Here is a 57,671-nt window from a genome sequence, read left to right on the forward strand (position 1 = left end):
ACCCGACGGAAACAGGGGTTGCGCTCAGCACCGAAAACCGCATATGCGGGTACCGGTCAAGAAAGTGACCCGGCGTGAATCACGCAGTGACAGCGAAGGGCCGCGATCCCATGAAACCGGGATCGCGGCCCTCCGCGTGTTGTCAGATCACCGTCACGGCACCATCGTGATCCGGTTCATGGGTCCGGGGCCTTGCGGGCCGGCGGCGAGGTACGAGGCCAACGAGTCGACGTCGAAGCCCGGCGCCGTCGTGCGACCGGTGGCGACGGTGAGTTTGGTGAACCCGTCGCCCCCGTTCGCGAGGAAGTCGTTGGTGCTCACGCGATACGTCCCGGCAGAGTCGATCGGCGTGCCGTTGAGCCGGATGTCGCTGACGCGACTGCCCAGCGGCCCGGACGCAGAGTACGTGTAGGTGAACCCGGCGGACACCTGCAGGATCTTCGTCGTCGGCTGGCCGGCATAGCCTGCCCACTGCTGCTCGAGCACCTCCTTCAGCTGAGCTCCGGTGAGCGACACCGTGACGACCAGATTGTTGAACGGCTGAACCGCGAAGACCTCGCCATACGTCACGGCTCCGGCGGGCTCGCCGCCCGGGGAGTTCGCGAAGACTAGGTTGGCTCGGATGCCGCCCGGATTCATCAGCGCGAGATCGGAGCCGGGCGTGTAGGCGACCATGCCGTCCGCGATGACATCGCCCAGCGCGCTCTCGCCCGCCGTGTTGTTGTCGCGGGTGATGTCGGCGGAGATCGAGCCGACCACGCGGTTGGCCAGCGGGGCGACCGCGCTGCGGTACTTGTCGGCGATGACCTTGGCATCGGCGTCGATCGTGGCGGGGTTGCGGACGTACACGCCCGGCGAGGTCGTCGCCCAGGTGCCGTCGGGGTTCTTGACCCCGTTCTCGACGATGATGTTCTTCGCTTCAGCCGCGACGATCTTCTTGCTCTGCTTGTCGATCGTGATGCCGATGTCCGTCAGGATCGTCCCGTTGGTTCCCGCGCTCGTCACGACGGTGTTGCCGCCCGACGAGTTCGGCAGCGCGCAGGCGTAGGGCCGGTGGGTGTGGCCACTGACAACGACGCCGTACGCCGGGTCCAGCTGCGACACGATTCCGGTCACGGCGCCCGAGAAGCCGGTGCAACCGCTCAGATCGGTCTGGTTGGCCTGCTGGCCGCCCTCGTGCAGCAGGAGGACGATCGACCGCACGCCGTGGCTCTTGCGCAGCTCTGTGGCGTATCGGTTGGCCGTCTCGGCCTCGTCGAGGAACGTGACATTCGTGATCCCGGCCGGGTTCACGATGCCCGGCGTGCCCTCGAGCGTCATCCCCACGAAGGCGATCTTCACGCCGCCGATCTTCTCGATCGTGTACGGCGCGAGGATCGGAAGATCGGTGTCGTTGTCGACGACGTTCGCGGCGAGGATCGGGAAGTCGGCGCCTTCGAACCCGTCGCCGTCCAGACAGCCGTCGACCGGGTGGCAGCCGCCATCCTGCAGGCGGAGCAGCTCGTCCACGCCTTCGTCGAACTCGTGGTTGCCCACGCTCGTGACGTCGAGGCCGAGGGAGTTCATCTCCTCCACCGTCGGCTCGTCGTGGAAAGCGGCGCTCACCAGGGGGCTCGCGCCCACGAGATCGCCCGCGGCCACCGTGAAGCTGTGGGGCGACTCCAACTCCTGCTGTGCCCGCAGCGCCTTGACGGCGGTCGCGAGGTACTCGACGCCGCCGGCCGGGGTGCCGTTGACGAGACCTCCGCTGCCGGTCGGCGGATCGATCGCACCGTGGAAGTCGTTGAAAGCGATCAGGTTGACGGTCACGATCTGCGACTTCGGCGGCGGCCCCTTGGCCTCTGCTGCAGCGGCACCGGTGAGCACCAGTGCCAAGGCTGCGACGGCGGCGGCGACGCTATGACGCGTGCGAACGATTGACATGGAGGCTCTCCTCTGTCGGGTCTGAGTACCAGCAACATTGCCCACATCCGACCGTTTTGGGAAGAGTCACTTTCGCGGCTCTCGAAGTCGCGACCCTGGCGACGCGAACGGGACATGCCGCTAGCATTGCGGTAATCCAACGGCCTCACCTCGCCGCCGCAGCGACCGGACAACCCGACCAGTCCGCCTACTCGCACAGGGTCGCTCAGAGGCACGATGCACCGCTGTGCTGAACGAGAGCGCTCCGCCCGAAGGAGTGCTCGGAAGGACCTGCTCCACATGTCGCGCACCCGACGACCGATCCACCGCCGGTTCCGCCGCGCGGTGGCAGCCGCCACCGCAATGCTTCTCATCGGTTCCGGCGCAGCCGCGCTCGACACGTCGCTCGCGGCGCCGGCCCACGCCGCCTACCCCGACTCGTTCAACCCGTTCGCGATGAACGGCGGCTTCACCGTCTACGCGCGCGAGAACGCCCTCCTGCAGAACCAAGAGGTCGAGGGCAGTGTCGCCGTCGGCGACACGGCGACGGTGCAGGGCTCGAGCGGCACCTATTCGATCATCCACGTGGCGGCCGGCACCGGCGACTACACGCTCCCGACGGTCGACGGCGACCCCACGCGCTTCCTCGTCGGCAGCTACAGCCCGTCGAGCACCGGCATCCTCGCCATCACGAGTGCGGGCACGAACGAGCCCACGCTCTGGGGCGATCTGAAGATGGTCGAGCGCGACGGACCGTGGCAGTCCTTCGCCCGCGCTGACTGGATCCGACTCAACACGAACCCGGCGAACGTCGACCAGACCCCTCTCATCGACGCGACCCACCAGCGGTACCCCGCCGACTCCACCCCGCCGACCGGGCCGGCGGGCGGCAACAGCATCTACACCGCAGACACCTCGACCACGGCCGTCGCCGACTACGTCGAAGCCAATGCCGAAGCGTCGTACGAAGCGGCGGCGGACTGCCTCGACGGCATCGCCGCCGGGGTCGGGTACCCCGTCGGGGTGGCGGAGGATGCCGGTGCACGCGTCGTGCTCGAGCCGCTCAGCCCCGACCGGCCGAACGTCGTCGACTACACCGACATCGCCGGGACCGCCCTCATCCAGTTCTCTCCCGGTCCGACTCCCGGCGTGGCCAACCCGCTCATCATCCGTGTGCCCGCAGGCACGACCGAGGTGATCGGAGCTCGCGTCGACCCGCAGGGCACGTACTCGCCCTACACCTTCTGGGATCTCTCCGAACTCACCGGCCCCGTCTCGGTAACCGCCGCAGAAGGCGGTCGGATCGACGGCTCGATCTACGCGCCGACCGCCGACGTCACGGTCACTGCGGCGCCCCTCGACGGCCAGGTGCTGGGCCAGAACGTGACGATCAGGGGCGGCGAGGTGCACACCTTCCTCTTCGCCGGCCAGCTGACGTGCGACGCCGACAGCGGCACATTCGCCGTCAGCAAGAGCCTGGAGGGGATCGACCCCGCTGACCTCCCCCCGGGGACGACCTTCACGGTCAACTACACCGCGACCGACCCCGAGGGCGTGGTGGCGACGGGCACCCTCGAGGTTGCCGCAGACGGAACCCCCGCGCCCGCGGGCGAGGAATTCCCCATCGGCACCGTGATCGAGTTCGAAGAGGTCGAGCCTGCGAGCGTGCCCGGCTATGCGTGGGGCACGCCGACGATCACACCGAACCCCCTGACGGTCGGCGCGGGGACGGCGGAGATCGTCGTGGCGAACACGGCGACCACGCAGGTCGGGTCCTTCAGCATCTCCAAGACGATCGAAGACCTCTCGAGTGGCGACGGCGGCGCACCGTCGCAGGCCACCGTGCCTGTCGACTGGGTGGCGCTGTACGCGGGCGAGGAGATCGGGTCCGGCCGGCTGGACGTGCCCTTCGACGGCACTCCGCTGGATGTCGGTGAGGACTTCCCCTTGGGGACGCGCATCGTCCTCACCGAGGACCTCTCGGGGATCGACCCTCCGCCCGGATACGAATGGTCCGGCGTCGCGTGGAATCCCGGGAGGACGTTCGTGATCGGCGAAGACGGCGCCGTCGTGGCCGTGACCCTCACGAACGCGATCGTCCCCACAGACCTCGACCGCACCGTGACGATCGTCAAGTCGGCCGACGGCGAAGCCGCTGATTCCGCCTACGCGTACGCCGTCAGCTACAACACCGACCCGTCCCCCGAACGAACCACCCGCCCGCTGCCGCTCGGGGATCCCGAACTTCTCGACGACCTCGAGACGGATGCCGACACGCTGGAGCTCGCCGAGCTCGTGCCCACGCTCAACGGCGTGCCCGTCGACCCTGCGGGGTGGGCGCTCCCCGTCATCACGGTGACCGTCGATGGTGAGACCGAGACCTTCACCCCGGAGAACTTCGAGGGCGCGGGTCCGCTCGAGACCGCCATCGTGGAGATCCCCCTGCCCGAGTCCGGCGACATCGAGATCGAGGTCGCCAACGCCGTGCTCGAGGGCACGTTCGAGCTGTCGAAGCGGTTCGAGGGAATCTCCCTCGACGATGTTCCCGAGGCGACCGAGTTCACGGTCGTCTGGACCGCGACGACGCCGTCGGGTGATGCGCAGCGCGGGGTGCTCCGCGTTCCCGCCGACGGTACACCGAAGAGCCCTCTCGATGCCGACGGAGCCCCCCGCACGTTCCCATACGGCACCGTGATCACCTTCGAAGAGCTCCAGCCGCCGCGTCTGCGCCAGGTCGACTGGACCACCACGACCTTCGACCCCGATGAGCTCGTGATCGGGGCCGCGGGCGCGTCGGTGGTCTCCGGGTCGATGGTCAACAGCGCCGTCCTCCTCACCGGCACCTTCGAGGTGGCCAAGGCCCTCGAGGGCATCGATGCCGACCAGCTGCTCATCGACTCGCTCACGATCGACTACGTCGGATGGGAGCCGGGCGGGGTCGAGACCTCCGGCACTTTCGAGATCCCCACCGACGGCACGCCCGCCGGTCCGGTCGACGAGGCCGGCCAACCGCTGCAGTTCCCGATCGGCACGATCCTGCGACTCACGGAGGATGAAGCTAACCTGGCGGCCCTCCCTCCCGGCTACGAGTGGGCCGAGACGACATGGGATCCCGGGAACACGGTAATCGTGCGCCGGGGCGAGCCGACGCTGCTGACCGTCACGAACACGGTCGAGCAGTTCACGCGCTTCGCCGTGACGAAGACCGTCGAGGGCGACGGCGCCTCGGCCGTCCCGGCCGGCACCACGTTCCCAGCCGATTGGTGGTGGGACTACGAGCCCCAGACGCCGGTCGTCCTCGAGCCCGAGGTCGAACTGCTCTCGCCATGGTTCCCCGTCGGCTCGATCATCGAAGCCCGCGAGAGCGCGCTGCCCGACATCCCCGGTGTGGACTGGGGCACGCCGGTGTGGGTCGTCGACGGCCAGGCGCTCACGCCTGATCAGGACGGCAAGGTCGTGCTCCCCATGACCTCGACCCGCGATGACGGCGTCGTCGAGCTGACACTCGCCAACACCGCCGAGACGCGTGATCTGCCGGCCACCGGCGGCACCGGCACGTCACCGGTGGTCCCAGGCGCGGCTCTCGCGATGATCGTCGCCGGCCTCGCACTGCTGGTCGCCCGACGCCGCTCGCGAACCGCGACCGGCAGCTGACGCCGAGCACGGCATGAGCGCCGGGGGTCTGGGGTGGCACCCAGACTCCCCGGCGGCCGTCAGTTTCGGGCTGGACGGCGTGAATGAACCGTCGTCTGGGGATTCGACGGTCCCTCCCCCGTGGAAGAGATGCCGCGCACCCCGATTCATTACGCGAGTGTGCTCAGGCGATGCGCGTTCCCGGTGGCATGCGTCGCGCGGGAGTCCGCGTGCGCAGCCATGCCCACCACATCAGCACCGCCGCGAGCAGCACCTGCAGCGCGAGCCCGATGAACCAGCTCGCGGCGCTCGCCGCGACGATCTCCTCGGGCGTCGGCGGAAAGTCCTCGGGCGGCGGAGTGCAGTCGTCCCACGTGTGCTCGAGAACAGGCGGCTGCTGAGCTCCGCGCACGCCGACCTTGATGTTGCCGAACAGGTCGACCGGGTAGCCGTTCGCGTCGAACTGCGCCGGCGTCGCGTCGGCGAGGATCACGAACGGGTTGGCCGCGAGGATCCACCACACCCGGTCGAAGCGCGGCACCTCATACGTGTCGGTCTGCCACTCGCCGCATTCGATCGGGATGTCGGGGTCGCAGGGATAGTCGTCGCTCGACACCTCTCCCGGCATGCAGGGGAAGGAATCACCCTCGTACGCGTAGTCGTACGACCGGTAGGTGCTGGTGGCTTCCGAGCGGAACGAGTACCCCAGCAGCGCGAAGGCGATGAGCGTGCCGATCACGAGCGCGGCGACGACGAGATAGGTCGCGGCGACCGAGAAGAGCGGACGGGCCAGGATGCCGCTGAGGGCCACTCCGATCGCGGCGATCACCCCGACCTCGACGATCAGCACCGCCAGCGACACGAAGATCGTCGCGGCGTCGGTGCCGCCGGCGAGCGTCGCGATGATGAGGAACGGCACCGACACTGCGACGAAGGCGAGCCCTGTCACCCATGCCGCGAGGAACTTGCCGAACAGGATCTCGCCGGTCGTCGCGAGCGTCACCTGCACGGGCGCGAGGGTCGCGGCATCCCGATCGCCGTTGATCGCGTTGCCGCTGAGCGTGGGCGAGACGAGCACTACGAGCAGCAACGTGATGTAGACGATCGTGGAGTAGATGCCCGAGCCCGATTCGGCCATCGAGCCCCATGCCATGAACGAGAACATCGTCACGAGCACGAGGATCGCGGCGAACACGCCGAGCAGCACGTACCACGCGACCGTGCGGGTGCGCTGGGTCAGTTCGAGTCGCACGATGGTGCCGAGGCGCTGGGCGTTCACGACGTCGCCTCCTGTCCATCGGGTCGAGGTTCGGGATCGGGATCGGGTTCGGGGTTGGGGTCGGATGCCGCACCTGAGGCGCCGAGATCGAGGAAGGTCCGCTCGAGACTCCCCTGCGCGGCGGCGAACTCGGCGACCGGGAGCTCTGCCGCAACGAGCGCGCGGAGCGCTCCGGCGGCTGCCTCGTCGGAGTCGAAGGCGACGATCGCGTCGCGCCGATCGGTGCCGACGCCGGCGGGGTCGACCCCGAGGGCGGCCGCGATGCGCACTGCCGCATCCGTCGCCTCGAGACCCGCGAGCCGCACCCGCCACGGCCGCGCGCGCAGCGCCGCAGCGGCGATCCGATCGCTGTCGACGGTCTCGCCGGCGACCAGGAACACCGCATCGTCGACGACCTCTTCGAGTTCCGACAGGATGTGGCTCGACACGAGCACCGTGCGGCCTTCCGCGGCAAGGCGGCGCAGCAGCCCGCGCAGATCGATCCGCGCCTGCGGGTCGAGGCCAGACGCCGGCTCGTCCAGCAGCAGCACCTGCGGCTCGTGGACGAGCGCGCGGGCGAGCCCCAGCCGCTGCTTCTGACCGCGCGAGAGCACACGCGCCGGCGAACCGGCGAGATCCCACAGCCCCACGTCGGCCAGCAGCACGTCGGCCCGCGCGAGGGCCTCGGGCTTGCTCATGCCGTAGAGCCGCCCGGTCACGACCAGGGTCTCGCGCGAGGTGAGCGCGCCCCACGCGCCGAGGGCATCCGGCATCCAACCGAGCATCCGCCGCACTCCCTGCGGGTCGACGAGCGGGTCGATGCCGTTGATGCGGATCTCGCCCGCGTCGGGGGCGAGCAGCGACGACAGCATGAGCAGCAGCGTCGTCTTCCCCGAGCCGTTCGGGCCGACAAGGCCGGTCACACGGCCGGGATGGGCTTCGAGAGTCACATTGCGCACTGCGTGCACGTCGCCGAAGGAGCGGCGCACACCGAAGGCGACGATGCCGGGGGAGGTCATCTTCCACACCCTAGAGGTCGAGCTTCGAGCAGCGGATGCCGCCACGCCACGTCGCGCACGTTCGCGCCGCCCTCAGCGGCGGAAGAACGCGACCCCGAGATCGGCATGGTCGACGAAGACGCCGTCGATGCCGGCATCGCGCAGCACGGCCCACTCCGACTCGTAGTCGCCGAACGATCCCGGACTGCCCGCGCCGCGGAACTCCCGCACGAGGAACGCGTTCTCGGGTCGCGCGGTCCAGGTGAAGACGCGGAGGCCGCGCTCGTGAGCGTCGGCGACGAGCCGTGTCGGCCCCGTCGCACGGCCGAGCTTGTCGGGGGCGAGGATCATGCGCTTGTCGACGCTGATCCCGTCGACCTGCCCGACGAGCGCGTCCAGGCCCGCGGGCGCGGCGGTCTGACGGTAGGTCGGGGCGGCCTTGCCACGAGCGGCGACGAGATCGAACGGACGCCCGGCCGCCTCGAGCAGGTAGATGTAGGACGCCGGGATGCCACGGTCCTGCAGCGCGTACAGCACGGTCGATTCGAACGACTCGATCGTCAGCGGCAGCCGGCCCTCCGCCCACCCGGCTTCGCGCAGTTCGGCGGCGACCAGGCCTGCCACATCCCACCCGAGCGCTGAGAAATAGGTCGCGTGCTTGATCTCGAGCACGACCCCGATCTCGCGCCCCTGCGCGAGCGACCCCTCGCGCACGAGGTCGAGCACGTCGCGCAGGCGCAGCACCGGCTGCTCGTCGTCGAAGCTCGCACTCGTGGTCCGCAGCTTCGGCAGCCGCTCGCGGCACCGCAGCGTCGACAGTTCGTCCCACGTGAAGTCCTCGGTGAACCAGCCGGTGAGCTCCGCACCGTCGATCGTCTTCGTCGTGCGGCGCTCGTGGAACTCGGCGCGGTCTGCGACGTCGGTCGTCCCCGAGATCTCGTTCTCGTGGCGAACCACCAGCACACCATCACGGGTGACGACGACATCGGGCTCGACGGCGTCCACCCCCATCTCGAGGGCGAGGTCGTACGACGAGCGGGAGTGCTCCGGACGATAGCCGGGCGCACCGCGGTGACCGATCACGAGCGGGCTGCGGCGAGGCATCGTCTCAGGGTACCCGCGGCCGGCTGCGGCGGTGTGGCGCGGCATCCGCTCAAAGAGGTCTCCCAGCCCCGGAATGCCGCGGTATGCGGCGTGTCGGTTACTGTTGACCCCACAGCACAGTGCTGTGACAACCACGACCTTGGAGTGTGAGAGCAGTGGCCCTCAACAACCCCGCGTTCAACAACCCGGCGTTCCAGGACCCGCGCGCCGTTCAGACCTATCCCGGCGGCTCGCAGGCCGCAGGAATCGGCGGGCAGACGCAGTTCGCGACCACGCAGAGCGCGGCGACGGATGCAGCCGCCCAGGCCCAGCTCGAGGGCATGTACGCCGCCCCCGCAGCCGGCGCCATCGAGACCGACCGGATGACGGTCGAAGACACCGTCTGGAAGACCGTCGGCCTCTTCGCGATCCTGCTCGTGACCGCCGTCGCCGGCTGGATCTGGACCCTGGCACCGGTCAGCGTCGCGAACCCGTCCCCGACCATGATGCCGTGGATCATCGGCGGCATCGGCGGCTTCGTCATGGCGATGGTCGTCATCTTCGGCTCGCGCAAGAAGATCCGCCCGGCGCTCATCTTCGGCTACGCGGCGTTCGAGGGCCTCTTCGTCGGCGGCATCTCGGCGTTCTTCGAGTTCCTCTACCCCGGCATCGTCATGCAGGCCACCCTCGCGACGCTCGCGGTGGTCGGCGTGACCCTCGCCCTCTTCGCGAGCGGCAAGGTGCGCGCGTCGAAGAAGGCCACGAAGATCTTCATGATCGCGATGATCGGCTACCTGGTCTTCTCGCTGCTGAACCTCGTGCTCATGTGGACGAACATCATCCCGGCCGACATGGCGTTCGGCCTGCACAGCTACAAGCTGTTCGGCTGGCTGCCGCTCGGCGTCGTGATCGGCGTCCTCGTCGTGATCATGGCGGCGTACTCGCTGGTGCTCGACTTCGACCAGGTGCAGCAGGGTGTGCGCAACGGCGCTCCGCGTCAGTTCGCGTGGCTCGCGGCGTTCGGCATCATGGTGACGGTCATCTGGCTGTACGTCGAGATCCTGCGCATCCTCGCGATCGTCCGCGGCAGCAACTAGCACTTTCTCGCGAAGGGGCCGTCCGGTGGGCGGCCCCTTCGTCGTTCCCGGGCGGCGGGTCTGGTCGCGGCATCCGCTCGTGGGTAGCGTGGATGAGATGAGCCCCGCGAAGCCCACCGGCGAGATCCTCGAGATCGATGGCCACGAGGTGCGCATCTCGAGCCCGACGAAGGTCGTCTTCCCCGAGCCCGGACTCACCAAGCTCGACGTCGTGCGGTACTACCTGGCGGTCTCGTCCGGCGCGCTGCGGGGTGCGGCGGGACGCCCGATGGTGCTCAAGCGCTTCGTCAAGGGCATCGACCAGGAGGCGTTCTTCCAGAAGCGGGTTCCCGAGAACCGCCCCGACTTCGTCGAGAGCGCGACGCTGCACTACGCCCGGGGCACGTCCGCCGAAGAGGCGGTGATCCGGGATGCCGCCGGCCTCGCGTGGATCGTCAACCTCGGCTGCCTCGACCTCAACCCCCACCCGGTGCGGGCGGAAGACCTCGATCACCCCGACGAACTGCGCATCGACCTCGACCCCATGCCGGGCGTCGACTGGCAGCAGATCGTCGACGTCGCCTTCGTCGTGCGCGACGTGCTCGACGACGTCGGGCTCGTCGGGTGGCCGAAGACGAGCGGCTCACGCGGCCTGCACATCCTGGTGCGGATCGCGCCGGAGTGGGACTTCCGCCAGGTGCGGCTCGCCGCCGAGACACTCGCGCGCGAGGTCGAGAACCGCGCCCCGGGGCTCGCGACGGCCCGGTGGTGGAAGGAGGAGCGCGGCGAGAGCGTGTTCGTCGACTTCAACCAGAACGCGAAGGACCGCACCGTCGCCTCCGCGTACTCGATCCGACCCCTGCCCGATGCCCGGGTGTCGACGCCTATGGAGTGGGACGAGGTGCGCTCGCGGCGGCCGGAGGAGTTCACGGTGCTGACGGTTCCTGACCGGTTCGCCGAGATCGGCGACCCGCACGACGGCATCGACGACGCGGTCGGCACCCTCGACGGGCTGCTGCGGCTCGCGGACGAGCTCGGTCCCGCCGAGAAGCCGCCGCGCGCGGGGACGGCCGACGGCCGCCGCCAGTCCACGATGCCGCTCATCGAGGTCGCCCGCACCCAGACCAAGCCCCAGGCCGTCGCGGCTCTCGAGCAGTGGAAGGTGCAGCATCCGTCCGCCGCCGCCCAGTTGCACCCCGCAGACGAGCTCGTCGACGGCATGCGCGGGTCGAGCTCGCTGTGGTACCGCGTGCGGGTGAACCTGCAGCACGTGCCCGAGCCCGAGCGCCCGCCCCAGGAGGAGCTGCTGGCCGACTACGACCCCTGGGCCGGAAAGGTGTGGCCGGGGCGTCCGACCGGTTGACGGCCGCTACCACTGTGCGCGGCGCGAGGGCGCCGCGATGACGTCGGCGACCGCCTGCGCGAGCGCAGCGGTGACGTGATCGGGATCCACACGCCGGGCCATCTGCGCCGCCTCGCGCGACAGTCGGGCGTGCTCCTCGGGGTCCTCGAGCACGCGCACGATCGCCGCGGCGAGAGCTGCTTCGTCGCCATCGGGCACCAGCACTCCCCCGCCGTGTGCGAGGTGGTCACGCGGACCGTAGGGCACGTCGTAGGCGACGACCGGGCAGCCGCGCACCATCGCCTCGACGATCGCGAGCGCCTGACCTTCGAACGCCGACGCGGTGACGAAGACCGATGCCGCATCGAGAACGCGCTCGGGATCGTCGGTGATCCCGCGCAGAGCCACGTGTGCATCGAGCCCCTCGGCGTCGATCAGCGCCTGCAGCGCTTCGCGCTCGGCGCCGCCGCCGTAGATGTCGAGCTGCGCGTACGGGACCGCCTCGACGACCGCCCGGAACGCCCGGATGGCGTGGTCGACGCGCTTGCCCGGCGCGAGGCGGTTGAGCATGACGACGCGGCCGCGGTCGCGCTCGGAGCCGGGGACGATGGCGGATGCCGCCGGCACCCCCGCCGGGATCACGAGGTGGACGCCCTCATCGCCGAACCGCTGGACGGCGTCGGAGCGCTGCGCGCTGCTGAGCCACAACACGGCGTCGAAGCGCTCGGCGACGCTGAACCAGCGCTCCCACAGGGCGTTCACCGGCGCGTCGGGGGTGAAGGGCGGCTCGAGGTGGATGGTGTGGATGGAGTGGATGAGACGCACGCCCGGATCGGACCAGCCCGCGATGAGCTCGCCCAGCTGCCGCGACTCGCAGACGACGACGACCGGACGCGGCTCTGCGGGGGTCGCCGCGCGCAGCCCGTCGACGACGTGCTCGAGCCACGCGCGATAGAGCGCACCGAAGCCGTCGACGATGCCGGCGACGCGTCCATCGGCGTCGTAGACCGCGACGGGAGCGGTCGTGATGTGCCAGTCGGGATCGCCGTGGATCACCGGGATGCCCACGACCGCGCGCCCCTCGGCGTCGTCGATGCGGCGGTACTCCAGCGCCGGGTCGGGTTCGCCCGGGCGCCCGGCCCTGCGCAGCCAGTCGGCAGCCCCGCCGTGCGGCCCCGCCGCCTCATCGAACAGGTTGCGCATGCGGTCTTCCGCGACAACCAGGTCGCGGCCGACGAAGGCCGACCGATGCCGCGCATGATCGGCGGCAGTGCCCGGGTCGAACGTGAGCAGCAGCGGACCCCGGCCTTCGTGCACTCCCGCCGCCGCCATCTGGCGGGCCCGCGAGAGCACCGCCATCGCGTAGCCGCCGTCGTGGTCGGGGATGAGCCGGCTCGACAGGATCAGGTACTCAGCCTCGGGGAAGCTCGTCGACACCCGTCAGCTCACTCCCACTCGATGGTCCCCGGCGGCTTCGATGTGACATCGAGCACGACGCGGTTGACCTCGCGCACCTCGTTGGTGATGCGATTCGAGATGCGGGCCAGCACGCCGTAGGGCAGTCGCGTCCAGTCGGCGGTCATGGCGTCTTCCGACGAGACCGGGCGCAGCACGATCGGGTGCCCGTAGGTGCGACCGTCGCCCTGCACACCCACCGACCGCACGTCGGCCAGCAACACGACGGGGCACTGCCAGATCTCGCCGTCGAGGCCCGCGCGCGTCAGCTCTTCGCGGGCGATGGCGTCGGCATCCCGCAGAATCTCGAGACGGTCAGCGGTGACCTCACCCACGATCCGGATGCCGAGGCCGGGGCCCGGAAAGGGCTGGCGTCCGACGATCACCTCGGGGAGGCCCAGCTCGCGGCCGATCGCGCGCACCTCGTCCTTGAAGAGGGTACGGAGGGGCTCGACGAGCTCGAACTGGAGGTCTTCGGGCAGGCCGCCGACGTTGTGGTGCGACTTGATGTTCGCGGTGCCGGTGCCGCCGCCCGATTCGACGACGTCGGGGTAGAGCGTGCCCTGCACGAGGAAGCGGATCGGCTCGCCGTCGGCCGCGGCCTCGGCGACCAGCGCCTTCTCTGCGGCCTCGAACGAGCGGATGAACTCGCGTCCGATGATCTTGCGCTTCTGCTCGGGGTCCGAGACCCCGGCGAGCGCGGTGAGGAACTGCTCGCGCGCGTCGATCGTGACCAGCCGCACGCCGGTGGACGCCACATAGTCCTGCTCGACCTGCTCGCGCTCGTCCTTGCGCAGCAGACCGTGGTCGACGAAGATGCAGACGAGCTGGTCGCCGACCGCCTCGTGCACGAGCGCCGCCGCGACCGCCGAGTCGACGCCGCCTGACAGGCCGCAGATCACGCGCCCCGTGCCGACCTGCTCGCGGATGCGGGCGACCTGCTCGGCGATGACGTTGCCGCTGTTCCAGTCGGCCGCGAGACCCGCGCCCTTGTGGAGGAAGTTCTCGATGACCTGCTGACCGTGGTCGGAGTGCTTCACCTCGGGGTGCCACTGCACGCCGTAGAAGCGCTTCTCGTCGTTGCCGAAGGCCGCGACGGGGGTCGCCGTCGTCGACGCGAGCACCTCGAAGCCCTCGGGAGCCCGCGAGACCTGGTCGCCGTGACTCATCCAGACGTTCTGGTCGGCCGGCTGGCCGCCGAGCAGCACGCCGCCGGAGCCCGTGAGTGCGGCATCCGTCGCCCCATACTCGCGCAACCCCGTGTTGGCCACCTCGCCACCCAGCTGCTGCGCCATCACCTGGAAGCCGTAACAGATCCCAAGGGTCGGGATCCCGAGCTCGAGCACACCGGGGTCGAGCGACGGCGCGCCCTCTTCGTATACCGACGAGGGACCGCCCGAGAGGATGATGCCGACCGGGTTGCGGGCGGCGATCTCGGCCGCCGTGGCGGTGTGGGGCACGATCTCGCTGTAGACGCCGGCCTCGCGAACGCGCCGTGCGATCAGCTGGGCGTACTGCGCCCCGAAGTCGACGACGAGGACGGGCGGCTGCGAGGTCTCTGTCTGTTCTGTCACCGCTTGTTCTCCGTGGGGATGGCGTGAGTGAGGGAGGAGTGCTCGGCGCGCGAGTGCAGCTCGGCGTCTTCGCGCGCCTTCAGGTAGCCCTTGACGTCGCGGGCGACGACGGCCTCCATGAAGAAGGAGAGAAGCGGGACGATGCCGCCCGACGCGAGCATCGCGAGGCGCCAGATGCCCCAGCGCATGAGGCTCCAGATGCGGAAGCACGCGAAGAGGTAGACGACGTAGAACCAGCCGTGGGCGACGAGGATGCCCAGCGACACGTTGAATCCGTCACCGGTCGATTCGAGACCCTCGGGGCCCTCGACGACGGGCGCGAACCACAGGAATCCGCCGGATCCGCCGAGGAACAGCTCGTACCCGAGCCAGTACTTGCCGATCATCTCGGCGACCAGCAGCAGCAGCATCGTGCCCGTGATGATCGAGCAGATCTGGTAGAACTTCAGGGCTCCGCGGATCGCCGGGAAGGAAGCGAGCTTCGGGGCGCGGGGCATGCCCTCCAGTCTAGCCGCGGGATCCCGCGGCCCCGTCCGGGTCAGCGGCGGCATCCTCGAGGTCTTCGATCTCCTTCTCCCATGCGTCCTTCGCGAGTCGGTACCAGAGATAGAACGCGAAGCCGGCGAAGACCGCCCACTCGGCGGCGTAGAAGATGTTGAGCCAATTGACCGTCGAGCCCTCGGCCGGGGGCCGCGACGAGATCGCGTCGAGTCCGCCCAGGGGTTCAGCCGAGGCGAGGTACGGCCGGTACACGTCGAGTCCGTCGACATCGTGCCAGCGGCCGAGCAGCGCCGCCGGCGACATGCGCGTCATGGTCTGCGGGTCGGCCGACTTCGGCGGGGGTACGGGCCCCTCGTCCGATATGAGTCGCCCGATGATCTCCTGGGAACCGGATGCCGACCCCTCGGCCGCGGCGTCGAGTCTCTCGACGGCGGCGAGCGCTTCCGCCTCGGTCTCGGCCCACCCGATCGCGACGGCGACCGACGTCGGGGTCGCCGTGTCGTCGAGGCGCAGCTGACCAGTGACCCAGTACCCCTCGACCCCGTCGTTGAACCGCGACGACACGATGAGGAAGTCCTCCGCGACAAACGACCCCGAGGCCTCGACGCGCTGGCCGACGAGGGGTTCGGAGAGGTACTCGCCGGGGGCTGCGACCTCCGCGAGCGGGAGCACCTCTTCGGTTGCGCCGGGCGGCGGCGGGTCGGTGTCGATCGCACGGCCGAGCTGCCACTGCCCCAGCCACGCGAACACGCCCGCGACGACGAGGCACACCAGCAGCAGCCCGATCCACTGCGGGCGGACCATCACCTCGCGCAGCGTCGGCGGGAACACCTCGGGCGGGGGCGGGCCCGCGGCGGTGTCGTCGGGGGTCATCCGGCGCTGTAGGGCGCGACGACGACCTCGACGCGCTGGAATTCCTTGAGGTCGGAGTATCCGGTCGTCGCCATCGACTTGCGCAGCGCCCCGATGAGGTTCGCGGTGCCGTCGGCGACCGGCGCCGGGCCGTACAGCACCTCTTCGAGGGTGACGACCTGGTCGACCTTCACGCGGCGTCCGCGCGGCAGCTTCGGGTGGTGGGCCTCGGGGCCCCAGTGGTAGCCCCGACCCGGGGCGTCGGTCGCCCGCGCCAGCGCGACGCCGAGCATGACGGCATCCGCTCCCATCGCGAGAGCCTTGACGATGTCGCCCGAGGTGCCCACGCCGCCGTCGGCGATGACGTGCACGTAGCGTCCGCCCGACTCGTCGAGGTAGTCGCGACGCGCGCCCGCGACGTCGGCGACGGCGGTCGCCATCGGCGCGTGCAGGCCCAGCGTGGCGCGGGTCGTGGATGCCGCGCCCCCGCCGAATCCGACGAGCACACCCGCGGCGCCGGTGCGCATGAGGTGCAGGGCTGCGGTGTAGGTCGCGGCACCGCCGACGATGACCGGCACGTCGAGGTCGTAGATGAACTTCTTGAGGTTGAGCGGTTCGTCGACACTCGAGACGTGCTCGGCCGACACCGTCGTGCCGCGGATGACGAACAGGTCGACGCCGGCGGCGACGACGGTCTCGTACAGCTCCTGCGTGCGCTGCGGGGTGAGGGCCCCGGCGACCGTGACGCCGGCCGCGCGGATCTCGGCGAGCCGGTCGCGCACGAGCTCGGGCTTGATCGGCTCGGCGTAGAGCTCCTGCATGCGGCGCGTGGCCGCTGCCTTCTCCATGCCGGCGATCTCCGTGAGCAGCGGCTCGGGGTCGTCGTAGCGGGTCCACAGGCCCTCGAGGTCGAGCACGCCGAGGCCGCCGAGCTGGCCGAGCATGATCGCGGTCTGGGGACTCACGACGGAGTCCATCGGAGCACCCAGCACGGGGATGTCGAAGCTGAAGGCGTCGATCGTCCATGACGTCGAGACGTCTTCGGGATTGCGGGTGCGCCGCGAGGGCACCACCGCGATGTCGTCGAACGTGTAGGCGCGACGGGCGCGCTTGGCGCGGCCGAGTTCGATCTCCATGCTCACGAGCCCAGCCTACCCGGGTGGGTTGCTGGCCCCTCATCCCCCGTCCTCGGGCCGAAAACCTGCTCCGTCACGGCGACACGCCGTGGCGGGGCCCATCCACCCGGCGTGTCGGATGACCGAGCAGGTTTTCGGCACCGTCGGAGCGGTATCACCGTTCTCTTGCCACCCGGGCCTCGTCCCAGACCGGCGCATCCGACTCGAAGACCCGGCCGTCGCCGCCGAACACGATGAAGCGGTCGAACGAGCGGGCCAGCCAGCGGTCGTGGGTGACGGCGAGCACTGTGCCCTCGAAGCGGGCGAGCGCGTCCTGCAGCGCCTCTGCCGAGACGAGGTCGAGGTTGTCGGTGGGTTCGTCCAGCAGCAGCAGGGTCGCTCCCGAGAGCTCGAGCAGCAGGATCTGAAACCGCGCCTGCTGCCCTCCCGAGAGCGTGTCGAACAGCTGCAGCGCCTGGCCGACGAGTCCGTAGCGATCGAGGGCGGAGCTGGCGGCATCCCGCTGCATGCCCGAGCGCGCGTCCTCGCCTCGATGGAGGATGTCGAGCAGGCTGCGCCCCGCGAACTCGGGGTGACGGTGGGTCTGCGCGAACCAGCCCGGCACGACGCGCGCGCCGAGAACCGCGCGACCCCCGTGCGCGACCGGCTCGAGGGTCGCCCCCGTCGTCGTGGTGTGCCCGAGCCGCCCGTCCGGGTCGGTGCCGCCGCGGGCGAGCAGGCGCAGGAAGTGCGACTTCCCCGAGCCGTTCGACCCGAGCACCGCCACGCGGTCGCCGAACCACACCTCGAGGTCGAAGGGCCGCATGAGCCCCGTGAGCTCGAGCTGCTCTGCGACGACGGCCCGGCGTCCGGTGCGCGCACCCCGGAGGCGCACGTCGAGGTCCTGCTCCTTCGGCCGCTCGAGCGGCGGTCCTGCCTCCTCGAAGAAGCGCAGCCGGGTCTGGGCGGCGCGGTACCGCGACGCGAACCCGTCGTTGGCGGATGCCTTGACCTTCAGGTCCGCCACGAGGGTCTTCAGCTTCACGTGCTGCTCGTCCCACCGGCGGCGCAGCTCGTCCAGGCGCTCCATGCGCTCATTCCGCGCGCGGTGGTAGCTGCCGAACCCGCCGCCGTGCACCCACGCGGTGCTCCCGGCGCCACCCGCCTCGAGCGTCACGATCCGATCGGCGGCTCGGGCGAGCAGCTCGCGATCGTGCGAGACGAGCAGCACGGTCTTCGGCGTCTCGCGCAGGCGCTCTTCGAGCCAGCGCTTGCCCGGCACATCGAGGTAGTTGTCGGGCTCGTCCAGCAGCAGCACCTGGTCGGGTCCGCGCAGCAGCGCCTCGAGCGCCAGTCGCTTCTGCTCGCCGCCCGAGAGCGTCGTGAGCTCACGGAAGCGCGCACGCGAGAACGGGATGCCGAGGGCGGCGATCGTGCACGTGTCCCACACCGTCTCGTACTCGTAGCCGCCGGCTTCGGCGTAGTCGGCGAGAGCGCCGGCGTACCTCATCTGCGTGTCGAGGTCGTCGCGCTCGATGATCGCAGCCTCGGAGTCCTCGAGCTCACGCGCCGCCCGCCGCACACGGTCGGGTGCGACCGAGATGAGCAGATCGTGAACCGTCTGCCCCGCCTCGCCGTGGCCGACGAACTGGTCCATGACGCCGAGCCCGCCGTCGATCGAGACGACGCCCCCGTGCGGCGCGATCTCGCCGCGCACGATGCGCAGCAGCGTCGTCTTGCCAGCGCCGTTCTGGCCGATCAGCGCGGTCGTCGACCCCTCGCCGACGCGGAACGAAACCTCATCGAGCAGCGGCCGCCCGTCCGGCAGCGCGTACGAGACGGCGGCGATGTCGATGTACCCCACGGCGATCCTGTCTGCTCCGTGCGGCATCCGTCGCCGGGGAGCCGACCAGACTACTCCCCCGTGCGTCAGGCTGCCGAATACCGCCCCGACTTGATCGCCCGCTCGCGCGCCTTCGCCGCCTCTTCCTCGCGGTTCTTCGGCGGCGTCACCGCGACCAGGTCGTCGAGAAGGTGCTGCGTGATATGCGCGATCTCGTGCACCGCGCGGTCGAAGGCCTCTTGGTTCGCCTTGGAGGGCTTGGTCGTGCCCGCGATCTTGCGGACGTACTGCAGCGCTGCGGCATGCACCTCATCGGAGGATGCCGCGGGCTCGAAGTTGTGGAGCGTGTGGATGTTCCGGCACATGCCCCCGACGATACGCCGCGCCCGCGACAGGCGGCCAGCTGCGGCCCTCACAGACTTCCCAAGCGACGCGAATCTCGCAGCGATCGGCGCGATACGTGCGAAGTCTGCGAACGACAGAGGTCGCGCGCGGCGGGTCAGCGCTTGTAGTTCGGCGCCTCGACGACGATCTGCACGTCGTGCGGGTGGGACTCCTTGAGCCCGGCCGCGGTGATCCGCACGAACTTCCCCTTGGCCTTGAGCTCGTCGATCGTGCGCGCGCCGACGTAGAACATCGACTGACGGAGGCCCCCGACCAGCTGATACGCGACGGCCGACACCGGCCCACGGTAGGCGACCTGACCCTCGATCCCCTCGGGGATGAGCTTGTCGTCGGTGGGGACGTCGGCCTGGAAGTAGCGGTCCTTCGAGTACGAGGTCTTCTTGCCGCGGGTCTGGAGAGCCCCGAGCGAACCCATGCCCCGGTACTGCTTGAACTGCTTGCCGCCCTGGAAGACGATCTCGCCCGGCGACTCGTCGGTGCCGGCGAGGAGCGATCCGAGCATGACGGTGTCGGCCCCGGCCACGAGCGCCTTGGCGATGTCGCCCGAATACTGGAGACCGCCGTCGGCGATCACCGGGATGCCGGCTTCGCGCGCTGCAAGCGAGGCTTCGTACACCGCGGTGACCTGCGGCACGCCGACACCCGCGACGACGCGCGTGGTGCAGATCGAACCGGGTCCCACGCCGACCTTGACGGCATCCACACCCGCGTCGATGAGCGCCTGCGCGCCCTCGCGGGTCGCGACGTTGCCGCCGATGACGTCGATGTGGTCGAAGCTCGAGTCGGCCTTGATGCGACGGACCACGTCGATGACGCCCGCGGACTGGCCGTTCGCGGTGTCGACGACGAGGACGTCGACACCCGCGTCGCGCAGGGCCTCGGCGCGCTGCCACGCATCGCCGAAGAAGCCGATCGCAGCGCCGACGCGCAGGCGCCCCTGCTCGTCCTTCGTGGCGAGGGGGTACTTCTCGCTCTTGTCGAAGTCCTTGATCGTGATGAGGCCGGCGAGCTTGCCGTCGTCGTCGATGAGAGGGAGCTTCTCGACGCGATGCTTCGCGAACGTCGCGATGACGTCGTTCGCCCCGATGCCGACGCGCGCCGTGATGAGGCCCTCGGTCGTCATCACGTCTTTCACGAGGGTCGTCTGGCGCTCGAAGCCCGACACGAAGCGCATGTCGCGGTTGGTGACGATGCCGACGAGGCGCCCGTCGCCGTCGACGACGGGGAGTCCCGAGATGCGATACGTCGCGCAGAGATCGTCGACCTCTTCGATGGTCGCTTCGGGGGTCGTCGTGATGGGGTCGGTGATCATGCCCGACTCGCTGCGCTTGACGCGGTCGACCATCGACGCCTGCTCCTCGATGGAGAGGTTGCGATGGATGATGCCGAGGCCGCCCTCGCGTGCGATGGCGATCGCCATGCGCGATTCGGTCACGGTGTCCATCGCGCTCGAGACGAGCGGCGTCGCGACGGTGACGCGACGGGTGACACGCGACGACGTATCGGCTTCACTGGGGATGACGTCCGTGTGCCCCGGAAGAAGCAGGACGTCGTCGTAGGTGAGTCCGACGAAGCCGAAGGGGTCGTTGTGCTCCATGTGTTCTCCTGCGCACGGTGCATGGGCTTGCATCGGGCGCGTTGCTCGAGGTGGACGACGACGGCCGGTGCGCAGGACGCGCCGTACTCGATTCTAAGCGGGCGCGCGCGTGTTTTGTTCCCGCGCGCGAGGACTCCGGGGGCGGTTCCGATTCGATCACTTCTCGCGGGTGGACGGTAGGCGAAACACCGGCGACACATTACAGTCGTAGCGTCGTCATCACGGCTGATGCGACCCGTAGCGTCGAGCCGTGGGCTGGACTGGAGGTTACGTGGGTTCCACGACTACGTTTGCGAAGCGCTCGCTGCGGTGGTTGATCATCGCCGTCGGCACGCTGCTCGCAGCGACACTGCTCACTCTGCAGGCGCCCCTGGGCGCCCATGCGGCGGCCCCCGACGAACCGGGCGGAGACCAAGAGCCGACCGGCTTCTACTTCGCCGGCGTCATCACCTACCAGGACGAGCCGCTGCCCGACATCCAGGTCACGGTCGAGGGCAACGGCTTCGAAGCCGAGACGCTCACCGGCGCGGACGGACGCTGGCGGCTCTACGTGCCCGAGAAGGACACGTACACCCTCGAGGTCGTCGAGTCCACGCTCCCCGACGGCGTCATCGTCGAAGACAACCCACGGGAGCTCGAGTTCGGGTTGACGGGTTCGGTCATCGTCAACAGCTTCCTCGCACCGGGCGAGCGCGTGACGGTGAGCTTCTTCGATCAGGTCGTCGAACGGCTGATGAACGGCCTGAACTTCGGGTTGCTCCTCGCCCTCGCCGCGGTCGGCGTCTCGCTGATCTTCGGCACCACCGGCCTCACCAACTTCGCCCACGCCGAGATGCTGACCTTCGGCGCGGTGGTCGCGCTCGTGTTCACGTCGGTTCCCTTCGGCTGGCCGATGTGGATCGTGATCCCGATCGTCATCCTGCTCGGCGGCGCGCTGGGATGGGGACTGGACGCCGGCCTCTGGAAACCGCTCCGCCGCAAGGGTCTCGGGCTCGTGCAGCTCATGATAGTGAGCATCGGCCTCTCGCTCGCCGGCCGCTACACCTTCCAGTTCTTCATCGGCGGCGGGACCTACCAGCTCCCCGGCGCGGGAGCACCGCGTGACATCCGCTTCGGTCCGATCTCGCTCTCGATCATCGACGTCGTCTCGATGGGCATCAGCATCGTGCTGCTCGCGGGCGTCGCGTACTGGCTGCTGCGCACCCGCATCGGCAAGGCGACACGTGCGATCTCCGACAACCCGGGTCTCGCCGCAGCCTCCGGCATCAACGTCGACCGCGTCATCCGCATCGTGTGGGTGCTCTCGGCGGCACTCGCTGCGATCGCCGGCGTGCTGTGGGCCTACTTCCGCCCCGGCATCAAGTGGGACATGGGCACCCAGGTGCTGCTGCTGGTCTTCGCCGCGGTCACCCTCGGCGGCCTCGGCACCGCGTTCGGCGCACTGATCGGCTCGATCATCGTCGGCATCCTCGTCGAGATCTCGACGTTGTGGATTCCGCCGGACATGAAGTACGTCGGCGCCCTCGCGGTGCTGATCATCATCCTGCTCATCAGACCTCAGGGCATCCTGGGCCGCAAAGAGAGACTCGGTTAGGGGGCGACATGGACTGGGGACAGATCCTCAACAACACGGCTTACTGGCTGTTCAGCCCGGAGACGATCGCATACGCCCTCGCGGCGGTCGGACTCGCGGTGCAGTTCGGCTACGGTGGGCTGCTCAACTTCGGCATGGCCGGCTTCATGGCGCTCGGCGCCTACGGGTACGCCATCTCGATCCTCTCGTTCGGCCTCCCCTGGTGGGTCGGCATCATCATCGGCTGCCTCGCGGCCGTGGCGTTCGCGTTCCTCCTCGGCATCCCGACGCTGCGACTGCGCGCCGACTATCTCGCCATCGTGACGATCGCGGCGGCCGAGATCGTGCGCCTCTTCCTCACGACGCAGCTGTTCGATGAGTGGACCAACTCCGCTGACGGACTGGGCGGCTACCACGCGGGCTTCCGCGCGGCGAACCCGTTCCCGGAGGGCACCTACGGGTTCGGTCCCTGGACGTGGACCGCCGATCAGCTGTGGGTGCGCGTGTTCGGCATCATCCTGCTGGCGATCGCCACCTACCTCGTGTGGGCGCTCATGCGGAGCCCGTGGGGCCGCGTGCTCAAGGGCATCCGTGAAGACGAAGATGCGGTGCGCTCGCTCGGCAAGAACGTGTTCGCCTACAAGATGCAGGCGCTCATCATCGGTGGCGTTTTCGGAGCACTCGGAGGCGTGGTCTTCGCGTTGCCGTCCGCGGTCATCCCGGCGACGTACACGACCTCGCTCACCTTCTTCATCTGGACGATCCTGCTGCTCGGCGGTGCCGCGACGGTCTTCGGCCCGGTGCTCGGCTCCGTGATCTTCTGGGTCATCATGGGGTTCCTCGGCAACGCGCTCCCAGCAATGGCGAGCGCCGGCTGGCTCCCGCTGTCGTCGGTCCAGGCGGGCACGCTCCGCTTCATCCTCGTCGGCGTCGCCCTCATGCTGATCGTGATCTTCCGCCCACAGGGCATCCTCGGAAACAAGAGGGAGCTGACCTTTGTCAAGTAATGGCACCCCGACCACCGGCGGCGACATCCCCGCCGCCGGCTCCCCCGCGGGCGCCGCGGCGGAGCCGGTCCCGACGACCACGGGCAGCATGCGACGCCCCAAGGCGACCGGAATCGCCAAGGGCGACAACGTGCCCGGCGTCGCCAAGGTGGATCCGATCCTCATCGCCGACAACGTCACGCGCCGCTTCGGCGGCCTCACGGCCGTCGACGTCGAGCACGTCGAGATCCCGCGCGGCGTCATCACGGCGCTGATCGGCCCCAACGGCGCCGGCAAGACCACGCTGTTCAACCTTCTCTGCGGGTTCGACAAGCCGAACACGGGCACGTGGAGCTTCGAAGACAAGCAGCTCGCCGGCATCCCGTCGTTCAAGGTGGCCCGCATGGGCCAGGTCCGCACGTTCCAGCTCACGAAGGCGCTGTCGCTGCTGACGGTGCTCGAGAACATGAAGCTCGGCGCGACCGGCCAGAAGGGCGAAGGGCTGTTCCGCAGCATCATTCCCGCGATCTGGCGCAAGCAGGACGACGACATCGAGAGCAAGGCGATGGAGCTCCTCGCGCGCTTCAAGCTCGATGCGAAGGCCGACGACTATGCGGCGAGTCTCTCAGGCGGCCAGCGGAAGCTCCTCGAGATGGCGCGAGCCCTCATGAGCGACCCGACGCTGGTCATGCTCGACGAGCCCATGGCCGGCGTCAACCCGGCGCTCACCGAATCGCTGCTGGACCACATCCTCGACCTCAAGGATCTGGGCATGACCGTGCTCTTCGTCGAGCACGACATGCACATGGTGCGTCACATCGCCGACTGGGTGATCGTGATGGCTGAGGGCCGCATCGTCGCGGAGGGTCCGCCCGACACCGTCATGCACGACAAGGCCGTCATCGACGCGTACCTGGGCAGTCACCAGGACGTAGACCTCGGCGTCGTGACCGGTCGCGTCGAAGGAGAGCTCGGCACGGAAGCGGTCGAGCTGCTGGCCGAGATCAAAGAGGCCGAAGAGGCCGCGATCGCTGAAGCCGAGGGAGATAAGAAGTCATGACCGACGCTTCGAACAGCGCAACGCTCGAGGACGCCAAGACCGACCGGGTCGTGGTCGAGATCACCGACCTCTACGCGGGCTACCTTCCCGGCATCAACATCATCAACGGTGCGAACCTCGTCGCGCGCAAGGGCGAGCTGATCGGCATCATCGGCCCGAACGGCGCCGGCAAGTCCACGCTCCTGAAGGCCATCTTCGGAATGGTCAAGGTGCGTGACGGCCAGATCACCGTCAACGGCGAGAGCGTCATCGGTCTGAAGTCCGACAAACTGGTCGCTCGCGGCGTCGGGTTCGTCCCGCAGACCAACAACGTGTTCCCGTCGCTCACGATCGAAGAGAACCTGCAGATGGGGCTCTTCCAGTCGCCGAAGGCGTACAGCGAGCGCCTGGAGTTCGTCACCGGCATCTTCGAAGAGCTCGGCAAGCGCCTCAAGCAGCGCGCGGGATCGCTCTCGGGCGGTGAGCGGCAGATGGTCGCCATGTCGCGCGCGCTGATGATGGACCCCGCGGTGCTGCTGCTGGACGAGCCGTCGGCAGGCCTCTCCCCCGTCCGCCAGGACGACGCGTTCATCCGCGTCTCCGACATCAACAAGGCGGGCGTCACGATCATCATGGTCGAGCAGAACGCACGTCGCTGCCTGCAGATCTGCGACCGCGGCTACGTGCTCGACCAGGGCCGCGACGCCTACGAGGGCTCGGGGCGCGACCTGCTCAACGACCCCAAGGTCATCGGCCTCTACCTCGGTTCGCTCGGCACCGACGAGAGCTGACCTGCAGGACGAACGAATGAGGGGGCGGATGCTGCGGCATCCGCCCCCTCATTCGTTTGCAGCGCTCGGCACCCAAGCGAAGAGCCCCGGATCGCTCCGGGGCTCTCGCTGTGCGTCGGACTGGATCAGCCGATGCGGGTGTTCATGTTGTCGGCGCCGAACTGGAAGATGCCGATCGTGGCCTCGGTCGGGTCGCCGTTCTCGTCGAACGTGATCGGACCGGAGTAGCCGTCGTAGTCCGCGACGCCACCCTCGAGGATGATGTCGGCGCAGGCTGCGAAGTCGGTGCACTTCTCGCCCTCACCGCTGCCGCCCGAGACTTCCTGCAGCTTGGCTGCGACGTCGGCCGCGTCTGTCGAGTTCGCCGCGAGAGCAGCGAGCGCGAGCAGGACGACGGCGTCGTACGACTCGTTGGCGTACGAGTAGTCGGTCAGCGCTTCGTTGCCGTCGGCGACCCACCAGTCGTTGAGCGCGGTCTGGAAGTCCTCGTTCGCCTCGAGCGGGCCGGCGGGGGTCGTGCCCTTGGCGCCTTCCATGCTCAAGCCGGCGGGCCACTTCGCGTCCGAGCCGAGCTGCTTCAGGTTGCCGTCGACGAGGTAGAGGTCCTCGGCGGGGTAGCCGGCCTGGAGCAGCGCGGGGCCGATCGTGTAGATCTCGTCGAACGTGATGAGCACGATGGCCTCGGGGTTCGAAGCGAGGATCGCACTGATCTGAGCGTCGAAGGTCGTGTCGCCCGTGTTGTACGACTGCTCCTCGACGATCGTGCCGCCGGCGCCCGTGAAGACCTCCTGGAAGACCTCGTTGAGGCCGGTGCCGTAGGAGTCGTTCTGGTAGATGACCGCGACGTTGCTGCGGCCGTCTTCGGCGACGAGGTTGCCGAGGACCTCACCCTGGAGGGTGTCGGCCGGAGCGGTGCGCCAGTACAGGCCGTTGTCGTCCCACGCGGTGAAGTCGAGCGAGGTGTTCGCAGGCGAGAAGGTGATGATGCCCGCGGCGACGGCGTCGTCGAGGAACAGCTTCGTCACACCGGAGGATGCCGCGCCGATGGCAGCGGTGACGCCCTCGGAGATCAGGGTCTGGATCGTCGTCGCGTAGGCCTTGTTGTCGGTGTCACCCGAGTCGCCCCACACGATGTCGTCGAACGTGATGCCCTTGGCTGCCTCGTTGACGTCTGCGACGGCGAGACCGACACCGGCCTCCTCGGGCGGGCCGAGGAACGACAGGCTGCCCGTCTGGGGCAGGATCGTGCCGATCTTCATGGTGAGGTCGCGCTCCTCGGTGGCGGGCTCGCTGGTCTCTCCACCCGTGCCTCCGCCGGCGCAGCCGGCGAGGACGAGGGCGGTGGCGCCAGCAAGGGCGAGGCCGCCGAGAACGGACGACTTGCGCGAGCGGGTGAAGACGCTCATTTTGCTCCTTGCTTCGATTGAACACGGAACGGCTTCGGGGCCGGCCCAGTTCCCCTAACCTAACCGCGTTGCGGTCTCCGCAATGTTGCCGTTCGTTAACGATGTGAAACAACATGGTCTCGTTGTCATAACAGACCTGTGCGCGCTCCCGACCTGGGGAGAGCAATGTGCGCCGGCGGCGCGATACGCGCGGCCGAGCGGGAATACCCCTGGCAGGTATAAAGTTGTCGTCGGTACCCCTGTGGGGTATCCACTCGACATGAAAGCGACAGATCGATGACCGAGAAGTTCGAATACCAGGTGACCGGCATGAGCTGTGGACACTGCGAAGCCTCCGTGCGCGCCGAGATCGCGAAGATCCCTGGCGTCGACGGCATCGACGTGAGCGCGAAGTCCGGCACCCTCGTCATCTCCTCCGCCGCAGTGATCGACGACGCCGACGTCCTCGCCGCCGTCGATGAGGCGGGCTACACGGCTGTGCGCGCGTGATGAGCGCCACCCAGACGGATGCTGCGCCCACCGCCCGCGTCGAGCTCGCCATCGGCGGGATGACGTGCGCCTCGTGCGCCGTCCGCGTCGAGAAGAAGCTCAACCGGATGGACGGGGTGACGGCATCCGTCAACTTCGCGACCGAGAAGGCGGTGGTGACCGCGCCCGCCCACCTCGACCCGCACGACCTCATCGCCGAGGTCGAGAAGACCGGGTACACGGCGGCCCTGCCCGCACCGCCCGAGCCGATGGAGAACCACGGCTCGCGGGGAGAGCATGACCACGATCTCGGGGATGGCGAGCTCGAGGCGCTGCGCCGGCGACTGATCGGGTCGGTCATCCTCGCCGTCCCTGTGATCCTCCTGTCGATGATCCCCGCCCTGCAGTTCGAGTACTGGCAGTGGGCCTCGCTCGCCCTTGCCGCCCCGGTCGTGGTGTGGGGCGCGTGGCCCTTCCACCGCGCTGCGTGGATCAACCTGCGTCACGGCGCGGCCACGATGGACACGCTGATCTCGCTCGGTGTCTCGGCGGCGTTCCTGTGGTCGCTGTACGCGCTCTTCTTCGGGCACGCCGGCATGCCGGGCATGACCCACGAGTTCGAATGGGTCGTGCAGCCGAGCGACGGCGCCGGGAACATCTATCTCGAGGTCGCCGCCGGCGTGACGATGTTCGTCCTGGCTGGGCGCTACGTCGAGGTGCGCTCCAAGCGGCGCGCGGGTGCCGCGCTGCGGGCCTTGATGGAGATCGGCGCGAAGGATGTCGCGGTGCGGCGTCCCGGAGCGGACGGCGCACTCGTCGAGACCCGGGTGCCGATCGCCGACCTCCGCGTCGGCGAAGAGTTCGTCGTGCGGCCGGGCGAGAAGATCGCGACCGACGGAGTCGTCATCTCGGGGGCGTCGGCCATCGACGCCTCGATGGTCACCGGCGAATCGGTGCCCGTCGACGTCGAGGCTGGCGACCCGGTCGTCGGCGCCACGGTCAGCACGTCGGGCGCGCTGGTGGTGCGTGCGACGCGGGTCGGAGCCGACACCCAGCTCGCGCAGATGGCTCGCCTCGTCGACGAGGCGCAGTCGGGCAAGGCCGCCGCGCAGCGCCTGGCCGACCGGATCGCGGGCGTCTTCGTGCCGATCGTGCTGGTGATCGCCGTCGCCACCCTCGTCGCGTGGATCGCGCTCGGTTACCCGGTCGCTGCGGGCTTCACCGCCGCCGTGGCCGTGCTCATCATCGCGTGCCCGTGCGCGCTGGGCCTCGCGACCCCCATCGCACTGCTCGTCGGAACGGGCCGAGGCGCGCGCCTCGGCATCCTCATCAAAGGCCCCGAGGCGCTGGAATCGACGCGCGCCGTCGACACCGTCGTCCTCGACAAGACCGGCACGGTGACGACCGGCCACATGGCGCTCGTCGACGTCGTGACCGATGTTCCGGCGAATCCCGCCGCGCGCGCCGAGCTGCTGCGGCTCGCGGGAGCCCTCGAGCACGCGTCGGAGCACCCGATCGCGCGCGCCGTCGCGCAGGCCGCCGAGGCCGAGACGGGGGCGCTGCCGGACGCAGAGTCGTTCCAGAGCCACGCCGGACTCGGGGTCTCGGGCATCGTCGACGGTCACGCCGTCGTCGTCGGCACCGGTGCGATCCTCGCCGACTGGGCGCTGACGCTGCCGCTTCACCTCGCCGAGGCGAAGGCCGCGGCCGAGCAGTCGGGCCGCACAGCCGTCGTCGTCGCGTGGGACGGCGCCGTGCGCGGCGTGCTCGTGGTCGCCGACCAGATCAAGCCCACCAGCCGTGAGGCCGTCGCGCAGCTGCGCTCCCTCGGCCTCGAGCCGGTGCTGCTCACGGGCGACAACGCGGCTGTCGCGGCCGCCGTGGCCGCCGAGGTCGGCATCGACCGCGTGACGGCCGAGGTGCTGCCGCACGAGAAGGTCGACGCCGTGAAGGCACTGCAGGCCGAAGGTCGCGTCGTCGCCATGGTGGGCGACGGTGTCAACGACGCGGCCGCCCTCGCACAGGCCGACCTCGGCATCGCGATGGGAACGGGGACGGATGCCGCCATCGAGGCGTCCGACATCACCCTCGTGCGCGGAGACCTCCGCAGCGCCGCCGATGCGATCCGGCTGTCGCGGGCCACGCTCGGCACGATCCGCGTGAACCTGTTCTGGGCCTTCGCGTACAACGTCGCTGCGATCCCGCTCGCGGCCCTCGGGCTGCTCAACCCCATGATCGCCGGCGCCGCGATGGCGCTGTCGAGCCTGTTCGTGGTCGGCAACAGCCTGCGGCTGCGCCGATTCCGGAGCCTCACCCCGAAGGAGTCCGCATGACCGACCACAGCCACCACGGCTACATCACCGACAAGGACAAGTACCTCAACCGCCTCAAGCGCATCGAGGGGCAGGCGCGCGGCATCCACAAGATGGTCGACGACGAGAAGTACTGCATCGACATCCTCACGCAGATCAGTGCGCTCACGAGTGCGCTTGAAGCCGTCGCGGTGGGTCTGCTCGAGGATCACCTCCGCCACTGCGTCGTCGACGCGGCGCGACTCGGCGGCGACGAGGCCGACGCGAAGATCACCGAGGCGTCCCAGGCGATCGCACGCCTCGTGCGCTAGCGTCGCGCGCTAGCCGCGCGCACGGCGGCGGCCCGCATGGATGAGCGAGTCGGCGGTCAGCACGATGAGCGCGATCCAGACCAGCCCGAAGCCGATCCAGCGCTCGAGCGGCATCGGCTCGCCGAGCAGCCACGCACCGATGATGAACTGCAGGATCGGCGCGACGAACTGCAGCAGACCCACGAGCGTGAGAGTCGCTCGGCGCGCACCGGCGGCGAACAGCAGCAGAGGCACCGCGGTGATGACGCCGGCGAGACTCAGGAGCACCGCGTGCTCCCACCCGGCGGCCCCCATCGTGAGGCCGGTCGTCGAGGCGACGACGGCGAACAGCACCCCCGCGACGGGCATGAGCCAGAGGGACTCGAGCGTGAGACCGCTCACCGCGTCGACCGAGGGGCCGACCCGCTTCTTCACGAGGCCGTAGAGGCTGAAGGAGGCCGCGAGCGTGAGCGCGATCCAGGGGAACGAGCCGTAGCCGACGATGATGACCAGCACCGCTGCCGCAGCGAACCCGATCGCGACCCACTGGGTCGGTCGCAGGCGCTCCCGCAGCACGAGGACGGCGAGCAGCACCGTCGCGATGGGGTTGATGAAGTAGCCGAGGCTGGTCTCGATCACGTGCCCGGTGAGCGCGCCGATGATGAAGACCTGCCAGTTGACGTAGATCAGCGCTCCGGCGAGCACCGTGAGCCACAGCACTCGCGGCTGCCGGAAGATCGCCGCGAGCCTCGACCACGATCGCGTGACGGCGAGGAGCAGCGCGCAGAAGGCGAGCGACAGCACGATCCGCCACGCGACGATCTCGAAAGGCCCGGTCGGCCGCAGCAGCACGAAGTACAGGGGCAGGAATCCCCACAGCAGGTACGCCGCGAAGGCGTAGACCCCGCCGAGACGCTGCTGGCGCTGGCCGTCTGCCGCTCGTGCCATCTCGGAGACGGGGATGCCGCCGGTCGCCGCCGCCGACTCGGCGAGATCGTCGATCTCGATGTGGGCAGGACCCTGACCGGAGGGGGCTGACGGGTCTCTGCTCATCCCTCCAGCCTAGGACGGCGGCAATGACCTCCGGCGAAACGACGAGAGGGCCGGATGCCGAGGCATCCGGCCCTCTCGGGCGTTCATGTCGCTGGACTCAGCGAACGACGACTGCGAGCACGTCGCGAGCCGACAGGACGAGGAACTCGTCACCGCCGAACTTGACCTCGGTGCCGCCGTACTTGCTGTAGAGAACACGGTCGCCGACGGAGACGTCGAGCGGGACGCGGTTGCCGTTGTCGTCGATGCGACCCGGACCCACGGCCACGACCTCGCCCTCCTGGGGCTTCTCCTTGGCGGTGTCGGGGATGACCAGACCGCTGGACGTGGTCTGCTCGGCCTCGACCTGCTTGATGACGATGCGGTCCTCGAGCGGCTTGATGGAAACCGACACGGTCTACCTCTTCTTTCTTGAGCCTGAAGTCATTAGCACCCGCACACTGAGAGTGCTAACGGCAAGTGTAGGCAAGCGCTGGCACTCACGCAACGTGAGTGCCAGTCGATGACGCTCCGTGGCGTCCCCGTAGGCTGGGCCGGTGGAGATGTCCGAGCTGACCGCGCTGCTCACGCCCGAGGGCCTGCGCCTGCTCGATGCGACGGGCCCGATGGATTCCGCGGTCGATGTCGCCCGCACGATCACGCGGCTGCGCAAGCAGGGGCACTCCCCCGACCTCGTCACCGCCGTGGTCACGCAGGCGCGGCTGCGTGCGAAGGGTCGCGTCAAGTTCGGCGAGTTCGCCGAGCGGATGCTGTTCACCCGCGCCGGTCTCGAGCAGGCCACGCGCCTCGCGATCGCTGCCCGGCACGCGGCCCGGTTCCGGGATGCCGGGCTCACGCGCGTCGCCGACCTCGGGTGCGGCATCGGCGGCGATGCCCTCGGAATGGCGGGCATCGGCCTCGAGGTCGCAGCCGTCGACGCCGACGAGGTCACCGCCGCCATCGCCGCATACAACCTCGCGCCGTTCGGCGATGCCGTGACGGTCGGCCACGGCACGGCCGAGACCGCCGACCTCTCCGCCGTCGACGCCGCATGGCTCGATCCCGCCCGTCGCACGGCCGGCCACGGCGAGACCTCGCGCACACGCCCCGACGACTGGTCGCCCTCGCTCGACTGGGTGTTCGGCTTGGCATCGCAGCTCCCCACGGGCGTCAAGCTCGGCCCGGGACTCGATCGCGACGCGATCCCCGACGACGTCGAGGCGCAGTGGGTGAGCGCCGACGGATCCACGCTCGAACTCGTCCTGTGGTCGGGCGCAACGGCCCGGCCTGGCGTCCGCCGCGCGGCACTCGTGATGCGCGGCGACACGGCGAATGAGATCACGGCCGAGGCGGATGCCGAGGACGAGCCCGCCCGCGCCCTCGGCGCCTTCGTGCACGAACCCGATGGCGCGGTCATCCGGGCACGGCTCATCGGAGACGTAGCGCGGTCGCTTTCGGCCGGCATGCTCGACGAGCGCATCGCGTACCTCACCTCGGATGCCGCACTCACGAGCCCGTTCGTGTCCTCGTTCCGGGTGCGCGAGACCCTGCCGGCCGACGTCAAGGCGCTGTCGAAGGCGCTGCGCGCCCGCGGCATCGGTCGCCTCGAGATCAAGAAGCGCGGCGTCGACGTCGATCCCGCCGCGCTGCGGACGAAGCTGAAGCTGAGCGGCGACGAGGCTGCGACGCTCCTGCTCACCCGCATCGGGTCGGCGCGGGTGGCGATCCTGGCCGACCGCGTCGCGGCAGCCTGATCTGAGTGCCGGTCAGCCGAACAGGCTCGCCTGGCCCGCCGCGAACAGCAGCCATCCCGCGCTGTAGAGCACCGACAGCGCGCCCAGGCACAGCGCCCACACCGCGACCCCGCGGCTCTCGAGCGGGCGGCGCAGCGCCAGGATCGCCGAGACGATCGCGACGAGGCCGATGGGGAAACCCCAGCCGACGAAGAATGCGACGACAAGCCCCAGGATCGCGAACACCAGCGCCCAGGCGGCGAGCCCCCGGTGCGGCACGGCGGGCTCGGGCACGTACCACTCCAGCACCGGTGCCTGGTCGTCGGCGGTTCCCGGCTCGGCGGGAGCGATCTGCGTCGTGATCGCGATGGGTGCCGTGGGCAGGCGCAGGAATCCGCCGCGATGGACACCGGGGAGCGGGGATGCCTCGGACGCGAGCGTGACGTCCGGCGACGGGGGCTCGACGACCGCTTCCGGGGGAGCGGGCACGGGTGCGTCGGGAGCCGCCGGCACGTGGGTGGCCGGCATCCGTTCGCCGTCGTCGATGCCGCGCTCCCCCGCGCGCGGGTCGCTCACGCGACCGCCTCGGCGTCCTCGGCGACCTGGATCTCGGTCACCGGCAGTGTCGAGTCGGCGCCGAACGCCAGTGTCGACGGCGGTCGTCCCGACATGATGAGCTCCGCGGCGAGGGCCGCGATCATCGCACCGTTGTCGGTGCACAGCGACAACGGCGGGATGCGGACCGTGACACCGGCGGCTTCCGCACGCTCGAGCGCGACCTCGCGCAGGCGGCGGTTCGCGATGACGCCGCCGCCGAGGAGCAGCCGGGGCACGTCGTGGTCGCGGCACGCGGCGAGCGCCTTGGTCACGAGCACGTCGACCACCGCCTCGCGGAAGCTCGCGGCGACGTCTGCGACCGGCACCGGCTCGCCCGCGGCCGCGCGCTGCTCGACCCAGCGGGCGACGGCGGTCTTCAGCCCCGAGAACGAGAAGTCGTAGCGGTGGGTGGCCATGTCACTCGCGCGGGAGAGGCCACGGGGGAACGGGATGGCGTTCGGATCGCCGGATGCCGCCACCCGGTCGATCTGCGGGCCGCCGGGGTACGGCAGGCCGAGCAGCCGCGCCACCTTGTCGAACGCTTCGCCGGCGGCGTCGTCCATCGTCTCGCCGAGCATCTCGACATCTGTCGTGAGGTCGCGGACGAGCAGGAGCGAGGTGTGCCCGCCGCTGACGAGCAGCGCGACGGTCGGGTACTCGAGTGCAGGTGCGTCGGCGTCGAGGATGTCGGCGGCGATGTGCCCGACGAGATGGTTGACGGCGTACAGGGGCCGCCCCAGCGATACGGCGAGCGCCTTCGCGGCGCCGACGCCGACCATGAGCGCGCCCGCGAGCCCCGGCCCGCTCGTGACGGCGACGGCGTCGATGTCGGCGAGCGTGACGGATGCCTCCGCGAGTGCCGCACGGATCGTCGGCTCGAGCGCCTCGAGGTGGGCGCGGGCGGCGACCTCGGGCACGACGCCTCCGTACCGGGCGTGCTCGTCCATCGAGCTCGCGATCGTGTTCGACAGCAGCGTGCGCCCGCGGACGATCCCGATGCCGGTCTCGTCGCAGCTGGTCTCGATGCCGAGCACCAGGGGCTCGGTGCGGTTCATGTGCATGCTCCGGCGTCGTCACGGGCGGCGTCAGCCGCGGTCAGCGTGCCCGCCCCGGGGCGAGCTGCCCACCCGGCGAGATCGAGTCGCATGACGATCGCGTCGACCCCGTCGGGCTGGTAGTAGTTCGGCCGCCGCGCGAGTTCGACGAAGCCCTCGGAGACATAGAGGCCCTGCGCGACCGGATTGTCGGCGCGCACCTCGAGGAACACGTCACGGATGCCGCGACGCGCCGCTTCGCCCAGGAGCGTCCGCAGCAGCGCGCGACCGCGACCGCGGCCCCGAGAGCCGCCTCCGATCGTGATCGTCTGGATGTCGGCATCCGTCGCCCCGCGAACGGCCCGCAGGCCCGCATAGCCGACGAGGTGGCCGCCCTCTTCGACGACGACGTACCAGCCGTGCGGCGAGGCGAGCTCTTCGCGCATCATCGCGTCGGACCACGCGTCCGTGGGGAACGACGCCCGCTCGAGCGCCATGATCGCGTCGAGGTCGGAGGCGGTGGCCGGGCGGGTCGTCACTGCGTCACCCGCTTCGGACCGGAGGAGAGCGTCACGTCGGGCGAGCGCAGATACAGCGCCTCTTCTGTCGCGATCTCGCGCCCGGCGGCGAGCGCGCGGGCTGCGGCGAGCGCGAGCATCGCGGCCGGGATGCGCTCGGCATCCACCCGCTCGATGCCGCGCGCCGCGAGCAGAGCGTCAAGGTCATCGCGCAGCGACAGCGCGGGCTCCGCCACACGCACCGGCAGCCCGTCGTCATCGATGCCCTGGTACACCGTGTACGCGAACTCGCGCCGGCGCGCGTCGGTGACCACCGCGAGCGGACCGTCTGCGGCGTCGTCGAAGCCGCCGGTGAGCGCGTCGTGCAGCATCCGCTCAAGGGCCACGGCGTCGTGGCTCACGACGGGGATCACCGGGATGCCGCGGCCGAGCGCGAATGCGCGAGCGGCGGCGATGCCGACCCGGAGTCCCGTGAAGGGTCCGGGACCCATTCCTGCGGCGACGTGGGTGATCGCGTCGGGGGTGATCGATGCCTCGGCGAGCGCGCGTGAGATGAGCGAGCCGATCACCTCGGCATGCCCCCGGGGATCCGCACTCTCGAGCTGTGACCGCACGACGCCGTCGGATTCGACCACGGCGACCGTGGTGCCGAGAGAGGTGTCGATACCGAGGATCACACCTCTAGGGTAGTTGCGACCAACCGATCATCACCGCTCGTCACGGACGGCGGCTGATCGTCACCGTGCGCGGAGCGTCGTCGTCGAGCGCCGCGGTCGCGCGCGAGAGATCGCCGCACATCGTGTCGGCGCCGCGGCCGCCGCTCTGCCGGTCGAGCTCGATCTCCCACCACGCGTCGCGGAGTCCGTCGACCATGTCGCGGCCCCACTCGACGATCACGACAGAGCGGTCGACATCCAGGTCGAGGTCTTCGAGTTCGACAGCCGAGCCCAGGCGGTACGCGTCGACGTGCACGAGCGGCGCCCCGCCGACGAGCGACGGGTGCGTGCGGGCGAGCACGAACGTCGGGCTCTGAACGGGTCCGCGCACGCCGAGGCCCGCGCCGATCCCCCGCGTCAGGGTGGTCTTGCCGGCGCCGAGCGGACCCGTGAGCACCACGAGGTCGCCGGCGCGCAGCATCCGTCCGATCTCCGTGCCGAGCGCCTCCATGTCTTGCGGGGTGGCGATCGCGCGCATCCCGACGAGCGGGTCGAGCCCGGTCACTCGGCGACCTGACGCCGAGCCACCCGGGGTCCGATCCGCGTGACGATCTCGTAGTTGATCGTTCCGGCGGCCGTCGCCCACTCGTCCGCGCTGGGCGCCCCGAGGGTGGGGTCGCCGAAGAGCACGGCCTCGTCGCCGACCGCGACGGGGTGGTCGCCGACGTCGACCACGATCTGATCCATCGCGATGCGTCCGGCCACCGAGAAGCGCTTGCCGCCGATCACGACCGGACCCGCACCGGACGCCTGGCGCGGCACGCCGTCGGCGTAGCCGAGCGGCACCAGCGCGAGCGTGGTCTCGCCCTCGGTGCGGTGGTCGTACCCGTACGACACGCCCTGGCCGGCAGGCACGCGTCGCACCGCGGCGACCGCGCCGCGGAGCGTCATCGCCGGGCGGAGCCCGAGGTCGGCCGACGTGCGGTCGGCGAACGGCGAGAGGCCGTAGATCCCGATGCCGAGCCGCACACAGCCGAGGCGCGCCTCGGGAAGGGCGATGGCGGCGTGGGTGGCGGCGATGTGGCGCAGCGGCGGGACGAGACCCACGGATGCCGCAACGGCGACGCCCTCGTGGAACGCGGCGAGCGCGGCACGATCGTCGTCGGCCGAGGCGTTGGAGAGGTGGCTGAAGAGGGCGACGACGCGGAGGCGCCCGATACGCTCGAGGCGCGCGGCCTCGGCGAAGACGAGGCGGTAGTCGGCGGGCGCGATGCCGTTGCGCGAGAGCCCGGTCTCGAGCTTCAGGTGGACGACGACGAGGCGATCGGCCGATGCCGCGCCGGCCGCACGCTGCAGCTGGTCGAGGCTCGAGAGACCGAGCTCGATCCCGTGCGCGGCGGCTTCGTCGAACGAGGCGTGGGGAGCGTGCAGCCACGCGACGATCGGGGCGTCGATCCCGGCGCGGCGAAGCGCGAGGGCTTCGCCGATGTCTGCGACGCCCAGGCGCGTCGCACCGCCCGCGAGGGCTGCGACCGCCGAGCGCACCGCTCCGTGACCGTATCCGTCCGCCTTGACGACGGCGATCACCTCGGACTCGGTGAGGCGGCGGAGGTGCCGCACGTTGTCCTCGATCGCACCGACGTCGATCGTCGCCTCGCGCATCACGCCGGCGGGCAGGCGGCTCACGTGGGCTCCCCCGGTCCTTCGGCGACGACGTACGCGGTGGCGAAGCCGGCATCGTGCGACATCGAGAGGTGCACGGTGGTGATGCCGCGGCCTGCGACGGCGTCGGCCGTCGATCCGCTGAGCGTGAACCACGGCCGGCCCGACGGCTCGGGCGTGATCTCGATCTCGGTCCAGTGCACGCCGTCGGAACCGCCGAGCGCCTTGATGAGCGCTTCCTTGGCGGCGTAGCGCGCGGCGAGCGAGCGCGGCTTGAGCTCACGCTCGGTCGGTGAGAACAGCCGCTCGAGCAGGCGCGGGGTGCGCTCCAGCGTCCGTTCGAATCGCGCGATGTCGACGAGGTCGACGCCGATGCCGACGATCATGGCCGCGGCTACTCGACCGTGACGGACTTGGCGAGGTTGCGCGGCTGGTCGACGTCGAGGCCCTTGGCCGTGGCGAGACCCATCGCGAAGATGTGGAGCGGCACGACGGCGAGCAGCGGCTCGAAGAAGGGGCCTGCGAGCGGGATGCGCAGCACCTCGTCGGCCTTGGGCAGCACCGCGGCGTCGCCTTCTTCGGCGATCGCGATGACGCGTGCGCCGCGGGCGCGGATCTCCTCGATGCTGGAGATCACCTTCTTGTGCATCTCGGCCGACTGGCGCGGCGACGGGACGATGACGAAGACGGGCTGACCCGGCTCGATGAGCGCGATCGGACCGTGCTTGAGCTCGCCGGCGGCGAAGCCCTCGGCATGGATGTAGGCGAGCTCCTTGAGCTTGAGCGCACCCTCGAGTGCGATCGGGTAGCCGACATGGCGGCCGAGGAACAGCACCGAGCGGGTGTCGGCCATCCAGTGGGCGAACTGCTCGATGCGCGGCTGCTCGCGCTCGAGGATCTGCGAGATCTTGCCCGGGACGGCTTCGAGTTCGCGGACGTACGCGGCCGAGGTGGCGGGCGATAGCGTGCCGCGCACACGGCCGAGGTGCAGACCGAAGAGGTACAGCGCGGTGATCTGAGCGACGAACGCCTTCGTAGAGGCGACCGCGACCTCAGGCCCGGCGTGCGTGTAGACGATCGCGTCGGACTCGCGCGGGATGGTCGCGCCCTGCGTGTTGCAGATCGACAGGGTCTTGGCCCCCGCCTCGCGCGCGTACTTGACGGCCATGAGGGTGTCCATGGTCTCGCCCGACTGGCTGATCGAGACGACGAGCGTGTCGGGGCCGATCACGGGGTCGCGGTAGCGGAACTCGTGGGCGAGTTCGACCTCGACCGGCACACGCGACCACTGCTCGATGGCATACTTGCCGACCTGGCCGGCGTACGCGGCCGTGCCGCACGCGATGATGATGATGCGCGAGATGCCGGCGAACAGTTCGTCCATGCCGTCGAGTTCGGGGATGACGACGGTGCCTTCGTGGAGGCGGCCGCGCAGCGTGTTGGCGACGGCTTCGGGCTCCTCCGAGATCTCCTTCGCCATGAACGACGACCAGCCGCCCTTGTCTGCGGCAGAGGCGTCCCACGTGACCTCGAACGGCTCGACCTCGACGGGGCTGCCGGCGAAGTCGGTGACCTCGACACCGGCGGGAGTGATCGCGACGATCTGGTCCTGGCCGATGGCGAGCGCGTGGCGCGTGTGCTCGACGAACGCCGCGACATCCGACCCGAGGAAGTTCTCGCCCTCGCCGAGCCCGATCACCAGCGGCGAGTTGCGACGCGCGCCGACGACGAGGCCCGGGTGGTCCTGGTGCATCGCGAGGAGCGTGAAGGCGCCTTCGAGGCGCGAGACGACGGCGCGGAATGCCGCAGTCAGGTCGCCGGTCGCTCGGTACTCGCGGCCGAGGAGGACCGCAGCGACCTCGGTGTCGGTTTCGCTGAGAAACGTGTAGCCCTCGCTGACGAGCTCGGCCTTGAGCTCGGAGAAGTTCTCGATGATGCCGTTGTGGATGACGGCGAGCTTGTCGTCGTCGGCGAGGTGCGGGTGCGCGTTGCCGTCTGTAGGGCCACCGTGGGTCGCCCAGCGCGTGTGGCCGATGCCGGTCGTGCCGTCGGCGAGGGGGTGTGCGGCGAGGTCGTCGCGCAGCACCTTGAGCTTGCCGGCGCGCTTGCGCATGCCGAGGTCTCCGTCGGCGTCGAGCACGGCGATGCCTGCGGAGTCGTAGCCCCGGTACTCGAGGCGCGAGAGACCCGCGATGAGGATGGCCTGGCTCGGCCGAGGGCCCACGTATCCGACGATTCCACACATGGGTTCCATGGTAGGCGCGCCGGTATGCAAGGAGTCTGTACGAATACGATTTCGCCTGCTCAGCAGGTGATTCGCGGATGCCGGCGCCGCCCCTACAGCTTGCGCAGCAGCACCCGCTCGACGGTGTGATCGACCGCCTTCTGCAGCACCAGCGTGGCGCGGTGCTTGGTCGGAAGCACGTTCTCTTCGAGATTCGGCAGGTTGATCGCGTTCCAGTAGCCGAGCGCCGTCTCCGCGGCCTCGTCGTCCGACAGGTGCGCGAACACGTTGAAGAACGAGTTCGGGTTCGCGAAGGCGCCGTTCTTCAACGCCAGGAACCGGTTCACGAACCACTGCGCGATGTGGGAGGTGTCGGCATCCACATAGATGGAGAAGTCGAACAGGTCGCTCACCGCGACATCGTTCGGCGTCGGCGGCGGCTGGAGGACGTTCAGCCCCTCGACGATCACGACGTCCGGCCGGCGCACGGTGATGTGCGCGTCGGGCACGATGTCGTAGCGCATGTGCGAGTAGAACGGCGCGCGCGCCTCGGCCGACCCGCTCTTGACCGCAGTGAGGAAGTTCACCAACGCCCGGCGGTCGTACGACTCCGGGAATCCCTTGCGATCCATGAGACCACGCCGCTCGAGCTCGGCGTTGGAGTAGAGGAATCCGTCGGTCGTGACGAGTTCGACCCGCGGCGTTCCGGGCCAGCGGCTCATGAGTTCGCGCAGGAGGCGCGCGATCGTCGACTTGCCGACGGCGACGGATCCGGCGACGCCCACGACGAACGGGGTCGTGCTGTCGGGCTCGGTCAGGAACGACGAGGTGTCGGCCCCGAGACTCTTCGTCCTCTCGGCATACAGCGACAGCAGCCGCGACAGCGGCAGATACACCTGCGTGACCTCGGCCATGTCGAGCCGGTCGCCGAGTCCGCGAAGCTGCACGATCTCGGTCTCGGACAGCGGCTGAGTGACGCCCGCCGCCAGGCGCGACCACTCGCCGCGGTCGATCTCGCGGTACAGCGAGAGCGCGGGGGTCACCGTGGTCGCGTCGTCAGCGGACATCCCGCTCATCGTATCGGCTGCCCCCTGGTGCCGACCCGCTACTGTAGGCCCGTGCGCCTCGGAGTCCTCGACATCGGCTCGAACACCGTCCATCTGCTCGTCGCCGACGTGCGTCCGGGCGGCCGTCCGCACGCGACGACGAGCAAGCGCACGGTGCTGCGCCTCATGCGCTACCTCACACCCGACGGGGCGATCACCGAAGAGGGCGTCACGGCGCTCGTGAACGCGGTCGCCGAGGCGCGGCGCGTCGCGTCGGCCGAGCGTGTCGACGAGCTGCTCGCGACGGCGACGAGCGCCGTCCGCGAGGCCGCCAACGGCGCCGACGTGATCGCCCGCATCGAGGCGGCGCTGGGTCAGCCGCTCCAGGTGCTCGGCGGCGAGACCGAGGCGCGCTACACGTTCCTCGCCGTGCGGCGCTGGTTCGGGTGGGCCGCGGGTCAGATCCTGCTCTTCGACATCGGCGGCGGCTCGCTCGAGATCGCCGCCGGCGGTGACGAGCTGCCGGACGCCGCGGCATCCGTACCCCTGGGCGCCGGGCGCATGACGATCGAGTTCCTCCCCGACGATCCACCGGGCGAAGAGGCCGTCGAGCGGCTGCGCGATCACGCCCGCGCGACGCTCGCACCGCTCGTCGGCACGTTCGGCGCACTCCCCCGCCCCGATCACGTCGTCGGCTCCTCGAAGGCGATCCGCTCCCTGGCCAAGCTCGTCGGCTATCCCGTCCCGGGCTGGTCGGGGATCGAGCGGATGCTGCTCCCCCGCGCTTCGCTCAGCTCATGGATTCCGCGGCTCGCGCGCATCCCCGCATCCGCTCGCCAAGAGCTGCCGGGCATCACGCCCGACCGGACGTTCCAGATCGTCGCGGGCGCCGTCGTGCTGCACGAGGCGATGCGCGCGCTCGACGTCGACGAGCTCGAAGTGTCGCCCTGGGCACTCCGCGAAGGCGTGCTGCTGCGCTACATCGAGTCGCTCTCATGGAGCGCGCCCAGCGCCTGAGCCTGCACGACGAGCCGGTCGCCCTCCCAGCCGACGGGCATCGGATCGGTCACGCCGCCGACGAACCTGCCGTCGTCGCCGCGGTTGCGAAAGGCGAAGAGCAGCCACTGGCCGTCGCTGCGGCGACGCAGCAGCCGCCCGACGTAGAGGCTCTCGTCGGTGAGGGGGTATGCGGCATCCACGTCGAACGGACCGAGGAGCGACTCGGCGGGCACGGCCCACGTTCCGCCTCCCATCCCGTGGCGCGATGGCGTGGCGTGCTCTGCCGTGCACGAGAAGATCAGCACGGGGCGGCCGTCGATCACCTCGACCTGGGTCACCTCCAGCTGACCGAAGCCGTCGACGCTCGGGGCGCTGAGCGGCTCGCGAAGCTCCCACGTGCGCAGATCCGCCGACCACGCGTGGCCGATGACCCCGCGGCCGGCGACGGGGCCGAGCGGCGCGCGGGCTGTGATGAGCATGTGCCAGCCGTCACCGCCCGGGTCGGCGAAGACCCACGGATCCCGGAAGGCCTCATCGTGCCAGGCTCCGCTGTCGAGCGTCTCGTACCAGGGCGCGGCTGCGGCGAGGACCGGTTCGCCGGTCTTCGTCCAGGTCTCGCCGTCGTGCGATGTCGCGTATCCGATGCGCTGGACGTTCTTGCCCGCTGCCGCGAGTGACGACCCGGTGTAGAAGAGGAACCATGTGCCGTCGGGATGCCGCACCACCGATCCCGTCCACGTCGCGAGGTCGTCGAAGGCCGGCGCATCGCTGCGCACGAGCGCGTCGGCGACCTGCGTCCATTCGACGAGGTCGGTCGAGACCGCGTGGCCGATCGACGCGCGATAGTGGCGGGCCTCGGGGTCGTGCAGGGCGCGCGAGGCGTAGAGGAAGTACAGGTGGTAGCGCTCGCCGTCGTCGGCGAACCAGAAGTCCCATACCCAGGAATCGGGGAGGTCGAACACAGTGTGATCCTTCGTATCGTCGGCGCGGTCGCCCGCAGCCGGTGGAGTCAGTGGGTGTGCACGGCGCCGGAAGCGGCGCCTCGGAGGTCGAGTTCGGCCGCCCGCGGCGGGTCGGCGCCGGGGCGCGACACGGTGATCGACGCGGCGAGCGCGCAGCGCCTCAGGATGGTCTCGAGATCGTCGAGGCGGATGCCGCCTCCCGGCGCCCGCAGGGCTGCAGCGCTCCCGCCGAGAGCGACGAGCCCGTCGAGGAGAGTGCCCATGAAGGTATCGCCCGCGCCGACCGTGTCCACCACGGCTGCAGGCACAGCCGGTACGCGGACGATGCCGTCATCGGTCACGGCGAGCGCTCCCGCCGCGCCGAGCGTGACCACGACGATCGCCGCTCCCCGTTGCTGCCACTCCTGCGCCACCTCTTCGAGGTTGCGGCCGGGGTGCAGCCAGCGGAGGTCCTCGTCGCTCGCCTTGACGACGTCGGCCAGCCCGACGAGTTCGTCGACTCGGGCGCGTACGGCGACCGGGTCGTCGACGAGTGCGGGCCGGATGTTGGGGTCGTAGGTGATGATCGCGCGGCTTCGTGCCGCTCGCACGAGCACCGCGACCTCGGAAGCACCGGGCTCGAGCACCGCCGCGACCGAGCCGGTGTGCACGACATCCGCGTGGCCGGCAGCGGACGCGCCCTGTCCGCCGAGATCCCACTGCAGATCGAACGCGTACCGCGCGGCTCCCGTCTCATCGAGGTGCGCCGCCGCCGTCGCCGTGCGCCGCGCGCTGATCGCGGTCACGGCGACGCCCGACTCTTCGAGCCACCGGCGCACGCGGCGTCCGCGGTCGTCGTCGCCCAAGCACGTCACGAGCCGGGGCGTGCGGCCGAGGCGCCCGAGCGTCAGGGCGACGTTGGCGGGGCTGCCGCCCGGAGCCTCGTCTCCGACGCCCGACGGGCGGTAGACGATGTCGACGAGGGCCTCTCCGACCACGACGATGCGCGCGGCATCCGTCGCCGTCATCCCTTCACCCCGCTCGCGGCGATGCTGCTGACGAACGCGCGCTGGAAGATCAGGAACACGATCAGCACGGGGAGCGTGATGAGCGACGTGTAGGCCATGACCTCGCCCCATGCCGTGTTCAGCTGGAAGAAGTACTGCATGCCCACCATGACCGGCCTCAGCTCCTCCTTCTGAACGACCATGAGCGGCCACAGGTACTGATTCCACGCGGGGAGGAATGTCAGGATCGCGACCGTCGCGAACGCCGGCCCCGACAGCGGCACGAGGATGCGACGGTAGATCCCGAACCAGCTCGCGCCGTCGATCCGTGCCGCCTCGTCGAGGGACTTCGGGATCGTCGAGAAGTACTGCGCGAACAGGAAGATCGAGAACGCGTTCGCGATGAACGGCACGATCTGCACCTCATACGTGTTCAGCCAGCCGAAGTCGTACTTGACCATCCCGCCTTCGATGACGAGGGTCGGCAGCTGCGCGACCCAGTAGACCATCGGCACCGCGATCGTCTCGAAGGGCACGATCAGCGTGGCGATCACCACGGCGAGGACCACGAAGCGGCCCTTCCACTCGAGCCGCGACAGGGCGAAGCCCGCCATCGAGTTGACGATCAGCCCGAACCCGACGGTCAGCACCGTGACGAGCACGGAGTTGAAGAGGAACTGCGCGACGGGAACCCGGTCGAAGACGCCGAAGTAGTTGTCGAGGCTGATGTCGCCGACGGGCAGGAACGCGTTCACCGAATCGACGTCCTGCAGGATCTGCGCGTCGGGCTTGAGGCTCGAGACGAACATGAACACGAGCGGGAAGAGGAACAGGATGCCGAACAGCGACATCGCGACGTACACGAGGATCTTGCCCCGCAGCCGGTGCGATTTCTCACTCATGGGTCAGTCCTTCTCTCGCGTCAGCCGTCGCTGGATGAGCGCGATGATCAGCACGGCGACGAAGAAGATGAGCGAGATTGCGGCGGCGTAGCCGATCTCCTGCTGCTCGTAACCCTTGCGCACGGCGTGGAAGACGATGGTTGATGTCGAGCCCTGCGGGCCGCCCTGGGTCATCACGTCGACCTGCACGAACAGGCCGAGGGCCGCGATCGTGATCGTGACGAGCACGAACACCATCGTCGGGCGCAGGCCCGGCCAGGTGACGTTCGTGAACTGCCGCCACGGACTGGCGCCGTCCATCCGGGCCGCTTCGTAGAGCTCCTCCGGAATGGTCTGCAGCCCCGAGAGCCAGATGATCATGTGGAAGCCGACGGCTTGCCAGATCGACATGAAGATGATCGCGCCGAGCGCCGTCCGCGGATCGTTCAGCCAGTCGGCGCCCGACCACAGCCCGAACGTGAGGGCGTCGATCATCGCGTTGATCAGTCCGTCCTGCTGGTACATGAACTTCCACAGGATCGACACGACGACGATCGAGGTGACGACCGGGATGAAGAAGATCACCCGGAAGGCGGTGACACCGCGCATGCGTCGGTTGACGAGCACGGCCAGCAGCAGGCCGAGGGCCGCCTGCACCGGCACGACCACCAGCGCGAACAGGGCGGTGTTCCCGACGGACTGCACGAACAGCGGATCGGCGGTGAACGCGCGCATGAAGTTGTCGAGCCCGACGAAGCGCGGGGGGTTGGGGGAGATGAGCCGCGCGTTCGTGAAAGACAGCGTGAAGGCGAGGATCACGGGAACGATGAGGAAGAGGACCAGGAGGATGCCGGCGGGGGCGATCATTCCGAGGCCGGCCCATGTCTCGCGGCCCTTGATGGAGCGGAAGCGTCGGAGCGCGCGCCGAGGTTCTTCGGCGGCGACCGTCGGTGGAGTGACAGTCATGGCAGATCTCTCTGAGGATGCGCCGGCGGGGGCACGAGGCCCCCGCCGGCGCGGTGGATCACTGGAAGCCGTAGCCGTCGTTCGAGGCGATGTTCGCGTCGATGTCCGACACGGCGCGATCGAGCGTCTCCTGCACGTCTGCGCCGCTCATGATGTCCTTCGCGGCGGTCTCGAACGTGGCCGAGATGACGGCGTAGGCGGGCGTCTCGGGACGCAACACGGCGTACTCCTGCGAGAACTCCACGAACGGGCGCAGCGCGCCGTCGTCGCCGAAGTACTCCGATGCCTGCGCGGCCGCCTCGGTGGCGGGGATCACGACCTGCTTGTCGGCGAACTCGGTGATGTACTCGTCCTGGAAGCTGAACTCGAGGTACGCGCGGGCGCCGTCTGCGTCATTGCACTCCGACGAGATGCCCCACTGCCACGAGCCGCCGCCGATCGCAGGTCCCGTGCCGAGGTCCGGCGGGGGCAGGATGAGCAGGTCGTCGCCTACCGCGTCGAGCGCCGTTACGGCGTTCCAGACACCCGTGTAGCTGAGCGCCACCTCGTCGTCGACGAACTCCTGGTTCCCGACTGTGCCGCTGTTGTCGGCGTAGCCGTCGGCGAAGAGACCGGCGAACCATTCGCCCCACGCGACCGCCTCGGGTCCGTTGAGCGCGCCGTCGGCGGTGAGCATGGTCGACCGGTCGATGAGATCGCCGCCGAAGCTCTGCAGGAACGGCGAGTACGCGTACGGCCACCACTCACCGGTGTCTTCGGCGCCGATGTCGATGGGCGTCTCGTATCCCGCATCCTTGAGGGTCGAAAGCGCCGCGTCGAACTCCGCGGCATCCCACGGCTCCTCCATCGTCGGGATGCGGATGCCGTTGGCCTCGAGCACCGACTGACGCGCGAAAATGGCGAGCGCGGCGTCCCAGTAGCCCGCCGAGTAGATCTCGTCCTCCCACACGCCGACGGCGGTCGGCAGCAGCGAGTCGGTGAGCTCGGTCGGCAGCCCGAGGGGCTGCAGATAGCCCGCCCATGCCCAGTTCGGCATGATCGGGCCGTCGAGGTCGAGAAGACACGGCAGATCGCCGGATGCCGCAGCCGCGACGATCGCGTCGTTGTAAGCGCCCTGGGGGAAGGACTCGTGCACGACCTCGTAGTCGTCCTGTGAGCCGTTGAAATCGGAGATGATGCGTTCGTAGACCTCGAGTTCGGCCGGGTTTCCGGCGGAATGGGTCCACATGGTCAGCTGCGTGCGGCCGTCCTCGGTCGTGGTGTCACCCTGACCTGCCTGCCCGCATCCGGTGAGCGCGAGCGCCCCCACCAGCCCGACCGATACGAAGATCGGCGTCGTTCTGCGCATAATTGTGGTTTCCTTCTCTTGGTGATCGACGCCCGCGTCGGTCACTGATCGGCGACTGCCTCTGGCAGTCGTTCTGTGAGTGAAGCCCGTCGCCGGTTCGGTTTGGCGACTTGCGCCGGCGGCGGGCCTACGGAGTCTCGTCGGATGACGGGACACTCCATCAGGTGCGTGGCGTCCTCATCCCCCTCTGCGCGGACGCCGAGCGCGACCTCCATCGCCCAGCGGCCCATGTCGTAATGGGGCAGCGCGATGGTGGTGAGGGGGGGATCCTGTTCCGCGGCGATCAGCGCCTGGTCGTCGAAGCCGACGATCGAGAGGTCGCGCGGGATGTCGAGACCACGCCGGTGCGCGGCGATGTACACGCCGACGGCCATGCGGTCGTTGAAGCAGAAGACGGCGGTGGGACGCTGCTCCTCAGGGAGGTCGAGCAGCCGCTCGTAAGCGGCGCGACCGCCGCGAGCGGTCGTCTCGCCGTGCACGTGGAGCGCGGGATCGGCAGGAATGCCTGCCTCGGAGAGCACTTCGAGATAGCCTTCGTGGCGCAGCGTGGACGCGATGGGGTTGTCGTCGGTGTCGATGTAGGCGATGCGACGATGCCCCGCGGCGACCAGTTCGCGCACGGCCGCCACACCGCCGGCGCGGTCGTCGGGAACGACGGAGCGGAAGCCCCCGCCCTCGGGCCGGCAGTCGAGGAAGACCGCCCCGGCGGGGAGTCCGCTCGGTGCCGGGACCACCTGGTGCCACATGCACGCGTAGATGAGCGCGTCGACCTGCTGGGCGGTGAGCGCGCGGATCGCGTCTGCCTCGATCGTACTGTCGCCGCCCGTGTCGATGAGGAAGACGAGGTGGCCGTTCTCACGCGCGGCGTCCTGCGCGCCGGCGAGCATGTCGCCGGCGAACGGGGTCGTGGCGATCTGGTCGGAGATGAGGCCGACGGTGCGCGTCTGCTGCGTGCGGAGCCCCCGCGCGACCGAGCTCGGGGCGTAGCCGACGGCGCGTGCCGCCTCTCGCACCCGGCGGCGGGTCTCTTCCGAGATGCGGGACTCGACGTCGTTCATGACGAGCGAGACAGTCGTCACCGACACGCCTGCCGCCTGTGCGACATCTGAGATCCGAGCCCGGGCCACCGCTTCACATCCTCGTGATAAATCGATTTATCTAACGGGAATGATTATTACCCCGACGCATCCGCTGCGTCAAGTGCCAGTTCTTCGGCTACAGCGCGAGCCGCTCCCGCACGACCGCCGCGAGCACCTCGGCGTGGCGCTGGGCATCGGCTTCCGAGGCCGCCTCGACCATCACGCGCACCATCTCCTCGGTGCCCGACGGGCGCAGCAGCACCCGGCCCGAGTCGCCGAGCTCGGCCTCGACGGCGGCGACGGCATCCGCCACACCCTCGTCGGCCGCGGCCCGCGTGCGATCCACACCGCGGACGTTGATGAGCACCTGTGGGAAGACGGTCATGACGGAGGCGAGCTCGGCCATCGAGCGCCCCGTGCGAGCCATCTCGGCGACCAGGTGCAGGCCTGTCAGCAGTCCGTCGCCGGTGGTGGCGTACTCGCTCATGATGACGTGACCCGACTGCTCGCCGCCGAGCGAGTAGCCGCCCTCGTTCATCGCCTCGAGCACGTACCGGTCGCCGACGGCCGTCGGCACGACCCGGATGCCGGCGGCAGCCATCGCGCGGTGCAGGCCCAGGTTGCTCATGACCGTCGCGACGAGCGTGTCGTCCTTCAGGTGCCCGCGCTCCTTCATCGAGACGGCGAGGATCGCCATGATCTGGTCGCCGTCCACGACACGGCCGGTGGCGTCCACGGCGAGACAGCGGTCGGCATCGCCGTCGTGAGCGATCCCGACGTCTGCGCCCACGCGCACGACCTCGGCCGCGAGCACGTCGAGGTGCGTCGAGCCCACGCCGTCGTTGATGTTGAGTCCGTCGGGGTCTGCGCCGATGACGGTCACGCGGGCGCCGGCGTCGCGGAAGGTCTCGGGCGAGACTCCGGATGCCGCGCCGTGCGCGCAGTCGAGGACGACGTGGAGCCCGGCGAGGGTGTGCGGCATCGAGCCGAGCAGGTGGACGACGTAGCGGTCCTCGGCGTCGGCGAACCGGCGGATGCGGCCGACACCGGCCCCGGTGGGCTGCAGCTTCGGTCCCGACATCGCGTGTTCGATGCGCTCCTCGACGACGTCGGGGAGCTTCACCCCGCCGCGGGCGAAGATCTTGATGCCGTTGTCGGGTGCGGGGTTGTGGGATGCCGAGACCATGACGCCGAAGTCGGCGTCCATGTCTGCGATGAGGAACGCCGCAGCGGGGGTCGGCAGAACGCCCGCATCGAGCACGTCGACGCCGGAGGACGCGAGGCCCGCCTCGACGGCGGCCGAGAGGAACTCACCCGAGACGCGGGGGTCGCGGGCGACGACGGCGGTGAGGCGCTTGCCGGCGGCCTTGCGGGCCTCGGCAGTACGGCCCTGGCCCAGGACGACGGCAGTCGCCTGGGCCAGGGTGAGAGCGAGATCGGCGGTGAGGGGGCCGTTGGCCAGCCCCCGCACCCCGTCCGTGCCGAAGAGCGGCATGCGGAGGGGAGAGCCGATCAGCGCTTCGAGTACTGAGGAGCCTTGCGGGCCTTCTTGAGACCAGCCTTCTTGCGCTCCTTGACGCGAGCGTCGCGCGAGAGGAAGCCGGCCTTCTTCAGGGTCGGGCGGTTGTTCTCCTCGTCGATGCCGTTGAGCGAACGGGCGATGCCGAGACGCAGCGCGCCGGCCTGGCCCGAGGGGCCACCACCCGAGATACGGGCGATGACGTCGTAGGCGTCGGTGAGGTTGAGCACGGTGAAGGGGTCCTTCACGAGCTGCTGGTGCAGCTTGTTCGGGAAGTAGTCCTCGAACGTGCGGCCGTTGACCGTGATGGTGCCCGAGCCGGGAACGATGCGCACGCGGGCGATGGCCTGCTTGCGACGGCCGACAGCGGCGCCCGGAACCGTGAGAACGGGGCGCTCGACGGCGGCGACGGTCTGGTCGACCGGGGTCTCGGTCGAGTAGTTGCTGGTGTCTTCTTCGATGTTCGCCACGAAAGTGTCCTTAGTCTGTCCGGCGCTCACTGGGCGACCTGGTCGAGGGTGTACGTCTTGGGCAGCTGAGCACCGTGGGGGTGCTCAGCGCCGCGGTAGACCTTGAGCTTGCGAAGCTGCTGCGCACCCAGGCTGTTCTTGGGGAGCATGCCGCGCACTGCCTTCTCGACGGCGCGCTCCGGGTTCTTGTCCATGAGCTCGCCGTAGGTGACCGACGAGAGACCGCCCGGGTAGCCCGAGTGGCGGTACGCCTTCTTCTTCTCGAGCTTCTGGCCCGTCAGCGCCACCTTGTCGGCGTTGATGATGATGACGAAGTCGCCGGTGTCGACGTGGTTCGCGAAGGTGGCCTTGTGCTTGCCACGGAGGAGGATGGCGGCGTGCGAGGCGAGACGGCCGAGGACGACGTCGGTTGCGTCGATGACCAGCCACTCGCGCTGGACTTCGCCAGCCTTGGGGGTGTAAGTGCGCGTCACAGTAGTGCTGCTTTCTTGATCGAACGGAGAGGTTCGTGAATCCCGCTCCGGGGTGGTTCGCTCCCCGAAGGGGGTCGAACACGCCAGTGGAGGGCTCACGTTCGTCGGGCCGGGTCAGCTGAGCCGGACACCAAAGGTCAAGCTTACGGCATGCGGATGCTGCGACCAAACCCGCGCGATGCGCGAGCTCCTAGACCCGGCTGCTCCGCGCCCGGCGCGTCCCGCGAACGACGAGCAGAAGGATGCCGCCGGCCAGCAGCGCCAGGCCGCCGATCACGACTCCCATCGGCACCTCTCCGCCCGTGCCCGACAGCTCCTCGCCACCGGCAGCGGACGCCGACGGGTCGATGACGGTCACCGGTGTCGTCGACTCGGCGTCGCCGTACACGACCGCGATCGTGTGCGAACCCGCCTCGATCGCGAGCGGGATGGTGACCGTCGCGGTGAACGACCCGTCGGCGTCAGCCGTCGACGATCCGAGCAGCACGGGCGTCGAGCGGATCCAGATCTCGAGCACGTCGCCGGCGTCGAAGCCGGACCCCGTGATCGTGAGCGATCCGCCACGGGTGACCGACGTCGCCGAGAGCTGCAGCGACGGGCCTGCGCCCGGATCGGGGTCGACCGGGGCACCGGTGTCCGTCGGGTCAGGGGTGGGGCTCGGGTCAGGGCTGGGGCTGGGTGACGGCGTCGCTGTCGTTCCGTCGTCGGGGTCGAGATAGGCGAGACGTGTCTGTCCGAGCACGTCGTCCTCCGTGACGGGAGTCACCCCGAACTCGACCGTCTCATCGCGCGCGATGTCGCCGATGCGGGCGGTACGGGCGTCGGGCGCGATGAGACCGACGTGCACGCCGTCGACCGTCAGGCTCCAGCCCTTCGGCGGGTCCACCGGTGCCACCCACGAGACCGTCGCGACGGCACCCTCTCCGGTGACCCCGACGCTGTCGGCCGGGATCGCGACGGGCGGCGGCGGCGGTCCGATGCGCACGGGCGCCGAGAAGTTGGCGATGAGGCCGTCGGCGTCGGTGACGCGCAGCTGCACGAAGCCGTCGAATTCGGCGTCGTACGTGTGGTCGGCGGTGGACTCGCCGTCGATGATCTCGTACACGCCGTCGCCGTCGAAGTCCCAGTCCCACTGCTCGATCGTCGAGGTCGTCGAGTACGAGGGGCCGGCGTCGAAGTGGATCGTCGAGCCGACGTCGCCCGCGTAGCGGTTGAGGACCAGCATCGGCACCGGGCGGGACTCGATCTTCGTCAGTGCGTCGGAGAGCGCCTGCGCGGCATCCCCTTCGTTCACGACCACTTCGCCCGTCGTCGCCTCCGCCATCGGCTCGTAGTACTCGGCCAGATAGCTCGGCACCACCGGATAGACGTTGACGGGGTCGATCTCGAGGCTGCGCGCAGCGACCATCGGCAGCGTCGATCCGTCGACCTGATCGGGATCGTGATACTCGGCATCCGTCAGCACGACCGCCGCCTTGGTCGCTCCCGGACGCCAGTCGAGGCCGTTGAAACCCGTCATGAGGGCGTGCAGCAGGGCCTCGGGCGTGTCGCCGCCGCCGTCGACCGAGATCGCGTCGAGGGCCGTGGCGAACGGGCCGATGTCTTCGCTGAACGGAGTCAGGATGCGGGCGGTGAACTCGTCGCCGGCGTCGCGGTACTCCACGAGGGCGACCCTGCCGCGGTTGGCTGCCACGAACGACGACAGCGTCGTCGCGACGGCCTTCGCCTGGTTGATCATCCACGACATCGACCCGGTCGAGTCGATGAGGAACACGACGTCCAGACCCGTGGTGCCCGACTGGAGATAGCTCGGTGAGGCGTCGAGGTCGTCCTCGGATGCCGGCATCCGCTCGCGCAGGCGCTCCACCGCCTCCTGCACGCCCTTGTCGATGTCGCCGCCGGCGAGCCCGTAGGTGCCGTGGCCGTCGGCATCCCACACCGCCTTCGACGATCCGCAGACGAAGTCGTGATCGGCGCACCACAGCCCGGTGTCGTTCTGCCACGACGACGGCAGGTAGGGCTTGCGGGCGCCGAGCGACCCGTCATCGGTGTCGCAGTTGGGAACGACGCGACGCCACGCGGAGAACTCCTTCCCCTCGCAGGCCGGAGCAGCGTTCCACAGGAAGCTCTCGCCCTCAGGGAGGTAGAGCTTCGGGTCGCCGAAGTGCATCGCGAACACCACGTGCTCGCGCTCGGACGCGGTGAGTCGCTCGACGTAGGTCTCGCCCACGACCTGCGCACCCTGCGAGTATCCGCCCAGGATGAACAGCGCCGACGGGCACTTCGCCAGTCGCGCCGCGATGTAGTCGTCGAGTTCGTCCACGCCCTTGTCGACGCTGCCGCCGTACTCGAAGGCCCCGCCGCCGCTGAAGAATGCGCCCGATGAGTTCGTCGCCGAGTCCCATGAACCGGTCCCGACCGGGACGGCGGGGTATTGGTGCCCTTCGACCGACGCCGTGCCCAGCTCGTAGTAGTTGAGGGTCACGGGCGCCGCGATGCGCGAGACCAGCTGTTCGCTGAACCGCGTCGCCTCGCCGGCACCGAGCCCCTGCCCCGACCCGCGCGCGAACACCGCCTCGACGTCGGTGCAGGCGTTGTCGACGGCCGCAGCCAATGCCGGGCCTGCGACCACCAGCGACGACGCGAGGACGACGATGGCTGCGGCACCCGCGATCGCCGAACGTATGACATTCCGAGCATGCATGTGCGAGTGGCCCCCAAGCCTCGGCCGCCCGAACGGCCGTGTGCCGAGTATGTCGGCATCGGCCGCGCGATGCAAAACGACGGTGATGCTCAGTCGTGGGGTGCGATCAGGACGACGGCGCCGGCGCCCGAAACCTCTCCGCCGAGTTCGGCGTCGGCGGTGATCGTGACGCTCACGTCGAAGCCGTCCACGACGGTCGTGCCGGCGCAGACGCCCACCACGCCGGAGACGTTCTCGGGCGGCCGGCAGTCATCCGAATCGATCGACCATTCGGCATCGGGCAGCAGCGCGACGATCGCGTCGGACGAATCCGGGAGCGCTTCGAGCGTGTAGTTCCGCTGCATGCTGGGGCACTCCTGCACGCTGTAGGCGCAGATGCCGAGCCAGCCGCTCGTGGTGATCGTCTCATCGGTCAGGGTCCAGTCCGCCGGAACCTGCATGCTCGCCGCCACCGCCCGCATGTCGCTCTCGGCATCCGTCGCCGCCTGGTCGCGCTGGAACGCGATCGCTCCCGCGACGATCGCCAGCACGAGCACGGCACCGCCGATGACCGCCCCGATGACGAGGCCCCGCCGACGTCGGCGGGGCGTCACAGCGGGGCTCGCAGGTGAGGACATGGCGCCCACGCTATCGTCCCCGGACGCACCGACCCCGCCCGGGGCTCGCCCGGGCCGGGTCGGTGTCGTGGGTCTCTCTACTCCCCTTCAGGATGGTGGTCGTGCTCGAATCCGCTGATGTCCGTGCTCAGCATCTCCACAGGCCCGTCCGCGACGGGCAGCTTCAGCCCGCCGGGGATCGAGCGTCCGACCACGCCGTTGACGAGTTCGGTCGAGTACGAGTACGCCAGCACCGAGAGCGCTACCGCGTCGGAATTGACCTCGAGTGCGTGATCGTTGACGTTCGCCATCGTGTCGCACACCTGGTGATAGCAGGGGTCGAACGCCTGGCCGGCCGTTCCTCCCCAGATCGAGGCCTGCTCGGCGGTCTTGACGACCTCCGCGCCGGTGAACAGACCACCGGCCGGGATGCCGACCTCGATGAAGCCGGCGTAGTCGCTGCGACCGCTGAACTGGGCGTCGTCGTACGGCTCCCCCACGCTGGTGAAGTACTGCTCGAACAGGTCCTCGATCTGGATCGAGCCCTCCGGGATCGGAACGCCGTTCGGCGCCGGGAAGCCCGACTCGTCACCGTCGTAGATCATGAAAATGTAGTTCGGCGAGCCGATCATGTCGAAGTTCAGGTACAGCGCGATCCGGTCGCGCTCCTCCTGCGGCAGGCGGTCGACGTACGAGTACGAACCGACGAGCCCGACCTCTTCAGCCGCCCACCACGCGAGGCGGATCGTGTTCTGCGGCTTCAGCTTCGACAGGTTCTGCGCGACCTCGATGAGTGCGGCCGATCCACTGCCGTTGTCGTTGATGCCGGGACCTGCCGGCACCGAGTCGAGGTGCGCGCCCGCCATCACGACGTTGTCGTCATTGACGCCGGGAAGCTCCGCGATGATGTTGCGCTGCGGACGGTTCTCGACGCCGAGCGTCTCGACGCGCGCCGTCGATCCTGCCTGAGCGAGCGTCTGGCCCGCAGCGAACGAGGTGGGCGCCGCGGGGATCGTCGGGATGGGGCTCACGCCGTCATTGAGGGTGACGTTCGTAATGACGCCCTGGTTCGTCGAGTTGCTCCCCTGGTTGAAGATGATCGCGGCCTCGGCCCCTGCTGCTTGGGCGTTGTTGACCTTGATGGCGAAGCTGCAGGCTCCGCGCTGAATCAGCGCGATGTCGTTGGGTCCGCTGAAGTCGAGTCCGGCGAAGTCGGTCGCCTGACAGCCACTTGTCGATGTCGCAGGGTTGGCTATCGCGAGGTCGACGGGGATGACCCCGCCCGTGACCTCGCCAAGCACCGCGAGCGTGAAGTAGGCCGACGGGTGGTTGACGGCCGTCGGAGTCAGCTGCTGGATCTCGGCATTGGGCTGGAATGCGAAGTCGAACACGTCCTCCGACACGTCCCACCCCGCGGCGGTGAGCTGGTCGACGACGTAGTCGGCGCTGGCTTCATAGCCCGGGCTCGCAACCGAGCGGTTGCCGTTGTTGGCGGTCGCGATGTCCTGGAACGCCTGCAGGTGCTCCTTGACGCCGTCGACGCTGACGCATTCGAGCAGCTTCGAGATCGTGTTGTTGTTCCTGTTGTCGCACGCGGCGGCTGCGGCAGGCGCCGCGAACGCCGCCGACGCCGGAAGCGTCGCGAGCGCGAGTGTTGCGACGGCGGCGGCTGCTATCGCCGCTGTGCGCCTGGTTGGTCTGCCGGATCGATTCATGTTCTCTCCTTCACAGTCGTGCCGGTTCGGCACGGTTGCGCGCGGCGGCACCGTTGCAGCCGCGTGCAGGGGGACGGACCCCGGGTGGGAGTCCTGATGCCGAACCTAGGGTGGGACGGCGACAAGGGATAGAGCGACGGCAGAACTCTCATCGCCGACTCATGCGGCCATCCACGTCTCATCGAATTCTCATCCAGCCGGGCCTGCACGGGCCATACGCTGGGGAGCACGAGCCCGAACTCGTATCCCTCGCACTGTCTCGCTCGGTGGGCGCGTCCCGCCCCCCGGATCAACGTCGCCGATCGCAGCGAAAGCCCTGTGCGGGGAGATCGGACCCGTGTCGCGCTCGCCGATGCCCCCCGTTGGCGAGCGCGACTTCCGTTCAGGCTGCGCCGACGGATGCCTCGGGTTCCGCCGAACCCGCCCGCGCGGATGCGTCGGTCGGTCGTGCCGTCACCAGGATCGGCAGGTGGTCGCTGAGCCCCTGCGGCAGGGTCCGCACCCGATCGATCTCGAATCCGATCGATGTCGCGAAGTCGTAGTGCCCGCGGAAGAATCGATACCGGGTGTAGGTGCGAGAGTCGCTGAGGTTCAGCTCGAATCCCTGCTCGCGCACGTGCTGACCGAGGTGCTCCTTGAAGACGGGGTAGTTGTAGTCACCCACCATGAGCGCCGGGAGGTCGGCGCCGAGGGACTGCAGCTCCGTGAGTGCGGTGCGGATCTGGTGGCGGCGCAGCGAATTGAGTGCGGTGAGGGGCGCCGCGTGGAACGAGGCGACGATCACATCCCGCCCCTCGTCGATGTCGTGGAGCCTGACGCCGAGGAGCCGCTCTTCGGCGGGCTTCAGCACACGGTCGTGCAATGACTTCTTGAGCGCCAGGGCGCGCACATCCACAGCACGAAAGGTGTTCTCGCGGTAGTAGACCGCAAGCCCCAGCCTGTTGCGCTGCGTCGAGTCGGCCAGGCGAAGCCCCGCGATCTCGTCCGGGATATGCGAGGTGTCGGCCTCTTGCAGACACAGCACATCGGCGCTGTAGCGCTCGACGAGGTGGGCGAGCTCGCCGGCCGCCCGATGTTTGCGCAGATTGTACGAAATGACCCTCATGTCGCCTCCACCCTACGAGGGAAGCGTAGCGGCCAGGTGTCGTCGCGTGGACCCACAGGACACTCAGAGCGGAACGACCGCACCCGAGGAGCTGAACATGACACGCACATCCCCCACCACCGCGGCACCGGCTGCCGACCTGCACGGCGCCGTGGACGACGCACTGGTTGCGAGCCGCGCCGCCCGCGTCGAGGCCGAGCGCGCGCTGCATCGCAGCGAGAACCGCCGACGCCATGCCGCCGCGGCGCTCGAGATCGATCTGCGCCCGATGCGCATCGACGAGGCCGCGCGGGCGCGCCTGCGCGACGACTACACGACCGCCGCCGCCGAGGTCACCGCCCGTCGGGCGGAACTCGACCGCGCTCTCGCTCTCGAGGGCGCAGCGGCGACCGTCGTCGCCGCTCTCGAGGACGCCGACAGTCCGCTCGCCCGACAGGCGGCGACGTCGATCGCGCAGGTGCTGTCGTTCCGCCGGCACGGCGAGACGAGGGATGCCGCTACTCGAGGTCGCGTCGGGCGCGGGTCTGTTCTGCCCGTGCGGCGAGCAGTGCGGCGCCCGGATACCCCACCTCGGTCAGCGTGAGACCGCGCGCCGCGAGCACCTTGATCTCGGGCACGCGCTCCCGCTCGTCGCGGATCTCGACGGCATCCACCACGTCGAGGCGCCCCTCGCCGACGGCGACGCACGCCCCGACGAGCGCACGCACCATGCTGTGGCAGAACGCGTCGGCGCGCACATTCGCGATGAGGACGCCCGCCGCGTCGCGATGCCAGTCGAACTCGAGGAGGGTTCGAATCGTCGTGGCCTCCTCGCGGGGCTTGCAGTAGGCGGCGAAGTCGTGGAGGCCGATCAGCGCGCGAGCCGCGGCATCCATCCTCGCGACGTCGAGGTCGCCGCGCACCGTCGTCGTGCGATGCCGCTCGAGCGGGTCGTAGCCCGCCGAGCGATCCGCGACGCGGTAGGCGTACCGGCGCCACACCGCCGAGAATCGCGCGTCGAACCCCTGGGGGGCCGGGGCCGTGCGGGTGACGACGACGTCGGAATACGCGCCGGTCACGCCGCTGACGCGCGCCGCGAGCACCGCGACCGGGTCGGGCGGTGAGGATGCCGACCCCCGCGCGCGGGCGCTGAGGAGCCGCTCGGCTTGGGCGTCGTCGAGGTCGACATGCGCGACCTGCCCGGTCGCGTGGACGCCGGCGTCGGTGCGGCCGGCGACGACGAGTCGCGGCGCTCCGCCGAGCACGCGGCCGAGCGCGTCCTCGAGCGTGCCCTGCACGGTGCGCAGCCCCGGCTGGCGCGCCCAGCCGCGAAAATGCGTGCCGTCATAGGCGATGTCGAGCCGGATGCGCACCCGCCCAGCCTAACGACCGCAACTACCCGAGCACGCGGCGGCCGTGGGGCAGGCTGCCGCCGACGGCCGCCATCGCCGCGCGGGCGAGCCGCACCCGATTCTCGCTCTCGCGGACGATCTCGCGGGCGACGACAGGATGCAATCGCACGATGTCGTCGAGCACCGTGACCGGCAGCGACACGACGTCGACCTCGCTCGTCGCGATCGCACGCGAGATCGTCGGTGTGCGCGAGAGCGCGGTGAGCCCGACCGCATCGTCACGACCCAGCTGGGTCACGTGCACGAAGCCTTCACGCTCGGTCGGGATGCCGAGGACCACGGTTCCCTGCAGGATGAATCGCGTCTCGTTCGGCACGATCCCGGGCCGGAGGATCGACTCGCCGGAGCAGTAGCGCTCGAGCCGCGCGTGGGCGGCGAGCGCGTCGGTCTCGCCCGGCTTGAGGCTGAGCAGCGGCCCGATCTGCCGCAGTGCGTCCTGCAGGCGATCGGAGGTACGCCAGTCGTCGGTGACATCA

52 protein-coding genes (1 of these 52 running past the window's edge) are annotated in these 57,671 nt (G+C 69.6%); 13 read left to right on the forward strand and 39 right to left on the reverse strand.

Features of this window, described 5'->3' with window-relative positions:
- Positions 1-153: 153 nt before the first annotated feature.
- Positions 154-1,923, reverse strand: a complete 1,770-nt coding sequence (locus FFS15_RS06720) for a bifunctional metallophosphatase/5'-nucleotidase (RefSeq protein WP_137844242.1) — start codon at positions 1,921-1,923, stop codon at positions 154-156.
- Positions 1,924-2,202: 279 nt separating this feature from the next.
- Here FFS15_RS06720 and FFS15_RS06725 point away from each other — a divergent pair, with 279 nt between their 5' ends.
- Positions 2,203-5,556 (forward strand): DUF5979 domain-containing protein, encoded by a 3,354-nt coding sequence (locus FFS15_RS06725; protein WP_171013110.1) that lies wholly within the window; start codon positions 2,203-2,205, stop codon positions 5,554-5,556.
- A 163-nt stretch (positions 5,557-5,719) separates the two neighbouring features.
- Here FFS15_RS06725 and FFS15_RS06730 read toward each other — a convergent pair whose 3' ends face one another.
- The 3 genes from FFS15_RS06730 to FFS15_RS06740 form a co-directional block, all read right to left on the reverse strand.
- A complete protein-coding gene (locus FFS15_RS06730; RefSeq protein ID WP_137844244.1) occupies positions 5,720-6,814 on the reverse strand; it encodes an ABC transporter permease in 1,095 nt (364 codons plus the stop codon).
- Entirely contained in the window at positions 6,811-7,812 is a 1,002-nt protein-coding gene (locus tag FFS15_RS06735) for an ABC transporter ATP-binding protein (protein ID WP_137844245.1), read from the reverse strand. Before FFS15_RS06735 ends, FFS15_RS06730 begins: the two co-directional genes overlap by 4 nt.
- Before the next feature lie 72 nt (positions 7,813-7,884).
- Positions 7,885-8,895, reverse strand: a complete 1,011-nt coding sequence (locus FFS15_RS06740) for a glycerophosphodiester phosphodiesterase family protein (protein ID WP_137844246.1) — start codon at positions 8,893-8,895, stop codon at positions 7,885-7,887.
- A 155-nt stretch (positions 8,896-9,050) separates the two neighbouring features.
- On the opposite strand from FFS15_RS06740, the gene FFS15_RS06745 reads away from it, so the two are divergent.
- Together FFS15_RS06745 and ligD are read left to right on the forward strand one after the other, a co-directional pair.
- Positions 9,051-9,971 carry a Bax inhibitor-1/YccA family protein gene (locus tag FFS15_RS06745; protein WP_137844247.1) on the forward strand — a complete coding sequence of 307 codons (921 nt, stop codon included), beginning with the start codon at positions 9,051-9,053 and terminating at the stop codon, positions 9,969-9,971.
- 97 nt (positions 9,972-10,068) lie between these two features.
- Positions 10,069-11,313, forward strand: coding sequence for a non-homologous end-joining DNA ligase (gene ligD / locus FFS15_RS06750; protein WP_137844248.1), 1,245 nt, complete (start codon positions 10,069-10,071; stop codon positions 11,311-11,313).
- Between the two features lie 6 nt (positions 11,314-11,319).
- Here ligD and FFS15_RS06755 read toward each other — a convergent pair whose 3' ends face one another.
- The 8 genes from FFS15_RS06755 to guaB all read right to left on the reverse strand — a co-directional run bounded on the left by FFS15_RS06755 (position 11,320) and on the right by guaB (position 20,634).
- The gene (locus tag FFS15_RS06755; RefSeq protein ID WP_137844249.1) at positions 11,320-12,729 is read right to left on the reverse strand and encodes a glycosyltransferase; all 1,410 of its coding nucleotides are present in this window, start codon (positions 12,727-12,729) and stop codon (positions 11,320-11,322) included.
- Between the two features lie 8 nt (positions 12,730-12,737).
- On the reverse strand, positions 12,738-14,321 hold the full coding sequence (gene guaA / locus FFS15_RS06760; RefSeq protein ID WP_137844250.1) for a glutamine-hydrolyzing GMP synthase: 1,584 nt from the start codon (positions 14,319-14,321) through the stop codon (positions 12,738-12,740).
- Positions 14,318-14,818, reverse strand: a complete 501-nt coding sequence (locus tag FFS15_RS06765; protein ID WP_137844251.1) for a DUF3817 domain-containing protein — start codon at positions 14,816-14,818, stop codon at positions 14,318-14,320. Before FFS15_RS06765 ends, guaA begins: the two co-directional genes overlap by 4 nt.
- A gap of 10 nt (positions 14,819-14,828) precedes the next feature.
- On the reverse strand, positions 14,829-15,626 hold the full coding sequence (locus tag FFS15_RS06770) for an SURF1 family cytochrome oxidase biogenesis protein (RefSeq protein WP_137844296.1): 798 nt from the start codon (positions 15,624-15,626) through the stop codon (positions 14,829-14,831).
- Positions 15,627-15,691: 65 nt separating this feature from the next.
- Positions 15,692-16,810 (reverse strand): GuaB3 family IMP dehydrogenase-related protein, encoded by a 1,119-nt coding sequence (locus tag FFS15_RS06775; protein ID WP_137844297.1) that lies wholly within the window; start codon positions 16,808-16,810, stop codon positions 15,692-15,694.
- Between the two features lie 154 nt (positions 16,811-16,964).
- On the reverse strand, positions 16,965-18,653 hold the full coding sequence (locus FFS15_RS06780) for an ATP-binding cassette domain-containing protein (RefSeq protein WP_137844252.1): 1,689 nt from the start codon (positions 18,651-18,653) through the stop codon (positions 16,965-16,967).
- 65 nt (positions 18,654-18,718) lie between these two features.
- A complete protein-coding gene (locus FFS15_RS06785; protein WP_137844253.1) occupies positions 18,719-18,997 on the reverse strand; it encodes a DUF2277 domain-containing protein in 279 nt (92 codons plus the stop codon).
- Between the two features lie 134 nt (positions 18,998-19,131).
- Positions 19,132-20,634 (reverse strand): IMP dehydrogenase, encoded by a 1,503-nt coding sequence (gene guaB, locus FFS15_RS06790; protein WP_137844254.1) that lies wholly within the window; start codon positions 20,632-20,634, stop codon positions 19,132-19,134.
- A gap of 271 nt (positions 20,635-20,905) precedes the next feature.
- Here guaB and FFS15_RS06795 point away from each other — a divergent pair, with 271 nt between their 5' ends.
- The 4 genes from FFS15_RS06795 to FFS15_RS06810 all read left to right on the forward strand — a co-directional run bounded on the left by FFS15_RS06795 (position 20,906) and on the right by FFS15_RS06810 (position 25,023).
- Positions 20,906-22,228, forward strand: a complete 1,323-nt coding sequence (locus tag FFS15_RS06795; RefSeq protein ID WP_249353799.1) for a branched-chain amino acid ABC transporter permease — start codon at positions 20,906-20,908, stop codon at positions 22,226-22,228.
- Between the two features lie 8 nt (positions 22,229-22,236).
- Complete coding sequence (locus FFS15_RS06800) at positions 22,237-23,214, forward strand: branched-chain amino acid ABC transporter permease (protein WP_137844255.1); 978 nt, start codon at positions 22,237-22,239, stop codon at positions 23,212-23,214.
- A gap of 88 nt (positions 23,215-23,302) precedes the next feature.
- Entirely contained in the window at positions 23,303-24,253 is a 951-nt protein-coding gene (locus tag FFS15_RS06805; RefSeq protein WP_137844299.1) for an ABC transporter ATP-binding protein, read from the forward strand.
- Positions 24,250-25,023, forward strand: a complete 774-nt coding sequence (locus FFS15_RS06810) for an ABC transporter ATP-binding protein (protein WP_137844256.1) — start codon at positions 24,250-24,252, stop codon at positions 25,021-25,023. The genes FFS15_RS06805 and FFS15_RS06810 overlap by 4 nt, the downstream gene beginning before the upstream one ends.
- 125 nt (positions 25,024-25,148) lie before the next feature.
- Here FFS15_RS06810 and FFS15_RS06815 read toward each other — a convergent pair whose 3' ends face one another.
- On the reverse strand, positions 25,149-26,429 hold the full coding sequence (locus tag FFS15_RS06815; RefSeq protein ID WP_137844257.1) for an ABC transporter substrate-binding protein: 1,281 nt from the start codon (positions 26,427-26,429) through the stop codon (positions 25,149-25,151).
- A gap of 276 nt (positions 26,430-26,705) precedes the next feature.
- On the opposite strand from FFS15_RS06815, the gene FFS15_RS06820 reads away from it, so the two are divergent.
- Genes FFS15_RS06820 through FFS15_RS06830 form a run of 3 tightly spaced genes read left to right on the forward strand, consistent with a single transcriptional unit; the run spans position 26,706 to position 29,520 of the window.
- Positions 26,706-26,918 (forward strand): heavy-metal-associated domain-containing protein, encoded by a 213-nt coding sequence (locus tag FFS15_RS06820; RefSeq protein WP_137844258.1) that lies wholly within the window; start codon positions 26,706-26,708, stop codon positions 26,916-26,918.
- Positions 26,918-29,230, forward strand: a complete 2,313-nt coding sequence (locus FFS15_RS06825; RefSeq protein WP_137844259.1) for a heavy metal translocating P-type ATPase — start codon at positions 26,918-26,920, stop codon at positions 29,228-29,230. The genes FFS15_RS06820 and FFS15_RS06825 overlap by 1 nt, the downstream gene beginning before the upstream one ends.
- Positions 29,227-29,520, forward strand: a complete 294-nt coding sequence (locus FFS15_RS06830; RefSeq protein ID WP_137844260.1) for a metal-sensitive transcriptional regulator — start codon at positions 29,227-29,229, stop codon at positions 29,518-29,520. The genes FFS15_RS06825 and FFS15_RS06830 overlap by 4 nt, the downstream gene beginning before the upstream one ends.
- 9 nt (positions 29,521-29,529) lie before the next feature.
- On the opposite strand, the gene rarD is transcribed toward FFS15_RS06830, so the two are convergent.
- Both rarD and groES read right to left on the reverse strand, forming a co-directional pair.
- Positions 29,530-30,447, reverse strand: coding sequence for an EamA family transporter RarD (gene rarD, locus FFS15_RS06835; RefSeq protein ID WP_249353806.1), 918 nt, complete (start codon positions 30,445-30,447; stop codon positions 29,530-29,532).
- Positions 30,448-30,649: 202 nt separating this feature from the next.
- Positions 30,650-30,946 (reverse strand): co-chaperone GroES, encoded by a 297-nt coding sequence (groES, locus tag FFS15_RS06840; protein ID WP_137844262.1) that lies wholly within the window; start codon positions 30,944-30,946, stop codon positions 30,650-30,652.
- 142 nt (positions 30,947-31,088) lie between these two features.
- On the opposite strand from groES, the gene FFS15_RS06845 reads away from it, so the two are divergent.
- Positions 31,089-32,285, forward strand: a complete 1,197-nt coding sequence (locus FFS15_RS06845; RefSeq protein ID WP_137844263.1) for an SAM-dependent methyltransferase — start codon at positions 31,089-31,091, stop codon at positions 32,283-32,285.
- A gap of 12 nt (positions 32,286-32,297) precedes the next feature.
- On the opposite strand, the gene FFS15_RS06850 is transcribed toward FFS15_RS06845, so the two are convergent.
- From FFS15_RS06850 to coaA, 9 genes are all read right to left on the reverse strand, one after another.
- Complete coding sequence (locus FFS15_RS06850) at positions 32,298-32,840, reverse strand: hypothetical protein (RefSeq protein ID WP_137844264.1); 543 nt, start codon at positions 32,838-32,840, stop codon at positions 32,298-32,300.
- Positions 32,837-33,916: a tRNA (adenosine(37)-N6)-threonylcarbamoyltransferase complex transferase subunit TsaD gene (gene tsaD, locus FFS15_RS06855; protein WP_137844265.1), complete on the reverse strand. Its 1,080-nt coding sequence runs from the start codon at positions 33,914-33,916 to the stop codon at positions 32,837-32,839. The genes FFS15_RS06850 and tsaD overlap by 4 nt, the downstream gene beginning before the upstream one ends.
- Complete coding sequence (gene rimI, locus FFS15_RS06860) at positions 33,913-34,434, reverse strand: ribosomal protein S18-alanine N-acetyltransferase (protein WP_137844266.1); 522 nt, start codon at positions 34,432-34,434, stop codon at positions 33,913-33,915. The genes tsaD and rimI overlap by 4 nt, the downstream gene beginning before the upstream one ends.
- Positions 34,431-35,090, reverse strand: a complete 660-nt coding sequence (gene tsaB / locus FFS15_RS06865; RefSeq protein ID WP_137844267.1) for a tRNA (adenosine(37)-N6)-threonylcarbamoyltransferase complex dimerization subunit type 1 TsaB — start codon at positions 35,088-35,090, stop codon at positions 34,431-34,433. The genes rimI and tsaB overlap by 4 nt, the downstream gene beginning before the upstream one ends.
- 40 nt (positions 35,091-35,130) lie before the next feature.
- A complete protein-coding gene (tsaE, locus tag FFS15_RS06870; RefSeq protein WP_137844268.1) occupies positions 35,131-35,634 on the reverse strand; it encodes a tRNA (adenosine(37)-N6)-threonylcarbamoyltransferase complex ATPase subunit type 1 TsaE in 504 nt (167 codons plus the stop codon).
- Positions 35,631-36,755: an alanine racemase gene (alr, locus tag FFS15_RS06875; protein WP_249353801.1), complete on the reverse strand. Its 1,125-nt coding sequence runs from the start codon at positions 36,753-36,755 to the stop codon at positions 35,631-35,633. The genes tsaE and alr overlap by 4 nt, the downstream gene beginning before the upstream one ends.
- On the reverse strand, positions 36,752-37,117 hold the full coding sequence (locus tag FFS15_RS06880) for a holo-ACP synthase (RefSeq protein WP_137844269.1): 366 nt from the start codon (positions 37,115-37,117) through the stop codon (positions 36,752-36,754). The genes alr and FFS15_RS06880 overlap by 4 nt, the downstream gene beginning before the upstream one ends.
- Positions 37,118-37,125: 8 nt before the next feature.
- Complete coding sequence (gene glmS / locus FFS15_RS06885; RefSeq protein ID WP_137844270.1) at positions 37,126-38,976, reverse strand: glutamine--fructose-6-phosphate transaminase (isomerizing); 1,851 nt, start codon at positions 38,974-38,976, stop codon at positions 37,126-37,128.
- 92 nt (positions 38,977-39,068) lie between these two features.
- The gene (gene coaA / locus FFS15_RS06890; protein ID WP_137844271.1) at positions 39,069-40,022 is read right to left on the reverse strand and encodes a type I pantothenate kinase; all 954 of its coding nucleotides are present in this window, start codon (positions 40,020-40,022) and stop codon (positions 39,069-39,071) included.
- A gap of 51 nt (positions 40,023-40,073) precedes the next feature.
- On the opposite strand from coaA, the gene FFS15_RS06895 reads away from it, so the two are divergent.
- Positions 40,074-41,018 carry a Ppx/GppA phosphatase family protein gene (locus tag FFS15_RS06895; RefSeq protein ID WP_137844272.1) on the forward strand — a complete coding sequence of 315 codons (945 nt, stop codon included), beginning with the start codon at positions 40,074-40,076 and terminating at the stop codon, positions 41,016-41,018.
- On the opposite strand, the gene FFS15_RS06900 is transcribed toward FFS15_RS06895, so the two are convergent.
- From FFS15_RS06900 to FFS15_RS06960, 13 genes are all read right to left on the reverse strand, one after another.
- Positions 40,979-41,962: a family 43 glycosylhydrolase gene (locus FFS15_RS06900; protein ID WP_137844273.1), complete on the reverse strand. Its 984-nt coding sequence runs from the start codon at positions 41,960-41,962 to the stop codon at positions 40,979-40,981. The two genes, FFS15_RS06895 and FFS15_RS06900, sit on opposite strands and share 40 nt — an antisense overlap.
- Before the next feature lie 47 nt (positions 41,963-42,009).
- Positions 42,010-42,969: a carbohydrate kinase gene (locus tag FFS15_RS06905; protein ID WP_137844274.1), complete on the reverse strand. Its 960-nt coding sequence runs from the start codon at positions 42,967-42,969 to the stop codon at positions 42,010-42,012.
- A complete protein-coding gene (locus tag FFS15_RS06910; RefSeq protein ID WP_137844275.1) occupies positions 42,966-43,850 on the reverse strand; it encodes a carbohydrate ABC transporter permease in 885 nt (294 codons plus the stop codon). Before FFS15_RS06910 ends, FFS15_RS06905 begins: the two co-directional genes overlap by 4 nt.
- A gap of 3 nt (positions 43,851-43,853) precedes the next feature.
- Complete coding sequence (locus FFS15_RS06915) at positions 43,854-44,795, reverse strand: sugar ABC transporter permease (protein ID WP_137844276.1); 942 nt, start codon at positions 44,793-44,795, stop codon at positions 43,854-43,856.
- Positions 44,796-44,853: 58 nt separating this feature from the next.
- Positions 44,854-46,143, reverse strand: a complete 1,290-nt coding sequence (locus FFS15_RS06920; RefSeq protein WP_137844277.1) for an extracellular solute-binding protein — start codon at positions 46,141-46,143, stop codon at positions 44,854-44,856.
- Between the two features lie 41 nt (positions 46,144-46,184).
- Entirely contained in the window at positions 46,185-47,270 is a 1,086-nt protein-coding gene (locus tag FFS15_RS06925) for a LacI family DNA-binding transcriptional regulator (RefSeq protein ID WP_137844278.1), read from the reverse strand.
- 88 nt (positions 47,271-47,358) lie between these two features.
- Positions 47,359-48,717, reverse strand: coding sequence for a phosphoglucosamine mutase (glmM, locus tag FFS15_RS06930; RefSeq protein WP_137844279.1), 1,359 nt, complete (start codon positions 48,715-48,717; stop codon positions 47,359-47,361).
- A gap of 17 nt (positions 48,718-48,734) precedes the next feature.
- Positions 48,735-49,211, reverse strand: a complete 477-nt coding sequence (gene rpsI, locus FFS15_RS06935) for a 30S ribosomal protein S9 (protein ID WP_137844280.1) — start codon at positions 49,209-49,211, stop codon at positions 48,735-48,737.
- Between the two features lie 26 nt (positions 49,212-49,237).
- Positions 49,238-49,684, reverse strand: coding sequence for a 50S ribosomal protein L13 (rplM, locus tag FFS15_RS06940; RefSeq protein ID WP_137844281.1), 447 nt, complete (start codon positions 49,682-49,684; stop codon positions 49,238-49,240).
- A gap of 190 nt (positions 49,685-49,874) precedes the next feature.
- Positions 49,875-52,388 (reverse strand): cutinase family protein, encoded by a 2,514-nt coding sequence (locus FFS15_RS06945; protein WP_137844282.1) that lies wholly within the window; start codon positions 52,386-52,388, stop codon positions 49,875-49,877.
- An 89-nt stretch (positions 52,389-52,477) separates the two neighbouring features.
- Positions 52,478-53,005, reverse strand: a complete 528-nt coding sequence (locus FFS15_RS06950) for a hypothetical protein (RefSeq protein ID WP_137844283.1) — start codon at positions 53,003-53,005, stop codon at positions 52,478-52,480.
- A gap of 77 nt (positions 53,006-53,082) precedes the next feature.
- Complete coding sequence (locus FFS15_RS06955; RefSeq protein WP_137844284.1) at positions 53,083-54,699, reverse strand: M28 family metallopeptidase; 1,617 nt, start codon at positions 54,697-54,699, stop codon at positions 53,083-53,085.
- A gap of 382 nt (positions 54,700-55,081) precedes the next feature.
- Positions 55,082-55,804 carry an endonuclease/exonuclease/phosphatase family protein gene (locus FFS15_RS06960; protein ID WP_137844285.1) on the reverse strand — a complete coding sequence of 241 codons (723 nt, stop codon included), beginning with the start codon at positions 55,802-55,804 and terminating at the stop codon, positions 55,082-55,084.
- Between the two features lie 97 nt (positions 55,805-55,901).
- On the opposite strand from FFS15_RS06960, the gene FFS15_RS06965 reads away from it, so the two are divergent.
- Positions 55,902-56,387 (forward strand): hypothetical protein, encoded by a 486-nt coding sequence (locus tag FFS15_RS06965; protein WP_137844286.1) that lies wholly within the window; start codon positions 55,902-55,904, stop codon positions 56,385-56,387.
- Here FFS15_RS06965 and truA read toward each other — a convergent pair.
- Positions 56,302-57,156: a tRNA pseudouridine(38-40) synthase TruA gene (gene truA / locus FFS15_RS06970; RefSeq protein ID WP_137844287.1), complete on the reverse strand. Its 855-nt coding sequence runs from the start codon at positions 57,154-57,156 to the stop codon at positions 56,302-56,304. The two genes, FFS15_RS06965 and truA, sit on opposite strands and share 86 nt — an antisense overlap.
- 22 nt (positions 57,157-57,178) lie before the next feature.
- Positions 57,179-57,671: the 3' portion of a mechanosensitive ion channel domain-containing protein gene (locus FFS15_RS06975; protein ID WP_137844288.1), read on the reverse strand. Its footprint extends 941 nt past the window's final position; 493 of the gene's 1,434 nt are visible here — the last part of the coding sequence; the start codon falls outside the window, past its right edge; the stop codon is at positions 57,179-57,181.

Source organism: Microbacterium sp. 2FI (genome assembly GCF_005502885.1).
Classification (GTDB): domain Bacteria; phylum Actinomycetota; class Actinomycetes; order Actinomycetales; family Microbacteriaceae; genus Microbacterium.

Coding starts and splice junctions, on each gene's coding strand:
- FFS15_RS06720 (WP_137844242.1), bottom strand. CDS start 1,923: ATGTCAATCGTTCGCACGCGTCATAGCGTCGCCGCCGCCGTCGCAGCC.
- FFS15_RS06725 (WP_171013110.1), top strand. CDS start 2,203: ATGTCGCGCACCCGACGACCGATCCACCGCCGGTTCCGCCGCGCGGTG.
- FFS15_RS06735 (WP_137844245.1), bottom strand. CDS start 7,812: ATGACCTCCCCCGGCATCGTCGCCTTCGGTGTGCGCCGCTCCTTCGGC.
- FFS15_RS06740 (WP_137844246.1), bottom strand. CDS start 8,895: ATGCCTCGCCGCAGCCCGCTCGTGATCGGTCACCGCGGTGCGCCCGGC.
- ligD (WP_137844248.1), top strand. CDS start 10,069: ATGAGCCCCGCGAAGCCCACCGGCGAGATCCTCGAGATCGATGGCCAC.
- FFS15_RS06765 (WP_137844251.1), bottom strand. CDS start 14,818: ATGCCCCGCGCCCCGAAGCTCGCTTCCTTCCCGGCGATCCGCGGAGCC.
- FFS15_RS06770 (WP_137844296.1), bottom strand. CDS start 15,626: ATGGTCCGCCCGCAGTGGATCGGGCTGCTGCTGGTGTGCCTCGTCGTC.
- FFS15_RS06775 (WP_137844297.1), bottom strand. CDS start 16,810: ATGGAGATCGAACTCGGCCGCGCCAAGCGCGCCCGTCGCGCCTACACG.
- FFS15_RS06785 (WP_137844253.1), bottom strand. CDS start 18,997: ATGTGCCGGAACATCCACACGCTCCACAACTTCGAGCCCGCGGCATCC.
- guaB (WP_137844254.1), bottom strand. CDS start 20,634: ATGGAGCACAACGACCCCTTCGGCTTCGTCGGACTCACCTACGACGAC.
- FFS15_RS06800 (WP_137844255.1), top strand. CDS start 22,237: ATGGACTGGGGACAGATCCTCAACAACACGGCTTACTGGCTGTTCAGC.
- FFS15_RS06805 (WP_137844299.1), top strand. CDS start 23,303: ATGCGACGCCCCAAGGCGACCGGAATCGCCAAGGGCGACAACGTGCCC.
- FFS15_RS06810 (WP_137844256.1), top strand. CDS start 24,250: ATGACCGACGCTTCGAACAGCGCAACGCTCGAGGACGCCAAGACCGAC.
- FFS15_RS06815 (WP_137844257.1), bottom strand. CDS start 26,429: ATGAGCGTCTTCACCCGCTCGCGCAAGTCGTCCGTTCTCGGCGGCCTC.
- FFS15_RS06820 (WP_137844258.1), top strand. CDS start 26,706: ATGACCGAGAAGTTCGAATACCAGGTGACCGGCATGAGCTGTGGACAC.
- FFS15_RS06825 (WP_137844259.1), top strand. CDS start 26,918: ATGAGCGCCACCCAGACGGATGCTGCGCCCACCGCCCGCGTCGAGCTC.
- FFS15_RS06830 (WP_137844260.1), top strand. CDS start 29,227: ATGACCGACCACAGCCACCACGGCTACATCACCGACAAGGACAAGTAC.
- rarD (WP_249353806.1), bottom strand. CDS start 30,447: ATGGCACGAGCGGCAGACGGCCAGCGCCAGCAGCGTCTCGGCGGGGTC.
- tsaD (WP_137844265.1), bottom strand. CDS start 33,916: ATGAACCGCACCGAGCCCCTGGTGCTCGGCATCGAGACCAGCTGCGAC.
- FFS15_RS06880 (WP_137844269.1), bottom strand. CDS start 37,117: ATGATCGTCGGCATCGGCGTCGACCTCGTCGACATCGCGCGATTCGAA.
- glmS (WP_137844270.1), bottom strand. CDS start 38,976: ATGTGTGGAATCGTCGGATACGTGGGCCCTCGGCCGAGCCAGGCCATC.
- coaA (WP_137844271.1), bottom strand. CDS start 40,022: ATGTCCGCTGACGACGCGACCACGGTGACCCCCGCGCTCTCGCTGTAC.
- FFS15_RS06905 (WP_137844274.1), bottom strand. CDS start 42,969: ATGACGGCGACGGATGCCGCGCGCATCGTCGTGGTCGGAGAGGCCCTC.
- FFS15_RS06910 (WP_137844275.1), bottom strand. CDS start 43,850: ATGAGTGAGAAATCGCACCGGCTGCGGGGCAAGATCCTCGTGTACGTC.
- FFS15_RS06915 (WP_137844276.1), bottom strand. CDS start 44,795: ATGACTGTCACTCCACCGACGGTCGCCGCCGAAGAACCTCGGCGCGCG.
- FFS15_RS06920 (WP_137844277.1), bottom strand. CDS start 46,143: ATGCGCAGAACGACGCCGATCTTCGTATCGGTCGGGCTGGTGGGGGCG.
- glmM (WP_137844279.1), bottom strand. CDS start 48,717: ATGCCGCTCTTCGGCACGGACGGGGTGCGGGGGCTGGCCAACGGCCCC.
- FFS15_RS06945 (WP_137844282.1), bottom strand. CDS start 52,388: ATGCATGCTCGGAATGTCATACGTTCGGCGATCGCGGGTGCCGCAGCC.
- FFS15_RS06950 (WP_137844283.1), bottom strand. CDS start 53,005: ATGTCCTCACCTGCGAGCCCCGCTGTGACGCCCCGCCGACGTCGGCGG.
- FFS15_RS06955 (WP_137844284.1), bottom strand. CDS start 54,699: ATGAATCGATCCGGCAGACCAACCAGGCGCACAGCGGCGATAGCAGCC.
- FFS15_RS06960 (WP_137844285.1), bottom strand. CDS start 55,804: ATGAGGGTCATTTCGTACAATCTGCGCAAACATCGGGCGGCCGGCGAG.
- FFS15_RS06965 (WP_137844286.1), top strand. CDS start 55,902: ATGACACGCACATCCCCCACCACCGCGGCACCGGCTGCCGACCTGCAC.